This is a genomic window from Streptomyces thermospinosisporus (assembly GCF_039526425.1).
In the GTDB taxonomy this organism is placed as follows: domain Bacteria; phylum Actinomycetota; class Actinomycetes; order Streptomycetales; family Streptomycetaceae; genus Streptomyces; species Streptomyces thermocarboxydovorans.
On sequence record NZ_BAAAIZ010000024.1, the window covers coordinates 1 to 43,363 of the forward strand.

37 protein-coding genes are annotated in these 43,363 nt (G+C 70.5%); 2 read left to right on the forward strand and 35 right to left on the reverse strand.

The annotated features are described in order from the left end of the window. The first annotated feature begins 116 nt into the window (after positions 1-116). Positions 117-455 carry a MazG-like family protein gene (locus ABD207_RS10100; protein WP_344011758.1) on the forward strand — a complete coding sequence of 113 codons (339 nt, stop codon included), beginning with the start codon at positions 117-119 and terminating at the stop codon, positions 453-455. Positions 456-557: 102 nt separating this feature from the next. On the opposite strand, the gene ABD207_RS10105 is transcribed toward ABD207_RS10100, so the two are convergent. From ABD207_RS10105 to ABD207_RS10245, 29 genes are all read right to left on the reverse strand, one after another. Continuing rightward, positions 558-1,544, reverse strand: coding sequence for a BtrH N-terminal domain-containing protein (locus ABD207_RS10105; protein WP_344011759.1), 987 nt, complete (start codon positions 1,542-1,544; stop codon positions 558-560). Between the two features lie 84 nt (positions 1,545-1,628). Beyond that, positions 1,629-3,416, reverse strand: coding sequence for a carbamoyltransferase family protein (locus tag ABD207_RS10110; RefSeq protein ID WP_344011761.1), 1,788 nt, complete (start codon positions 3,414-3,416; stop codon positions 1,629-1,631). After that, positions 3,413-3,826, reverse strand: a complete 414-nt coding sequence (locus ABD207_RS10115) for a pentapeptide repeat-containing protein (RefSeq protein WP_344011763.1) — start codon at positions 3,824-3,826, stop codon at positions 3,413-3,415. The genes ABD207_RS10110 and ABD207_RS10115 overlap by 4 nt, the downstream gene beginning before the upstream one ends. Before the next feature lie 16 nt (positions 3,827-3,842). After that, positions 3,843-4,877, reverse strand: a complete 1,035-nt coding sequence (locus ABD207_RS10120) for a BtrH N-terminal domain-containing protein (RefSeq protein WP_344011765.1) — start codon at positions 4,875-4,877, stop codon at positions 3,843-3,845. Positions 4,878-4,881: 4 nt separating this feature from the next. Further along, entirely contained in the window at positions 4,882-5,631 is a 750-nt protein-coding gene (locus ABD207_RS10125) for a DNA alkylation repair protein (RefSeq protein WP_344011766.1), read from the reverse strand. After that, positions 5,631-7,133 (reverse strand): B12-binding domain-containing radical SAM protein, encoded by a 1,503-nt coding sequence (locus ABD207_RS10130; RefSeq protein ID WP_344011768.1) that lies wholly within the window; start codon positions 7,131-7,133, stop codon positions 5,631-5,633. The genes ABD207_RS10125 and ABD207_RS10130 overlap by 1 nt, the downstream gene beginning before the upstream one ends. 6 nt (positions 7,134-7,139) lie before the next feature. Then, on the reverse strand, positions 7,140-7,982 hold the full coding sequence (locus ABD207_RS10135; RefSeq protein ID WP_344011770.1) for a carbon-nitrogen hydrolase family protein: 843 nt from the start codon (positions 7,980-7,982) through the stop codon (positions 7,140-7,142). Then, positions 7,982-8,686: a class I SAM-dependent methyltransferase gene (locus ABD207_RS10140; RefSeq protein WP_344011772.1), complete on the reverse strand. Its 705-nt coding sequence runs from the start codon at positions 8,684-8,686 to the stop codon at positions 7,982-7,984. The genes ABD207_RS10135 and ABD207_RS10140 overlap by 1 nt, the downstream gene beginning before the upstream one ends. Further along, on the reverse strand, positions 8,676-10,055 hold the full coding sequence (locus ABD207_RS10145) for a coproporphyrinogen-III oxidase family protein (protein WP_344011774.1): 1,380 nt from the start codon (positions 10,053-10,055) through the stop codon (positions 8,676-8,678). Before ABD207_RS10145 ends, ABD207_RS10140 begins: the two co-directional genes overlap by 11 nt. Continuing rightward, positions 10,052-11,035, reverse strand: a complete 984-nt coding sequence (locus ABD207_RS10150) for an ABC transporter ATP-binding protein (protein ID WP_344011775.1) — start codon at positions 11,033-11,035, stop codon at positions 10,052-10,054. Before ABD207_RS10150 ends, ABD207_RS10145 begins: the two co-directional genes overlap by 4 nt. Then, a complete protein-coding gene (locus ABD207_RS10155; protein WP_344011777.1) occupies positions 11,028-11,810 on the reverse strand; it encodes an ABC transporter permease in 783 nt (260 codons plus the stop codon). Before ABD207_RS10155 ends, ABD207_RS10150 begins: the two co-directional genes overlap by 8 nt. Further along, positions 11,807-12,661, reverse strand: coding sequence for a carbon-nitrogen hydrolase family protein (locus ABD207_RS10160; protein WP_344011778.1), 855 nt, complete (start codon positions 12,659-12,661; stop codon positions 11,807-11,809). The genes ABD207_RS10155 and ABD207_RS10160 overlap by 4 nt, the downstream gene beginning before the upstream one ends. After that, entirely contained in the window at positions 12,658-13,839 is a 1,182-nt protein-coding gene (gene mfnA / locus ABD207_RS10165) for a tyrosine decarboxylase MfnA (protein ID WP_344011779.1), read from the reverse strand. The genes ABD207_RS10160 and mfnA overlap by 4 nt, the downstream gene beginning before the upstream one ends. A gap of 1 nt (position 13,840) precedes the next feature. Further along, a complete protein-coding gene (locus ABD207_RS10170) occupies positions 13,841-14,629 on the reverse strand; it encodes a carbon-nitrogen hydrolase family protein (protein WP_344011781.1) in 789 nt (262 codons plus the stop codon). Then, entirely contained in the window at positions 14,626-15,555 is a 930-nt protein-coding gene (locus ABD207_RS10175; RefSeq protein ID WP_344011783.1) for a carbon-nitrogen hydrolase family protein, read from the reverse strand. The genes ABD207_RS10170 and ABD207_RS10175 overlap by 4 nt, the downstream gene beginning before the upstream one ends. 67 nt (positions 15,556-15,622) lie before the next feature. Further along, on the reverse strand, positions 15,623-16,666 hold the full coding sequence (locus tag ABD207_RS10180; RefSeq protein ID WP_344011785.1) for a phenylacetate--CoA ligase family protein: 1,044 nt from the start codon (positions 16,664-16,666) through the stop codon (positions 15,623-15,625). Beyond that, complete coding sequence (locus ABD207_RS10185) at positions 16,663-19,692, reverse strand: flavin reductase (protein WP_344011786.1); 3,030 nt, start codon at positions 19,690-19,692, stop codon at positions 16,663-16,665. The genes ABD207_RS10180 and ABD207_RS10185 overlap by 4 nt, the downstream gene beginning before the upstream one ends. Beyond that, positions 19,689-21,185, reverse strand: a complete 1,497-nt coding sequence (locus ABD207_RS10190; RefSeq protein ID WP_344011788.1) for a 4-hydroxyphenylacetate 3-hydroxylase N-terminal domain-containing protein — start codon at positions 21,183-21,185, stop codon at positions 19,689-19,691. The genes ABD207_RS10185 and ABD207_RS10190 overlap by 4 nt, the downstream gene beginning before the upstream one ends. Positions 21,186-21,196: 11 nt before the next feature. Then, on the reverse strand, positions 21,197-22,666 hold the full coding sequence (locus ABD207_RS10195; protein WP_344011790.1) for a tryptophan 2,3-dioxygenase: 1,470 nt from the start codon (positions 22,664-22,666) through the stop codon (positions 21,197-21,199). Positions 22,667-22,673: 7 nt separating this feature from the next. Next, entirely contained in the window at positions 22,674-22,916 is a 243-nt protein-coding gene (locus ABD207_RS10200; protein WP_344011792.1) for a ferredoxin, read from the reverse strand. Positions 22,917-22,918: 2 nt separating this feature from the next. After that, complete coding sequence (locus ABD207_RS10205; RefSeq protein ID WP_344011794.1) at positions 22,919-24,292, reverse strand: phenylacetate--CoA ligase family protein; 1,374 nt, start codon at positions 24,290-24,292, stop codon at positions 22,919-22,921. A gap of 86 nt (positions 24,293-24,378) precedes the next feature. Continuing rightward, positions 24,379-25,365 carry a BtrH N-terminal domain-containing protein gene (locus ABD207_RS10210; RefSeq protein ID WP_344011795.1) on the reverse strand — a complete coding sequence of 329 codons (987 nt, stop codon included), beginning with the start codon at positions 25,363-25,365 and terminating at the stop codon, positions 24,379-24,381. After that, the gene (locus tag ABD207_RS10215; RefSeq protein ID WP_344011797.1) at positions 25,352-26,029 is read right to left on the reverse strand and encodes a hypothetical protein; all 678 of its coding nucleotides are present in this window, start codon (positions 26,027-26,029) and stop codon (positions 25,352-25,354) included. The genes ABD207_RS10210 and ABD207_RS10215 overlap by 14 nt, the downstream gene beginning before the upstream one ends. Next, positions 26,026-26,715 carry a class I SAM-dependent methyltransferase gene (locus ABD207_RS10220; protein ID WP_344011799.1) on the reverse strand — a complete coding sequence of 230 codons (690 nt, stop codon included), beginning with the start codon at positions 26,713-26,715 and terminating at the stop codon, positions 26,026-26,028. The genes ABD207_RS10215 and ABD207_RS10220 overlap by 4 nt, the downstream gene beginning before the upstream one ends. Then, a complete protein-coding gene (locus ABD207_RS10225; protein ID WP_344011801.1) occupies positions 26,708-28,765 on the reverse strand; it encodes a molybdopterin-containing oxidoreductase family protein in 2,058 nt (685 codons plus the stop codon). Before ABD207_RS10225 ends, ABD207_RS10220 begins: the two co-directional genes overlap by 8 nt. A gap of 11 nt (positions 28,766-28,776) precedes the next feature. Then, the gene (locus ABD207_RS10230; RefSeq protein ID WP_344011802.1) at positions 28,777-29,817 is read right to left on the reverse strand and encodes a BtrH N-terminal domain-containing protein; all 1,041 of its coding nucleotides are present in this window, start codon (positions 29,815-29,817) and stop codon (positions 28,777-28,779) included. A gap of 253 nt (positions 29,818-30,070) precedes the next feature. Next, positions 30,071-31,459 (reverse strand): TrpB-like pyridoxal phosphate-dependent enzyme, encoded by a 1,389-nt coding sequence (locus ABD207_RS10235; RefSeq protein ID WP_425580669.1) that lies wholly within the window; start codon positions 31,457-31,459, stop codon positions 30,071-30,073. Positions 31,460-31,640: 181 nt separating this feature from the next. Beyond that, the gene (locus ABD207_RS10240) at positions 31,641-32,690 is read right to left on the reverse strand and encodes a ParB/RepB/Spo0J family partition protein (RefSeq protein WP_344011806.1); all 1,050 of its coding nucleotides are present in this window, start codon (positions 32,688-32,690) and stop codon (positions 31,641-31,643) included. A 569-nt stretch (positions 32,691-33,259) separates the two neighbouring features. Next, positions 33,260-34,255 (reverse strand): polyprenyl synthetase family protein, encoded by a 996-nt coding sequence (locus ABD207_RS10245; protein ID WP_344011808.1) that lies wholly within the window; start codon positions 34,253-34,255, stop codon positions 33,260-33,262. A 1,231-nt stretch (positions 34,256-35,486) separates the two neighbouring features. On the opposite strand from ABD207_RS10245, the gene ABD207_RS32115 reads away from it, so the two are divergent. Then, complete coding sequence (locus tag ABD207_RS32115; RefSeq protein WP_425580670.1) at positions 35,487-35,831, forward strand: response regulator transcription factor; 345 nt, start codon at positions 35,487-35,489, stop codon at positions 35,829-35,831. A gap of 106 nt (positions 35,832-35,937) precedes the next feature. On the opposite strand, the gene ABD207_RS10255 is transcribed toward ABD207_RS32115, so the two are convergent. The 6 genes from ABD207_RS10255 to ABD207_RS10280 form a co-directional block, all read right to left on the reverse strand. Continuing rightward, positions 35,938-38,094, reverse strand: coding sequence for an MMPL family transporter (locus ABD207_RS10255; RefSeq protein ID WP_344011810.1), 2,157 nt, complete (start codon positions 38,092-38,094; stop codon positions 35,938-35,940). A 58-nt stretch (positions 38,095-38,152) separates the two neighbouring features. Continuing rightward, positions 38,153-39,517, reverse strand: coding sequence for a cytochrome P450 (locus ABD207_RS10260; protein WP_344011811.1), 1,365 nt, complete (start codon positions 39,515-39,517; stop codon positions 38,153-38,155). A 37-nt stretch (positions 39,518-39,554) separates the two neighbouring features. After that, a complete protein-coding gene (locus tag ABD207_RS10265; protein WP_344011813.1) occupies positions 39,555-40,493 on the reverse strand; it encodes a UbiA family prenyltransferase in 939 nt (312 codons plus the stop codon). Next, positions 40,490-42,061 (reverse strand): class I adenylate-forming enzyme family protein, encoded by a 1,572-nt coding sequence (locus ABD207_RS10270; protein ID WP_344011814.1) that lies wholly within the window; start codon positions 42,059-42,061, stop codon positions 40,490-40,492. Before ABD207_RS10270 ends, ABD207_RS10265 begins: the two co-directional genes overlap by 4 nt. A gap of 10 nt (positions 42,062-42,071) precedes the next feature. Then, on the reverse strand, positions 42,072-42,836 hold the full coding sequence (locus tag ABD207_RS10275) for a class I SAM-dependent methyltransferase (protein WP_344011815.1): 765 nt from the start codon (positions 42,834-42,836) through the stop codon (positions 42,072-42,074). Beyond that, on the reverse strand, positions 42,833-43,363 hold a 531-nt coding region (locus ABD207_RS10280), incomplete at its 5' end, for a class I adenylate-forming enzyme family protein (RefSeq protein WP_344011816.1). The genes ABD207_RS10280 and ABD207_RS10275, both read right to left, overlap by 4 nt.

Here is a 43,363-nt window from a genome sequence, read left to right on the forward strand (position 1 = left end):
CGACGTTGGACGCCCTCGTCTCATGTCCGCAGGCGATCCCTTGGACTCATTCATCTAGGGGGTACCGCTCGAGGCACCTGCGGGTGGTGTCGGTGGTGTCTGCCACCCTGTGCGCCATGAGCGATCACACGCCCGGCCTCTGGGACTCCATCGACGATCTGCACACCTGGCTGGACAGCCACCGCCCGGTCGGCGGCCGGGAGGGCCTGCTGCTGCGCATCCTGAAGCTGTCCGAGGAGGTCGGCGAGGTGGCGCAGGCGGTGGTGGGGGCGACGGGGCAGAACCCGCGCAAGGGCACCACCCACACCTGGGAGGACGTGCAGTCGGAGCTGTGCGACGTGGCCGTCACCGCCCTGGTCGCCCTGCGCACGCTCACGCCCGACGCCCGGGAGGTGTTCGCCCGGCACCTGAAGAAGGTGACGGACCGCTCGCTCGGCGGGACGGGCACGGGCTGAGGAACGGCGCGGGCCAAGCAGCGCCGGCCGGGTAAGCCCTTGCGGACCGGTGGCGCGGGAGCGCTGGGGCCGGCCGCTCAGCCCGCCGGTTCAGGAGACCGCTCAGTCCGTCAGCTCCAGCAGACGCTGCATCAGATGCCGCTCCTCCTCCGCGGCCTCGTGCACCATCGCCGACGCGCTGTGCAGGCACTCCCGCGAGGAGGTGGCTCCGGCCTCGCGGACCAGCCCGGCCACATCGGTCCACTTCTTCGACACCCCGCGATAGGCGTCCGAGATCTCCTGGAACTCGCCCACGCCGGTGAGTCCGGCCGTCTCCGCGAGGAACTCCGCCCACATCATGCGGAACAGGCCTCCGCCGGTCCCCGCGTCCTCCATGATCGTGGAAATCTCGGACAGGCCGGTTCCGGGGGATTCGAGGTCGTCGAGCCACTGCGGCATCAGATCGGCGACCTTGTGCATTCCCTTGAATCCGAAGTTGGAGATCGGCGGATTCAGAATGTTCTGCGCGGACGCCCTGATGCCTTTGCGGGCGGCTTCCGCGAGATCGGGAAGGCCGCCCTTGAGAGGTTCCAGGGTGAAGGCGCGATTGCGTGAACTCATCGGGCCCCGGGGGTCGCGCGCGGCGGCGAGTGATTCACCCGACGCCCATTTCAGGCCGAGCGGCCTGGTTTCCACCAGGGCGAAACGGTCGTCCTCGTGTCCGACGCAGGCCACATAGTGCGCCGCGAACCGGAAGTCGTCGGTGGAGTAGTCGAGCAGATAGCGGTCCAGTTTGAGGCCGACGACATTTCCGGAGTCGAGCTCCGCCAGCAGATGCTCCCTGGCCCGCCTGGCCGAGGACGTCTCGTGCACCGACAGCCGCATGTTCAGCGCGTCCGCGAGATTCTCGGACAGCGTGTCGGGCTTGATGCGGCCGCCGACGAACGGCGTCGGCATCTGCTTCGTCCGCCAGTAGATGAAGGACAGACCACCGGCGAGCCCGAAGACGAACGACTCCGACAGGTCGATGTCCCGCTGCCGCAGCAGATTCACCAGGGTGGTCGACTCGCAGTGGTTACCGACGAACGGGTGCTCCTCTAACAGCGACACTTGGCTGCGTCTCCCTTCGTTCGCGGTAGAGCGTAGCGCAACAGGCGCAAGGGAATTTGCGGACAGCCAAGATCGGAAAGGGGCTCACTCGCTCACCCTTCGCGACACCAGGAAGTTGCCCAGGAACAGGTGATCCATCTCCGTCTTGAGGTAGCAGGACAGGGCGTCGGCGGGAGAGCAGACGATGGGTTCCCCGGCGACGTTGAACGAGGTGTTGATCAGACAGGGAATTCCGGTCAGCTCGGTGAACCGGGTGAGCAGTTCGGCCAGCAGCGGATTGCTCTGCTCGGTGACGGTCTGGATCCGCGAGGTGCCGTCGACATGGCAGGCGCCCTGGATCTTCTCGCGGTACCGGGGCCGCACCGGGACCACGAAGGTCATGCAGGGCGAGGACTTCTTCTTGCCCATCTCGAAGACCTCGGGCGCGACGTGTTCGAGTACCACCGGGGCGAACGGCCGGAACTGCTCGCGGTGCTTGATGCGCTCGTTGATGATGTCCTTGATGTCGGGGTAGCTCGGGTTGGCCAGGATGCTGCGGTTGCCCAGCGCCCGCGGCCCGTACTCCATGCGCCCCTGGAACCATCCGATGACGCACCGCTCCCGCATCAGCGACGCCGCCTCCCGCGGCACGTCCGCGGGCTCCAGCTCGCGCCAGACGACATGGTCCGCGTAATCCTCGAGGGCCGTGAGGATCTCCTCGCGGCCGTAGGAGGGGCCGAGGTAGGGGGTCGCCTCGATGCGGGGCTTGGTGCCGGCCTGGCTGCTGGCGTACAGGGCCGCGCCGATGGCCACGCCGACGTCGCTGGCGCCGAAGCTGACGTCCATGTCGGTGAAGCGTGAACGCTCGAGCAGCTTGGTGTTGTTGACGCAGTTCAGGGCGAGTCCGCCCTCGAAGACGACGCGCGGCAGGTCGCTGCGGGACTCCAGGGTGCGGATCTGGCCGGCGGTGAGCGTCTCCAGCATGTGCTGGGCGGCGCTCGCCACGCGCACCCGGTAGCCGAAGTCCTCCCGGCGGTCGGGGCCGCCGCCGAAGATGCGGTCGAACAGCTCGTAGTAGGCGGGAATCGCGTTGGCCGGGTAGGGGATGCGGTAGGTGCCGTCGGGGCAGGTCTCCACCACGTCGGTGAGGAACGGGTTGGGCTCGGGGGGCGGGGCGTAGCCGGCCAGGCCCATCACCTTGTACTCGTCGTTGTTGGGGACGAATCCGAGGTAGCGGGTCACCACGGAGAAGAGCATCGCCAGCGAGTGCCGCGAGTCGACGGTCATGTCGTCGAAGACCTTCACCTCGCCGTCGCGCACCTCGCCCATGATCGACGACAGCCACTCGGCGCGGCCGTCACTCACCAGGAACGCCGCGTCACCGCCGCCCGCCAGGTGGTAGCCGGTCATCAGATGGGCGATGTGGTGCGGGACCCGGACCAGCTTGGCGGGGTCCAGCCGGTGACCGGTGTACTCGAGGAAGTCGGCCTCGGTGGCGTCCTGGCTGAACAGGGCCCGGTGGGTCTGGGCGAGGCGCTCCAGGCGGGCGAACTTCTGCTCCGCCGTCGCCCGGCGGTCCTCGGTGATCTCGGCGATCATCCGGTCGAGCACATCGTCGGAGAAGCGCCAGGAGAAGGCGAAGACGTCGACGTCGCCGAAGGTGATCCCGGCCGAGTCCAGGCACCAGCGCATCGCGTTGACCGGGTACTTCGACGTCTTCTTCTCGCGGTTGAGCCGCTCCTCCTCGACGGCGGCGACCAGTTCCCCGTCGACGACCAGGGCGGCCGAGGAGTCGTGCCCGTACAGCAGATGACGGTCGGTGCCGGTGGCACGGAAGAGGCGCCCGAAGATCTCCGCCGACCTGGCGAATCCGTTGTAGCCCAGAACGATCACGAGGAGCTCCTTTCGCTTGGCCAGATCGTGAGGTAGTCCGAGATCACCGAGGAGCGGTCGAAGGAGGCGTCCAGCTCGGCGCCGGTCAGATCGGCGCCGCTGAGATCGGCGCCGTCCAGGTTGGCGCCCACGAGCCGGCAGCCGTTCAGCTCGGCCAGGATGAGATACGCCTCGCACAGATCGGCGCCTTCGAGATCGGCGCCTCTCAGGTCGGCGGAGATCAGATACGCCTCGGTGAGCACGGCGTCGGTGAAGTCGGCGCCGGCGAGTTCGGCGCCCTGCAGATCGGCGCCGTGCAGCATCGCCTTGCGCAGATCGGGGCGGAAGGGGCCCTGGGCGCGGCGCCTGCGGGCGTGTTCGTTCCAGCGTCCGGGGCCCTGGAGCAGGATGGACTCGTCCTCGGTGGGCATCTGAAGGACCTCGCGTCTACAGGGTGGTGAGCGCCGTGAGCGCCCGCTTCTCGGCGTCCATCGCGGACCGTGCCGTGTCCACGACGGCGTCCACCAGCGTCTTCAGGTCGTCGCGGGCGGTGCGGGTGCCCGCGGTCAGCAGGGCGGCGCCCAGCTGCGACCAGAGCCGTCCGCTGTCGAAGAACCGTTCGGCGGCCTCGGTGTAGCGTTCCTCGCCGGTGCTCTCGGCCAGGCGGGCCAGGAAGCGGGCGGTCATCGGGCGGAAGAGTCCGCCGCCGGTGCCGAAGGACTCGATCTGCCGTCCCAGGTGCAGCAGTTGCCGGGCCAGCGCGTCGGTGCGCACCACCTGGCCGGCCAGGTCCACGTCCTCGACCTCGCCGCGTTTGGTCTCGGGCCAGGAGGGCGCCGTGGCGGCCAGCTGTCTCATGCCGGGGATGCCGAGGTTGCGGCTGCCGGGCCGGAGGACCTCGCGGCACAGGGTGCGGACGGCGACCGGTCCGACCTTGTCCAGCTGCGGGGTCCGGCGGGGTGTGCCGAAGACGTAGACCTTCCAGTCCGGGTTGAGCGGCGGCGAGTTGCGGCTCGAGCGGGCGGCCTGCAGATCGTCCGCGGGGACGGCGACGGGGTCGTCGAAGGCCGGGTCCGACACCTCGAAGGCGTCGCCGAGGTCGCGGACCACATTGACGAAGTAGCCGCCGAAGGAGGACCGCCCGTTCAGGCCCCAGTGCGGGAGCAGCCCGAGGTCCACCCGGGTCAGCACGGCCGGCGCCGACTGGAGCAGCTTGGCGAGGCCCGCGGCGGACTTGGGGGTGTGCGCGGTGACCTCGACGCCCATCAGCCGGGCCGCGCGCAGCGGCAGGACGGCCTGCTTGCCGACGACGATGTCCGGGGCGTTGCCGTTCGCCGGGAAGAAGGAGAAGCCGAAGCCTCCGTCCAGGCCGAACACGGTCTCCTCGTCCACCTGGTGTCCGCCCGCCGCGAGCAGCGCGCACTGGCAGGCCGACTCGCAGTGGATGCCGCGCCGGTGGACATAGCGGCCGGTCTCGCTCATCGCGTCACCTCTGTCCCAGTGCCATCAAGGACCGGCGCAGCCGCGGGTCCATCTTCTCCACCGCGTACCGGAAGACCTCGCGGGGCATCTCGGTGTGCCAGGTGCGCAGGAACCCGGCCACCTCCGCGGGGTGGACCTCGGCGGTGACCTTGAGCAGCCAGCCGCAGCCCTTCTGCACATAGGGGTGGTCGTCGCGCATCAGCCGCTCGCAGTTGCCGAAGACGTGCTCCAGCGGCAGTTCGTAAACGGTGCGGCCCACCTTGCGGCGGACGAACTTCACCACGGCCACATTGGCGGCGCGTCTGGCCCAGGGGGAAGGGGAGCCGGTCCAGTCGCGGGTGCGTCCGATCAGCTCCAGGTGGCCGAGGAAGTACGGGTACAGCAGCTTCAGGCACAGGTCGTCGCACTGCGCCCAGTTGGACACGTACTTCTCCAGCCAGTGCTCGCAGCGGTCCAGCAGCTCGGGGCCGAGCCCCCGGCGGGCAGCCTTGTGGAGCACGGCGAAGCCGAGCAGCACCTCCTCGTGGTGCCGGGCGCGCGCCAGCAGTTCCTCGGCGAGCAGCAGCCGTTCGGCGGCGGGGACGCCGGGGCGGTCGCGGAAGTATCCGTCCGCGATCTCCACGACCGCGGCGTTGGCGACGCCGAGGGCCTCGATCCGGTGCGGGAAGTACCGCTGCATGCGGGCCGCGAACTCCGGGTCGGCGCGGGCGGCGAGCGCGGCCGGGAGGTCGTCGGCGGCCTGGGCGATGTCCATCACGAGGCCCCGATCGTGATGGGGAGCGGCCGGCCGGCCGTCTTCTTCTTCGGTGCCCGCTCCAGCCGCGGCTTGCCCTGCATCACGTATTCGTACTCCTGCTGCATGTCGGCCACCAGCTGGATGGTGTCCCGGGCCCGGTCGTACAGGTTCTGGCCGCGCAGGCCCCACCACAGGTACCAGTTCCGGTGACTGAGGTAGGCGTTGCGGACGTGGTCGAGGGTGTCGCGGTCGGCGAGGATCGCGGGCTCCACATAGAAGGCGGGGACGAAGGTGCCCTGGTCCTCGCGGAGGATGCCGGCCTTGATCGCCTGCTTCTGCAGCTTGGTGCCGCTGAGGATGCGGATGCCGAGGTTGGCGTAGATCTGGGCGGGGTTGAGGTACTTCTCGGTGAAGCGGATCGAATCCCGCAGCGCCTGCGGGGTCTCCCCCGGCCCGCCGAGGAAGATGCAGTGGGTGTGCTCGACGGGGCTGGCGGTGAACAGGCGGTCGACCTCGAGGACGCGGGCCATGTCGAAGCCCTTCATCAGGTCGGCGAGGGCCTCGTCGGTGAGCGCGTCGGTGCCCAGGTCGACGCGGATGCAGCCGGCCGCGTGCAGCAGCTTCACGAACTCCGGTGTGACGGCGTTCGGGGTGAGCTGGCAGTACCACGGCACATCGAGGCCGGCGCGGATCATCTCCTCGCACACCTCGGCGGCGTACTCCATCGGGTAGTTGAAGGTGGCGTCGACGATCTCGAACTCCTGCACGGCCGGGTTCTCGGCCATGGCCCGCTGGATCTCGCCGACGACCTCGGCCGGCTCCTTGAACCGGTCGCCCTTGCCCTCGGTCTTGCGGATGATGCAGTAGGAGCAGAACAGCTTGCAGCCGCGCTTGGTCTGCAGGGTCTCGATGGCCGGCTGGTGGTCGCGGGTGAGGTCGGAGGCGGCGGAGACGCCCTCCTCGAAGTACCGGGGGTCGTAGACGGACCGGTCCGGCTCCAGGGCCCGCAGGTCGAAGGCGGAGCTGGAGGGGTTCTGGCAGAACCTGCCCTGCTCGTCGAGGTAGCACAGCCCCGGGACCGACTCCAGGTCGCCGCCGTGCTCCAGGTGGTCCATCAGCTGGACGATGCCGGCCTCGCCCTCACCGGCGATGCCGTAGTCCGGCTGGGCGTACTCGAAGAACGACAGCGGCTCCACGGAGAAGCCGGAGCCGCCGAGGACGACCGTGGCGTCGGTGTACTTGCGCACGCACTGGACGATCTTCTCGGTCATCGGGCCGAAGAAGACCGGGTCGATGAAGGTGAGGTTGTCCAGGTTCCGCACGGCGATGCCGACCACGTCGTACCGCTCGGCGGTCAGCCGCTCCCGGACCGCCTTGAGCTCGCGGGACTCCCAGAGCAGGTCCAGGACGTCGACCTGGTGGCCGGCGTGCTTGAGTGCGGCACTGATGTAGGCCATGCCGATGGGCAGCGCCGGCCGCGGCACCCTGATCTTGTTGGTGGAGATGAGCAGTACACGCATGGGCCTTCACTCCCGCTCGAACTGCCAGTACGTCGCCGGTCGCAGATCGCCGGTCAGGGTGGCCTTGGCGCGGTAGCGGCGCATGCGGTCCAGGTCTATCCCGACGACGCCGACGCCGGCCTCCTTGCCGAGGTCGGTCATGCGTTCGTCGCCGTCGACGAAGTCGAAGCGTTCCGCCTCCAGGAACAGCGGATCGGCCAGGATCTGGCTGCACCCCATGTAGCTGAACCCGGCGTACAGGTTGTGGCCGATGCCGGAGGCGAAGGCGATGACGCACTCGGCGTCCACGGCCCGCACCGGCAGCCGCAGGTTGGCCACGTAGGCGAACATGTCGGGCACCAGCGCGGAGCAGACGATGACGTCGACGCCGCGCAGGCAGTACTCCCGCGCCGTCTCCGGGAAGTTGATGTCGTAGCCCTGCATCAGGCCGATGCGTCCGAAGCCGGTGTCGAAGACCGGGTACTCCGTCCCGCCGGTGAGGTAGCGGGCCTCCAGTTCGTGCAGGTGGACGCGCCGGTAGCGGCCGAGCAGGGTGCCCTCGGGCCCGCACAGGACGGAGGTGCTGTAGTACTTGCCGTCGTCGCCCCGCTCCAGCAGTCCGGCGGCGATGTGCGTGCCGGTCCGTTTCGCCTGCTCGCACAGGAACTCGGTCTCCGTGCCCGGGATCGGCACGGACACCTCGGCGACCTCGAGGATGTTCCCGGAGGTGGAGAACGCCTCGGGCAGGCAGATCAGATGCGCGCCCTGCTCGGCGGCCTGCTGGATGTACCGCTCGGCCCGGCGCAGGTTCTGCGCCGGTTTGCCGAGCTTGGACTCCATCTGGACGACGGCGATCTTCGTCGCGGCCATCACTGACTCACCTGCTCCAGGGGACGCGAGGAGATCACCAGGCCGAGGTCCTCCTCGACGACCTGCCAGTCCTCCAGGCCGGCCTCCTTGAGCAGGTCGGCCGCTTCGTCGCGGGTGTAGGCGGCCTGCAGCGAGCGCATGAACTCCTCGCCGCCCTCCTTGACGAACTGGAGGATGAAGGTGATGTGCCCCTCCTCGGCGTGCCGGTTCATGTCCTCGATGATCACCACGCCGTCGGGCTTGCAGACGCGGGCGCACTCCTTGAGCGTCTCCACCGGCCGGCGCCAGCGGTGCAGGGAGGAGAAGGAGAAGACGATGTCCGCGGAGTCGTCCGGGAACGGCATCCGGTGCAGCTTGGCCATCTCGAACTCGACGTCTCCGGCGCTGTTCGCCCACACGGCGAGCGTCAGGTTGTCCTCGGCGACGTCGACCAGGTTCTGGTTCTCCTCCACTCCGGAGACGGCCAGGTCGGGCAGCTTGCCGGCCACGTGCAGGGAGAGCAGGCCGGTGTTGAAGCCGACCTCGACGAGGTCGGTCATGCCGTCGCGGACCTGGGCGAGGATGCGGTCGGTGGGCCGCTTGTAGGCCATCAGGGCGGAGCGGCGCATGCCGAGGTCGTACAGCCGCACCTTGTCGATGTCGTCGTGCGGCGAGGGGATCGGGACGCGTTCGGCCAGGTCGAGCAGTCGGGTGTCAGTGGCCACAGCCGGCCTCCTCGGTGGTGGGACGCGTGGTGATCTGGACGGGCACGGGCTGCCGGGCGATGAAGTCGGAGATGTCCGCGCCCAGGTGCTGCGGGTAGCGCCGGTACTCCGGGGAGTAGAAGGCCTTGGAGATGTTGTCGAGGTAGTACCAGCCCTTGGGGCCGGTCACCGTGATGCCGTCCTCGTCGGCGGTGATCAGGCCCTTCTCGACGAGGTCGTCGATCTCGGCGCGGAACATCTCCATGAAGTCGACGCCGTGCAGCCGGCGGAAGGTGTCGCGCCGGACCCGGCCGGCCTTGACGCCGAGGACCATGGAGCGCCGGATCGCCTCGGACCTGGTGATGTGCTTGCCCATGGAGATCGGCAGCCGGCCCTCCATCACGGTCTGGATGTAGCGGCCGATGTCGGGCTCGTTGAAGTACCAGTGGTCGCGCAGATGCCCGGTGGCGGTGGGGCCCAGCGGGACGATCGGCACGTCCTCGCTCCACGAGGTCTCGCCGTACTTCGGCTGGTAGCCGGGCTTGGCGAAGCAGTCGCCGTAGTAGCCCAGGTAGCCGGCCTTGGTGAGTTTCTCCGCGGCGAACAGGAACATCTCGTCGACGACGGCCTTCTCGGGGACCGGCGGCAGCTTGCGGCGCTTGGTGGAGATCTGCGCGAACTCCATGTACGTGTAGAAGGAGACGCAGGTGACGCCGAGGTCGATGGCGACGTCCAGGCTGTACTCCCAGCTCTCCATCGTCTGGCCGTTGATGCCGTGCATCAGGTCGATGTTGATGTTCTCGAAGCCGCAGCGGCGCAGCAGCCGGATGCTCTCCTTGAGCATCTCCGGGTCGTTGGGGCGGCCGAGGTTCTTCAGCTCCTCCGCGACGAAGGTCTGCACGCCGAGGCTGATGCGCCGCACCCCGCGCTCCAGCAGGACCTTGGCCTTGCGTTCGGTGATGTCGACGGGGGTGCTCTCGATGGAGAAGTCCGCGCCCTCCTCGACGTTGAGGCTGGAGAAGAGGTGGCCGAGCAGGTCGTCGAGCTGCGGGGCGGTGAGCGCGGTCGGGGTGCCGCCGCCGATGTAGCCGAGGGTGATGACGTGGTCCTGGATGTAGGGCCGCCCGGCGTAGTTGGTGATCTCCTTCTTCAGTGCCTCGAGGTAGGTGCGGGTCAGGTCCCGGTCGGTCTGGTGCTTGATGTAGGGGCAGCTGAAGCAGAGCCGGTTGCAGAAGGGGATGTGGACGTAGACGCCCATCGGTTTGGAGGCGAAGACCTCCTCCTCGGTCACCGGGACGTGCTTGGTGGGGTACTGCCGCACCCACTCGTTGTCGCGCTCCGGATACTCCTTCCAGAACGGCATGCTGGTGGTCGTGGTGCTGATGCTCATGCGTGGTCCTCCGGTTCGGCTCGGCCGACGAGGGAGCGGACGACATCGGCGAGGGTGGGCTGGAAGTAGGCCGCGGAGCGCAGCGCGAGGCCGGCGGCATGGGCACGGGACACCAGCTCCGCCAGGGTGGACCGGTGATCGCCGTCGGACAGGTCGAGCTTGACGCCGTTCTCGGCGGGGGTGACGGCCCGCACCGGGCCGCCTGGGCCGTCGGGGGCGGTCTGCTGCCGCGCCCAGGTGCGCAGCTGCGCGAGATCGGCCTCGGTGAAGGCCTCCAGGATGAGGCTGGAGCGTTCTCCCCACCGGGTGACGGTCTCCAGGGAGGCGTCCTGGAGCTGGCGGCCCTGGTGCAGCGCCACCACCGAGTCGGCCAGCGCGACCAGTTCGTCGCGGTGGTGGCTGGCGAACAGCACGCCGACGCCGTCCTTCTTCAGGCTGCGCAGCAGCTCCAGCAGCGTCTCGCGGGCGGTCGGGTCCAGGCCGGTGGTGGGCTCGTCGAGGATCAGCAGGTCGGGGCGGTGCGCGACGGCGCTGATGACGTGCAGTTTGCGCTGGCTGCCGCCGGAGAGGGTGCGCACATACCGGTCGCGGTACTGCTCGAGGTCGGCCAGCGCGAGCAGTTCCTCGTAGCGGCCGGGGCTCGCCCGCCGCAGCTTGAGCTGGTGTCTGAGGTAGGTCTCGACGGTGACGCCGTCCGGCAGGTCCTTGGCCTGCTGGACGTAGCCGATGTGGCGGCTGACCTGCCCCCAGCGGCGGGGCGGGGTGCCGCAGATGCGGATCTCGCCGCCGTCCGGGCGCAGCAGGCCGGCCACCAGCCGGATGAGGGTGGTCTTGCCGGCGCCGTTGGTGCCGATGATGGCCACGCCCTGGCCGGCCTCCACCGTGAAGCCGATGGAGCGCAGCGCGAAGCCGGGGCCCACCCGGTGGTCGAGCCGGAAGACCGACAGCACGGGTGTGCCGGCGCGCGGGGTGTCAGCCATGGCCGATCCTCCTGCGGAAGGCAAAGGCGGCGATGCCGAGGGCGAGGAACGAGTAGGCCACCGCCAGCACCGACGCCGCGGTGGCGCCGAGATCCGGTGAGGTGGCGGCGCGGAAGATGTCGACGTGCACCGAGAGCGGGAGCTTGCCGAAGACGTCGCCCAGCGCCCCGAGGTTGTCGAGCGGGAAGAAGATCCCGGCGAAGTACATCAGCGGGATGACGATGATGTTCACCACCGCCGGGAAGGAGATCTCGTTGGTGTAGGCGGCGATGAGGATGCCGAGCCCGGCGAAGGCCGTGCAGGCGGTGAAGAAGCCCAGCACGAACAGCGGCAGCGAGTGGATCTCGGCGTCGAAGACCCCGATGCCGAGCACCAGCACCAGCACGAACTGGAACAGGCACTTGAGCACCACGCCGACGATCCGGGCGAGCAGGAACCCCGAGTACGACAGGGGCGAGAGGATCAGGTCCTCGATGGTGCGCCGGTTGCGGTCGATGATGACCGTGTAGCCGACGGTGTAGGTGCAGCTGAACATGATGCCCGCGCCGATGATCCCGGGGAAGACGAAGCCGAAGTAGTTGGCCGCCGAGGGGGCCGGGCTCACCATCTGGTCGGTCGCGGCGCCGAAGGCCAGCACCATCGACACCGAGGTCAGCAGGGTCGACACCGCGAAGAGGCGGTTGTCGAAGAACTGCCGCATGTCGATGGCGACCAGGCCGAGCACGTCGCCGAGCCAGCTGTTCTCCGGCCGCATGCGGGTCGCTTTGGTCCTCATCGGTCGCGGCCCCCGTGGGTCGTGGTCCACAGCGCGCGGACGTCGTCGTGGAACGGCAGGCCGGCGCGGGTCTTGCGCCGCTGTCTGAGGTGGATGTCGGCGTGGATGACGGTCTCGTGGGCGTCGGGGCCGGCCTCGGCGAGGACGTCGGCCTCCGGGTCCTGCTTCACGTCCTGCACCAGGCCGTCGACGATCATGCTGCGGCCGGTGTAGGTCATGTTGGCGAAGCGGTTCTCGCCGACGCCGCCGGCGAAGACCAGCGCGCACTCGGTGTCGGCGGCCCGGGCCCGGCAGATGGAGCGCAGCGGGTGGGAGAACGGCCCGAAGAGGTTGGCCACGCAGACGAGGAGGTCGGCGTCCTGGACGAGGTAGTGCCGGCTCGCCTCCGGGAAGCGCAGGTCGTAGCTGACCAGCAGGCCGATCCGGCCGACGGGTGTGTCGATCACCTCGCGGGGCGAGCCGGTGGACACGTACTCGGCCTCGCCCTCCCAGACGCAGGCCCGGTGGTACCAGCCGAGCGGGTCGCCGCCGGGGCCGATCAGGACGGCGGCGTCGTAGATGTCCCGGCCCTCCGACAGCAGGACGCCCGCCGCGATGTGCAGGCCGAGGGTGCGGGCCTGCTCGGCGAGGAACTCCACCACCGGGCCGTCCTCGGCGGTGGCGTCGCCGCGCAGGGTGGGGAAGTTGAGGCCGGTGGCGAAGGTGGCGGGCAGGCACGCCAGATCGGCCTCGCGTTCCCGGGCGGTGGACAGCAGCTTGGCGGCGCGGGCCAGGTTCTCCTCCCGCTGTCCGGGCTCGATCCGCATCTGCAGGGCGGCGAGCCGGGTGCGGGGACCGCGGAAGAGGCTCATGACACTGCCGCCTCGGCCGTGACGTCCTTGCACGCCTGCTGCAGCACCGGCAGGAACTCGTCGACCATCTCCCGGGTGACGTGCCGGGTGACGACCAGGCGCAGGGTCTCGCCGAACCGCTTGGAGGTGGAGACGATCCACCCGCGGGACTCCAGCAGCTGCGAGATGCGGACCGCGTGCGGCAGCTTGACCACCACGATGTTCAGCTGCGGTTCGGCGAACAGCTCGTACCCGGCGGCGCGCAGCGAGTCCACCAGGTACCGCGTGACCTCGAAGTTGGTCCGGGTGAGGTCGCGGAAGCCGTCGCGGCCGAGGTGCTCGAGGACCGCGTAGACCGACACCGCGGCCGCGCCCGGACGGGTGCCGAGCAGGGTGTGGTGCACGGGGGTGCCGGCGAAGAACGAGTCGACGGAGAAGCGCCCGGCGTCCTCGGAGCCCCGGAACAGGACGGCTCCGGCGGGTACGTTGGCCAGCCCGTACTTGTGCGGATCGATGGTGATGGAGTCGACGCCCTCGACGGTGAAGTCGAACTGCGGCAGGCCGTAGCCGAGTTCGCGGGCGAAGGGGATGATGAAGCCGCCGGTGGCGGCGTCCACGTGCAGGTGCACGCCCCGTCCGGCCACCGCGGGTCCGATCTCGTCGACCGCGTCGACCACCCCGAACTCGCTGCTGCCGGCGGTCGCGACGACTGCCACGGTGTGCTCGCCGATGCGCCGCGCGGTCTCCTTCGCCGGCAACCGCAGGTCGTCGTCGACCGGCACCACCACCGGGGTCAGCCCCAGCAGGCGGAAGACCTTGGTGAAGGAGAAGTGCACGGTGCTGCTGACGACGACCTCGGGCCGTTCCGTCAGCCGGCCCCGGGCGCGCGCCGTCTCGCGGGCCACCAGCATCGCGACCAGGTTCGCCTCGGTCCCGCCGGAGACCAGGCTTCCCGACCCGCCGGGGTTGCCCAGCAGCCCGAGCAGCAGCCGCACCACCTCGCGCTCGATCCGCTTGGTGCCGCGGAAGATGCGCACATCGCCGAGGTTGGTGTGCGCCGCGCGGGACGCCATCTCCACGGCCAGCGGATGGGGTTCGGTGCAGATGGAGTTGAGCACCCGGTTCCAGGGCACGTCGTCCGCGAGCTCAGCCTCGATGCGTCGTCGCACGTCGGATGCGGAAGCGCCGGTGTCTCGCATCTCACTTCCCTTGCGCGGTCAGGTCCGTGTACAGCTCCGTCCGGCGCGCCCACAGCCCGAACCAGAGCGTCTGCTGGAAGCGCAGGTCGGGTGCGCGCAGGTACCGGATCTTCCCGGGGTCCCAGGGCGCCCCGATCACGCCCTCGGCGGTGCCGGCCTCGGCGAGGAAGCCCTCGGGCATCGCCACCGCGCTGCCTCCGCCGCTGTGTTCGCTCAGTGCGGCGGCGAAGGCGACGGCGACGGTGTTGAGGGTGGCGATGCCCCAGACGGCGGAGCGCTGGGCGGCCTGCCGGGTGCCGTCGAGGGACCCGGCCACCAGCAGCAGTTCGGCGCCGGCCAGGCACTGCACGCGGGGCGGTTCGACCAGCCAGAAGTCGGGGCCGAGGAGCACCCCGACGGTCCCGTGCCGCGTCTCCACGACCGGGAAGTCGTCGCCGGTGCCGGTGGTGCCGTCGTCCAGAACGGGCCGCTCCACCCGGGCGCACTCCGCTCCGTCCGGACCGAGCAGGCGGGCCACCTGCATCAGGCCGCCGCCGGGCCGTTCCTCGGGCCAGGAGCCGGTGAGCACGTACGCGCTCCGGTTCCGGGCCAGTGCGGTGAGGCGGTCAAGGCACCGCCCGGCCAGGTCCCCGGGCAGCGGTGCGCTGGTGGCGCCGGAGGTGAAGGCGTTCTCGGGCAGGACGACGAACGACGCCTCGCCGGTGACCCGGCTCTCGAGGTCGTCGAGCACGGCGGCGGCCGTCGCCTCCGGGTCGCTGCGGCGGGCGTGCTGCGCTACGAACACGGTCACGGGCGGGCCCCCTCGGGTGCGCTGGTGGCTGCGGCGGGCGGCGGGGCGCCGTTCTGCTGCAGGCTGTCCCGCAGTTCGGCGGCGAGGTCGCGGTCGGCCCCGGCGTACGGGGTGAGCAGCCGCTGGTAGGCGGCGGGCCTGCGCAGCCGCTGCCACCGCCGGCCGTCGCCGGGGGCGGGCGGGTCGAGGTCGACGACGAGGGTCTCCGGGCGGTCGCTGCCGGCCTGCGCGATCACGCCCTCGGGGCGGGCGACCAGGCTGGTCCCGGCGAAGTTGATCTCCACGACCCGGTCACCGCGCTTGCCGCGGACGACACCGACCGAGCTGGCGTAGACGATGTTGACGTCGTTCAGGTACGCGGCCGTGCGCAGGGCGTTCACCATCAGCGGCTGGTTCTGGTTCAGCGTGCCGCCGGGCACGAACACGGTGTGCGCGCCGGCCAGGGCGAGCAGCCGGATGACCTCCGGCATCCAGAAGTCCGAGCAGACGGCGATGCCGATGCGCCCGAACTCGGTGGACAGCACGCCCAGCGAGTCGGCCTGCCGGCACACCACCATCTCGTTGCCGAAGGCGTGCGCCTTGACGGCCTTCCCGGTGATGGCTCCCTGACGGCCGATCAGCAGGGAGGTGTTGCGGTACATGCCGTCCTGCAGGTCCTCGACGAGCGAGCCCAGCAGGATGTACGTGCCGAGCTTGCGGGCCAGGGACTGGAAGCCGTCGACGACGGGTCCCGGGATCGGTGTGTCGGTCAGCCCCTTGAGGCCGTCCTGCCCCGGCATGTACCAGGGCGGCCCGAGCAGGAACTCGGGGAAGCACACCAGGTCGATGTCGCCCCCGGCGCAGGCGTCCTCGATCGCCCGGTAGGCGTTGCGCCGGCCTTCCTCGTGATCGTCGACCCACTGGGTCTGTACTACCGCTGCCCTCATACGTCTCGTCTCCTCGGATGCCACCGGTGGATCGGCCGCGGCGACCGCTCGCCGCGCCGGGTGCGGGTCATGACCTGGCGGTGCTCCACTCCTCAAGGGCGGTGATGGTGACCTCGGCGCCGGCGCCGAGCGCGTCCCGGATCCGGCTGCGGAGCCTTTCCCGCAGGGCGTCGGCGGCGGACGGTTCCGGGTCGTTCACGGCGCAGGTCACCCGGAAGGCGCCGTCCCGGACCTCGCAGGCGAAGTGCGGTGCGAGGGAGGGCTCCTGGAACACGACCCGTTCCACGTCCACGGCCGTGACCGGGCCGCCGCCGGGTCCGGGAAGGGCCGAGGCCGTGCTGCCGAGCGGCACCAGGACCGGGGTCGCCGCGCCGCAGTCGCATCCTTCGCCGGCCGGGCGCAGCTCGGCCAGCTCGCCGGTCGGCGCGCCGTCGATGTGCAGCTCGCCGCGGGTGCCGCCGACGACCTCGGCCCGCAGCCGCTCGCACACATGGAGGGCGCCCGCCTCGCAGGGGACGGCCACCACCGGCGTCGACGAGGTCGAGTGGACGGCGGCGGTGCGCGCCGCCCAGGCGGTGCCGACCCGTTGGAGGCGCTCCGGGGAGGCGGGCTCGCCCACGCAGACGATCGTGCGGACCGTCGAGTCCCCCGGCCGCTTCCCGAGCGAGACGGCGAGGCCGGCCAGGCGGGCGGCCAAGCGGGGCGAGCACACCAGGGCGGTCACCCCGTACTGCTCGATCAGGCCGAGCAGCCGCGGCAGCGGGCAGATGGTGCCGCTGGTGCCGGTGCTGATCACCGAGGCGCCGGTCAGCTCCACGGCCCGGTCCACTCCGGCGCCGAGGAAGGACAGTTCGTAGGGTACGGCCGAGACGACCACGTCGTCCTCGGTGAGCAGCCGGCCCAGCGCCAGCGTCAGGTCGATCTGGTGGGAGATCCAGTCGTCGCGGGTGAGCGCGACCGGCCGGGCGCTGCCCTGGGCGTCGGTGCGTTCGCCGTAGCGGGCGGGCGGCCCGGCCCGCCCGTCCGGACCGGGGCCGCGGGTGCCGCCGGGGCGGGTCAGCAGGTCCAGGAACCGCTCGTAGTGCCGGGTGAGGGACGGGGTGGTCGTCACCGGGCCTCCGCTTCCCGGGCGAACCGGCGCCACCCGTAGTCGTCGAGGGCGCTGTCGCCCTCGTCCTCGCGCAGCAGCGGCCGGCGGCCGGTGCCGGGATCCATGTCGACGTTGACGACCGTTGCCAGGACGAACTCGTGGTCGCCGATGCGGTAGGTCGACTTCAGGCTGCAGTCGATGGTGCCGACGGCGCCGGGGAGCCGGGGGCAGCCGTTGGCGGACGGCGTCCACGCCAGCGCGTCGAAGCGGCTGTCCGGCCGGCCCTGGGAGAAGGCCGCGGACACCTCGCGCTGGTCCTCGCCGAGGATGTTGACGCAGAACCGGCCGGACTCGGCGATGGCGGTCCAGCTGGTGCTGCGCGAGCGCACCAGGAAGCCGATCAGGGCGAGTTCGTCGGAGACGACGGTGAGCGAGCCGATGACCAGCCCGTACGGGGTCGGCCCGGCGCCCTCGGACTGCCGGGCGGTGCCGGCGACGACCGTGACGGCGCGCGGCAGCAGCTCGCCGATGACGCCCAGGTCCCGTGCGGTGCCCGGCCGCCCGCCGCCGTCGGGTTCGGGCGGGGGCGGGCCGGTCTCCTCGCCGAGCGCGCGGACGAACCGTCCGGTGACGCTGTCCGGGTGGGCGGCAACGTCTTCGGGGGTGCCGCTCACCACGATCCGGCCGCCGCCCCGGCCGGCCCCGGGCCCGAGGTCGATCACCCAGTCGGCGATGGCGATCACCTTCACGTTGTGCTCGATGACCAGCACCGTGTTGCCGGTGGAGATCAGCCGCTCGAACAGGGCCAGCAGATGGCGGATGTCGGCGGAGTGCAGGCCGCGGGTCGGCTCGTCGAAGATGAACAGGGTGCGGCTGCGGCGCTGTTTGAGCAGCTCGCCGGCGAGGTTGAGGCGCTGCGCCTCGCCGCCGGAGAGGGTGGTGGTGGAGCAGCCGAGCTGGAGGTAGCCGAGGCCGAACTCGGCCAGGACGCGCAGCGCCTGGACCACCTTGGGGTGGTCGTCGGCGTCGAACCAGCCGAGGGCGTCGTCGACGGTCATCGACAGCACGTCGTGGATGTTCCTGCCGTTCAGCCGCACCTGAAGGACGTGGTCCTGGAAGCGGCGGCCGTCGCACTCGGGGCAGACGATGAACTCGCTCTTGAACAGCGTCATCTCGATCTCGGCGAGCCCGAGACCCTTGCAGGACTCGCACCGGCCGCCCGCCACATTAGGGCTGAAATCGGCCCGCCCCAGGCCCCGTTCGGCCGCGTCCGCGCTGCCGGCGAAGGCGTCGCGGATGTGGTCGCTGATGCCGATGCAGGTGACCAGGGTGCTGCGGCTGGAGCGGCCCATCGGGCGCTGCTCGACATAGATGACGTCGTCCAGGGCGTCGGCCCCGTCGACGCCGGTGCTGTCGGCCGGGGCACCGGCCCGCCGCCGGCCGACGGCCCGGGCGACGCGTTCGTGGAGGGCGGCCACCAGGGAGCTCTTGCCCGCACCGGACACCCCGGAGACGCAGGTCAGCGCGGTGAGCGGGAACCTGGCGGTCTGGTCGGTGACGTTGTTGCGGGTGATGCCCCGGATTTCGATCCAGTCCGCGCCGTTCAGGTCGGCGCGGGCCCGTGAGGGTGCCCCGGAGCGCATGGCGGCCGCGGTCGGCGAGGTGCCGGACTTCAGCAGGTCGGCGAAGCGGCCCTCGAAGACGATCTCGCCGCCGCGGGAGCCTGCGCCGGGGCCCAGTTCGACGATCCAGTCGGCGGCCCGGATCACCGACTCGTCGTGCTCGATGACGATGACGGTGTTGCCGAGGTCGCGCAGCCGGCGCAGCGAGGTGAGGATCCGGCCGGTGTCGGCCTCGTGCAGTCCGGCGGTGGGTTCGTCGAGGACGTACATCACGCCGGTCAGGTCGCTGGCCAGGTGCTGGGCGAGCAGCAGCCGCTGCAGCTCGCCGCCGGACAGGGTGGCCACCGGGCGCTGCAGCTGCAGGTGGCCGAGGCCGACCTCCTCGATGTTGCCGCTCTGCTTGACGATCGCCGCGGCCAGTTCGCGGACCTGCGCCGGCAGGTCACCGGAGTCGAGGGCCCGGCGCAGCCGTGCGATGGAGTGCGACAGCTCGTCGCTCTGGAAGTCGTGGAAGGTGTGCCCGGCGACCGTGGCCTTGAGCGACTCGGGGCGCAGCCGGCCGCCGTTGCAGCCGGGGCAGACCTCCCGGCCGAGGTAGTCGGCGAAGGCCTTCTTGCGGGCGGCGGAGGACGCGGTGCGCCAGGCGCGGTCCAGGAAGCCGAGGATGCCCTCGAAGCGGAAGTCGTTGGTGACCTTGCGGATCTTGAGGGTGTAGATCTTGTCGTGGCCGTGCAGCACCCGCTCGGTCTGCTCCGGGGTCAGCTTCTCGAACGGCACGTCCAGGTCGATGCCGGTGTCCGCGGCCATCGCCTCGAAGGCCTTGCGCACATTGGGAACGGCGAAGGTGCCGGGGTCGGCTCCGTCGAAGATCTCGGTGAGCGTCTTCGACCGGTCCGGGATGATCTTGTCCAGGGAGAAGCCGACGAGTTCGCCGATGCCGTCGCACTGCAGGCACTTGCCTTCCTTGCGGTTGAAGCTGAAGTGCTTGGCGGAGTGCGGTTCGGCGAAGCAGCCGCAGTCGTCGCAGAACAGGTCCGCTCCGGTGGGGCCGTAGCAGGCCGGGCAGACCGGGCGCGCCCCGGCGCCGAACAGCAGCCGGTACAGCCCGTCCAGGCCGGTGAGGGTGCCCACCGTGGAGCGGGGGTTGGACCAGCCGCCGTCGCGCTGGCGCAGGGCCACCGGCGGCTGGGTCCCGGCGATCCGGTCGAACTGGTAGTCGCCGTCGCCCATGTCGAGGGACTTGCTCGACAGGGCGCCCAGGTAGAGCGTCTTGGAGTGCTCGAAGAGGGTGTCGATGACCAGGGACGACTTGCCCGATCCGGACACTCCCGCGGCGACGATCAGCTGCCCCTTCGGGAAGGAGACGTCGACCGACTTGAGGTTGTGGGTGGTGACTCCCTCGAGTCGAATGCTGTCCAGGCTCATGTGTGGTCCATCCGCCCTTCGGCCAGGTCGCGGGCCCCTGCTTCGCAGCGCCGCAGGTCGGGGTAGCGGTCGTAGAGCATCGAGCGGACCCGGGCGGGGTCGCCGCGGTTCCATGTCTCGTACAGCTCCTGCCGCATCCCGAAGCGGTCGACGGCCAGATCGGCGGCGAGCCGGAAGATCCGGGACTTCTCGTCCGCGCTCATCTCCCGCCCGCACATGTAGGTGTCCAGGGCCGGGCGCAGGGAGGCCGTGCCCAGGTCGCCCTCGGAGGGCTGCATGATCAGGCCCGAGGCGCCGATCTGCCGGATGATCTCCGAGGCGCGGCTGGAGAAGCGGCCGGCGACGGCGTCCAGCGCGGCCGTGGAGCCGGGGGCGAGCAGCCCCGAGGCCGTGGGCCGGCTCTCGGCGTCGATGGCCTCCAGGCCGAGGCGCACGATCTCGACGTACGAGGTGAGTTCGCCGAGCAGATCGGTGACCTGCCGGAACTTGTTCACGCCGATCGCCTGGGCGAGCAGCGAGGCCACCCCGAGCAGGGTGCGCAGCCGGTGGTAGTAGCGCACCTGGCCGGTGTAGAGCGACCACTTGTTCAGCTCGGCGAAGCCGCGGACGGCCACCTGGGAGTCGTCGAGCAGGAAGACCCGGTCCATCGGGACGAACACGTCGTCGAAGACCAGCATGGCGTCCTGCTCGTCGTAGCGTCCGGCGAGACCGCCGGAGCCGGTGTAGGAGGAGCGGCACAGCACGCGCAGTCCGGGCGAGGCGAGCGGCGCGGCGAACCAGCACACGTAACTGGGGTCCTCGCGCAGGTAGTTGGCGGGCGAGAGGTAGATCAGCACCTCGTGCGCGTACGGGGCGAGGGTGGCGATCTGCTTGGCGCCGCGCACCACGATGCCGTCTTCGCCGCGCCGCACCACCCGCAGCCCCAGCTCCGGCCGCTGGGCGGGGGTGGCGGACCGGTCGATCTGCGGGTCGCCGAGGCCATGGGTGAGGGTGAGGTCGTTCTCGCGGGCGTAGTGGTAGTAGTTCTCGGCGTTGCTCGCGAACCGGGCGTCGACCTCGGCGAGCTGGTGCCGGAAGTCGTAGAGGCCGACCACGACGTTGGACATGAAGTCCGGGATCCGGGAGAGCTGGCCGTGGGAGGACTCGGCCCACCGGTGGGAGTTGGCCCATTTGCGGCTGAGGGCGTCCCGGTCGGCCGGCGCCAGGTACGACAGGCTGACCCGGTTGCCGGAGGTCTCGGACCGGTAGAGCATCTGCTCGGCCCGGTCGGGCAGGTGCTGGGCGTCGTAGAGGCCGGCCAGCGTGGTCAGCATGGGCGTGAACCCGGGGTCGCCGGTCACGTCGACCCGGCGCCCCTCGCACCAGATCTCCCGGTCGTCCTTGAGGCTGGCGATGTACTCCGAACCTCGCCAGGCGCCGCCGGGCGTGCCGGGCAGCAGGGTGGTCTCGCCGGGCCCGCCGGGGCCCGGGGCTCGGGATTCTGCGGTGGTCACCGTCCGCGCTCCTACGGGTTCCGCTCAGCCGCACCGGAGCGGAACGGCTGATAGCTCTGCTCTTGGACCTGGGGGAAGTACTCGCGGGTCGCCTCGCCCACCACCCGCATCAGCTCCGAGTCGAGGGAGCTGGGGTCGGTGATGAGCTTGAGCAGGGGCGAGTCCGGCACCGCGTTGGCGAGGCCGCTGCGGCGCGCCCGGTGGATGGAGGCCAGCGAGTGCTGGGCGTTGGCGGCGTCGCGCATCTTGTAGACCGCCTGCGGCCCGTCCGGAATGCCGATCATGGACTTGGTGCCGCCGCTGCCCAGGCAGTTGCGCGGCATGTGCAGATGCTCGTGCCGCCACTGCTGGTGGGCGTCGTGCAGCCGGAACGCCCGGTCGAGGACGAGGTGCCGCAGCCAGGCGCCGGGATCGTCGTGGCGGTGTGCGTCGATGTCCCGGACGGCGTCCTGAAGCGAGGGCGCGCCGAGGGAGCTCAGCCAGGTCTCCAGGTCGTTCCACAGGTGCTTGAACAGGTCCCGGAACATGTGCTGCTTGATGGCGAGCGAGTGGGTGCCGCTGGCGGGCCCCAGATTGATGCGGAAGGCGTGGTACTCGCCGGTCGCCAGGTGCTCGGCCATCACCCGCTGCGCCTCGACCACCGGGTCGAGCAGCGTGCGGCACACCGTCAGGTGCTGGACCGCCCGGCTCAGCTCCGAGGCGCGGATCGCCCGGATGGCGGTCTCCAGGTGGTCGTTGGCCTCGGCGACCAGGATCTCCGGGATCTGGTGCAGGGCGACGAACTCGCCGTGCAGGGTGGACGCGTTCAGCTCGGTCGCGGCGACCGCCCGGGCCAGGGTCTCGGCGGAGATCAGCTCGTCGGTGCCGCGGCGCACCCCGATGGGCACGCCGGTCAGGTCGCTCTCCCACTTGGTGGCGTCGTGGCAGCTGAGCCGGATACCGTGCAGCACCCGGTAGAGCGCGTTGTCGATGCTCTCGGTGGCGATGGTGGAGCGGATCAGCTCCGGCGACGCGGCCAGCAGGGTGCCGCGTGCCGCGTCCTCCAGTTCCCGCAGCGCGTCGACGTAGGCCGCGTATCCGGCGGACTCGGAGACGCTCAGGGCGGCGGCGTCCCCGGCGGGGCCGGCCCCGAAGGCGCTGCGCACGTCGAACATCGTGGTGCCGAGGCCGCGCAGCAGCCGGTGGAAGCCGAGCGCCCACTGCACATAGCGGGAGGCGCCGGGGATGTCGCCGTCGAGCAGCCGGGCCTGGGTCCGGCCGGCCAGCCGCGCCAGGTTGAGCAGGCTCACCTCCGCGGCCTGGAAGACGGCGCACACCGTCGAGTCGTAGGTGCCCTCCGGCACTCCGCGGGCGGCGCGTGCCTCGCCGAGCAGATCGATGCGGTGCAGCTGGTCGTAGCTCTCGGCCACCGGGCCCAGTTCGGTCGTCTGCCGCCCGCCGGCCTGCCTGCCGGCCGCGCGTGGATCGTCCAGGCTTGCCATTGCGCCATCACTCCTCGGTGGGCCCAGCTAGGTAGCGGATCGATTCGGTGGGGCAGGACTCGAAGGCGTCGAGGACCCGTTCGAGCTCGTCGGGCGTCTCGGGCTGCTTGCACACGTAGTGGACGTCGTTGTCGAGGTCCGCCTCGAAGTTCTCGGGCGCGAGGTCGTTGCAGAGCTTGCAGTCGATGCAGGTGTCGTCGATCTCGAAGCGGCCTTCGAGCGGAAGATGTGCGGGAAGCGGCAGTTCCACCCTCACCGCCGGTCACCCCCTCCCCCGTAGGCACTGAAGGTGCGCATGGTCGGTTTGGCCGAGGTGCGCAGCGCGGTCTCGAAGCGGTCGGTGTCCAGGAGGCGGAAGCGGGTGTCCGCGCCGAGCCGGTCACGGACACCGGCCGCGATCGAGTCCCGCGTCGCGGTGTCGGCGCTCGACGGGGGCAGCGCGACGAGCAGGGCGTCCCCGTCGATGTCGAAGGCGAAGTAGTAGGGCGGCCGGGTCAGAGCGCCCAGCACGATGTCCTCGATCTCCAGCTGGGAGGTCCAGCGTTCGCCGAGGGGGATGCGGTCGCCGATCCGGCCGCGGTGCTGCAGCCGGCGCAGCGGGGAGCCGCAAACGCACGGCGTGGCGTCGATCCGGCAGACGTCCCCGGTGCGGTAGCGCAGCAGCGGCATGGCGCGGGAGGCCAGGGTGGTCACGGCCAGTTCGCCGACCTGGCCGTCGGGCAGCCGTTCGCCGCTGGCCGGGTCCACCACCTCGAAGAACGTGCGGGTCTCGACCAGGTGCAGGGCACGCTCGGGGCAGAACATGGCCAGCGTATTGGTCTCGGTCATGCCGAACATCGAGTAGGCGGTGGCGTCCCACTGGTCGGCCAGCCGCCGCTTCTTGGCGGGCGAGGCTCCCTCCCCCGCCATGAGGATCTTGGAGACGGCGAGGTCGCGGCGCGGGTCGATACCGCGGCGGCGGGCGATCTCGCCGAGGTACAGGGCGCGGGTGCCGGAGCAGACCAGGGTGGTGGCGCCCGCGCGCAGCAGGGCGTCGGTCATCCGCTCCGGGGTGCACGACGGCGAGGCGGCGCCGAGCGGCACGATGGCGCAGCCGAGGATCTCGATGGCCCGGTCGAGGTCCTGGCCGACACCGGCCAGTTCGTAGGGGACGGCGATGGCGGCGACGTCCCGCTCGTCCAGCACACAGGAGAGCAGCCGGGCGACGGTGAGGTTGTTCTCCAGCCAGTCGGCCATGGTGAAGAACGCGGCGATGGAGCGCCCGTTGCCGGTGCCGGAGCTCTCGTCGAAGCGGATGACCTCGCGCCGGGGCACGGCGAGCATGCCGAGCGGATAGGCCGCCGCCAGGTGCTCGCGCGTGGTGAAGGGAATGTCCTCGAAGGCCTGCTCGCGGCCCTGCGCCACGGCCCGTACGACCCCGGCCGGCACATGGTGTGCGTAGAACGGGGAGTTGCGGCAGGCGTGGGCCACGGTCCCGGCGAGCGCCTGGGCGGTCCAGGCGTCGAGCCCCTGCCGGTCCAGGGAGGTGACCGCGGCGACCTTGCGGGCGATGTCGAGGCGGGCGGCGAGGGTGTCGTGCAGCCGGGTGCGCAGGCCGGGGCCGGCCGAGCGGGCGAGGGTGGTCACTGGTGGACCCTCCTCTCTGCGGGCCCTGAGAGGCTCGTGGTTAGATGCCGGTGAGAGCCGGGGTGACGGCCTGGGGTGGTCACTGGTCATCGGGACACCTCCTCCAGTCGCGCCATGGCCGCGCGCTCCTCGCCGGCGAGCGAGTCGACGATCACGGCCGCCTGCTGAAGGGCCTGGCGGGCGCCGTCCTCGCCGGCGTCCCGCAGCAGGTTCGCCACCTCGGTCCAGCGGTCGGAGATGCGGCGGTACTCGACGGAGATCGCGTCGTAGGCCTCGATGCCGGTCAGCTCGTGGGCCTCCTCCAGGAACCGCGCCCACAGCGTCCGGAACAGCCCGCCGCCGGTGCCGCCCTCCTCCATGCTGGCGCCGACGATGCGCATGGCCTCGCCGGTGTTGCCGAGCCGGTCGGGCCAGGTGCGCATCAGCGCGGCGGCCTTGGCGATGCCCTTGAAGCCCATGTTGGTGATGGGCGGGTTCAGGAACTCCTGCGCGGTGGCCAGGACCGAGGTCTGGCAGGCCTTGGCCAGCCGGGACGGGTCGTAGCCGTGCGGGTCGATCCGCACCGACAGGTTGCGGGAGGACATCGGCCCCCGGGCGGCGCGGGCGCGCGCCATGCTCTCCCGCGAGGTCGACTGCACGCCCAGCGCCCGGGTCTCCACGACGACGAACCGGTCGTCCTCGTAGCCGATGCAGGCGACGTAGTGCGCGGCGAAGTGGTGGTCCTCCTGCGCGTAGTCGAGGTGGTGGCGGTCGAGTTTGAGCCCCACCACGTCGCCCTCGTCGAGCGCCTGCAGCAGGGTGGCCTCGGCCCTGGCCCGCGAGGCGGTCTCCTGGGTGCGCAGTCCGAGGGCGAGCGCGTCGGCCGCGTTGCGCATCAGATGGTCGGGTTTGACCCGGCCGGCGAGGAACGGCGCCGGCATCTGCTTGGAGTGCCAGTACAGGAAGGACAGCCCGCGCCCCAGGCCGAACAGCAGCGGTTCGCTCAGCTCGATCTCGTGGTTGCGGAGCATGTTGAGCAGGGCGGTGGACTCGCAGTGGTCCCCGGAGTACGGGGAGATGTCAATGACGGCCATCGGCGTGCCCCGTTCCGTCGCGCGGCTCCTCGTAGACGATCTCCAGCACGGTGCCGCTGTCGTTGTTGCGCAGATGCCCGTAGGTGTGGCCGGCCTCGTCGGCCTCGGTGTAGGCGATGGTCTCCAGGTGGCCGGCCTCGCTCTCGAGGACGTCCAGGACGTGGCGGACGTCGTCGCCGGTGCGGACGGCGATGGCGACGTGCGACATCAGCCGGCCCTTCTCCTCGGCGGGCCGGTCCGCCCAGGGGCCGAAGCGGCGGCAGGCGAACATCTCGATGACCCGACCGTCGGCGAGGGTGACGGAGTTCCACCAGCCGGGGGTGCCGTACTGGCGGGGCGAGATGTAGGAGGGGCCCATCTCCACGGAGGTGACCGGGCCGGAGGTCTTGAGCTCGTCGAGGTGGGCGTGCCAGTCGAAGACCTCTTCGTCGCCTGCGTAGTCGCCCAGGTAGACGCCGATGTGGTTGACGCCGGCGAGCCGGTCGACGACATGGTCCGGGGCATGGCCGCACCAGGCGGAGAGGTACTTGGCGCAGTCGAGTTCCTGCCAGGCGGCCGACGTCTGCAGGAGCTCCTCCCAGGCCCCGGGGAAGCCGGGGCGTGCGGGGAAGCGGCCCTCGTAGGTGGCGGTGATGGCCGGAGAGCTCTGCCCGAGTGGATTCATGGCCCTTCCTTCCTGCCCGTGATGACGAGCCCCATCTGCACTTGCGTCACGACGGCCGACTCGAGCGCGGTGCCCTTCAGCAGCTCCTCGACCTCGCTGGTGAGGTACGAGGAGCGGATCGAGGTGCGGAAGCCGGGGCGCATGTCGGCGGCGATGTTGGCCTTCATGAACTGGAAGGTCGTCCGGTCGATGTCCCGGCGCAGGTCGGAGACGCAGTACCGGCCGCCGGGCCGGAGCACGCGGTGCATCTCCTTCAGGGCGGTCACCGGCTCCGCCCATTCGTGCAGCGAGGAGGCGCTGATGACGTGGTCAAAACGGCCGTCCTCGAACGGGAGTTGCAGCACGGTGCCGCATTCGTAGACGCACCGGTCCCGCAGGCCGTACTCGGCCGCGTTGGCGCCGGCCCGCCGCAGCATCGCCGGTGAGATGTCGAGGCCGGTGAGCCGGGCGGTGCCGGGGGCCTGCCGGAGCCACTCCAGGCCCAGGTAGCCGGGGCCGCAGCCGAGTTCCAGCACCTGACCGGAGTCGATGCCGGCGGCGAGGATGTCGTCGATCTTCTCCTGCAGCCAGCCGTTGTCCCGGATGTGGCGCTGCATCTCGTCGTACTTGAGGGCCAGTTCGTCGCCCTGCAGGCCCTCGTCGGTCTCCGGCACCCGGGGGGCGACGGTGCCGCGGGCGCTAGCCACGGCCGGGTCCCAGTCGCCGGATGCCCACTGCCAGACCTCTCATCGTGGCGCTCCCCATCTGCACGTCGGAACGGTCGTTGCTGGTCAGGTGATTGACCGAGGATCTGAGCGACTCGTCGACCGAGGACTCGCCCGGATACCACCAGCCGGCGTCCGCCAGCACGACGTCCGGCGTGACGGAGTCGGAGATCCGGACCGTCATGCGCACCTCGCGCGCACCGGCCCGCGAGAACAGGGCCACCTCGTCGCCGTCCGTGAGGCCCTCGCGCCTGGCGGTGTCCGGGTGGACGGTCACCCGTGCCGCCGACTGGCTGCGCGAGGTGGCCGGCAACTGGTGGAACTCGGTGTTGTAGAACTGGCGCGGATGCGCGCTGGTCATCAGGTACGGCAGCTCCGGGTCCGGCTCCGGCGGCCGGCGGTGGACCGGGAACGGCTCGTAGCCCATGGCCCGCAGCCCGTCGTGGCGCAGATTGACCCGTCCGGACCTGGTGTTGAAGCCGCCGTCGCGGTACTTGCGGTACCGCTTCTCGTTGCGGATGTAGCCGATCTCGGTGAACTGCTCCCAGGTCAGCCCGATGCCGGACAGCTTGGCGTCGAGGGCGGCGCGCACCGAGGGGAAGAAGTGCCGGGCGAGGCCGAGCCGTTCGGCGAGCGCGAGAATGATCTCCTCGTCCGAACGGCAGCCGGCGACGGTGGCGACCTTCCGCCGGGCCGCGATGTAGGAGTTGAACTCGACGATCTGGTCCCGCTCGAGCCAGCTGGAGACGGGCAGCACCACATCGGCGTACCGGGCCGTCGGCGTCAGGAACATGTCGCAGACCACGACCAGGTCCAGCTTCTCCAGCGACCTGCGCACCAGATCGGTGTTCTCGTGCGAGGCCAGGATGTTGCTGCCGAAGAGCAGCAGGGAGGTGACCGGGTACGGCGACCCGGTGACGACGGCCCGGTGCAGGTCGCCCGGCGCGACCCAGCCGGACATCGACAGGATCCGGTGCCGGTCGCCGCCGATCCGCTTCCTCGCCTGCTCCTCCGGCAGCAGGTCCGAGCGGGGGAAGGCCCGCCGGCCCTCGATCGGCATGGGCTCCCAGATCACGTCGCCGCCCGGGGCGTCGAGGTTGCCGCAGAGTGCGGACAGCAGGGCGATGGCGCGGTGGGTGTCGAAGGAGTTCTCGTTCTGCGACAGCCCGGTGCCGGCCTCGATGCACGCCCGGGAGGCAGTGGCGTAGGCGCGGGTCGCCCGACGGATCAGCTCCGGCTCAAGACCCGTGATCCGCGCGACCCGCTCGAGGTCGTACTCCCGTACGTGCTCGGCGAGTTCGCCGAACCCCGTCGTGTACTCGGCGACGAAGTCCCGGTCGTACCAGCCCTCGTCGACGACGAGTTTGATCATGCCGAGCGCCAGCGCGCAGTCGGTGCCCGGCCGGATCGGGAGGTGGAGTCCGGAGCGGGCGGCGATCCGCGTCCGCCGCGGATCGACGGTGATCACGCGGCTGCCGCGTTCCACGGCCCGCAGCAGCTTCACCCCGATCACACCGTCGGAGTGGGTGTTCGGCTTGTTGCTGCCCCACAGCAGCACCACCTCGGGGTCGCCCTCGTAGTCGCAGAAGGTGAAGGCGCCGTAGGTCATGACCGAGGCCATGACCCGCGGGTAGAAGCACACATGCGCCGGCCCGACCACATTGGGCGTGCCCAGCGCGTTGGCGAGCCGGAACACCCACTCCTGGTAGTTGCGGTCGGTGCCCTGGCCGAGTGCCACCGACTCCGGCCCGTGCCGGGCGATGGTCCCGGCCAGCCGGTCGCAGATCCGGTCCAGGGCCTCGTCCCAGCCGATCGGCTCGAAGCTGCCCGAGCCGCGCCGCCCGGTGCGCACCAGCGGCGTGGTGAGCCGGTCGGGGCTGTGCAGCAGGTCGAGCGAGGCCTTGCCCTTGATGCAGAAGTAGCCCTCGCTGGTGGGGTTGTCCGGGTCGCCGTGGATGCCGGTGGGGACGCCGTCCACGAGCTCGATCACGGCGCCGCAGCCGCCGTGGCACATCCGGCAGACGGACTTCATCCGGGTGATCGTCACTCCGCCTCACCCGCCCGTTCGGCGGCCACCGCGAACAGCCGCTCGTACAGGGCCTGTTCGGCCTCGGCGGTCTCCGCCAGCAGCCCCGCGACGGTCCTGAGGGTGCGCCGCCCCCGGTCGTCGTTCCCGCGGTAGCCCATCAGCAGGTCCGTCGCCTCGTCCCACCGGCGCCGCACCTCGCCGAAGCCCTCGACGAGCGGATCGAGCACCGCGTCACCGGTGCGCTGCCGGGCCTCGTGCAGGAAGTCGCGGTACAGCTTGCGGAAGTTGGCACCCCCGGTGCCCGCGAAGCGCCAGAAGCGGCCCACCCCCGGCACCGACTCCTCCGCGTCGGCCAGGGACTCGCCCCATCCGGCGACCTCGGCGGCCACCGTGCGCAGGGCACCGAGACCGCGCCGCGGCCCGTGGTCGCCGGCCATCCGGCCGGCGGCGTCCCGGACGGCCGGCCAGATCTGCTCCCGAAGCACCGCGTCGGTGTCCGCGAGCAGCCGGTCCGGGAGCCGCTCCACATACATCTGCCAGTTCGGCGACGGCAGGAACCCCTCGTCGGAGTCGCGGGCCCGGCGCAGCGACTCCTCGGGCAGGGTCTGCGCCCCGCCCTGCTGCTCGGTGTCGACGACATGGGCGAGCGAGCCGTCCAGCCCGTACACCGCGAGGTAGTGGGAGGCGAAGTGGCTGCGGGAGGAGAAGTAGTCGAGGTGGAAGATGTCGACGGACACCCCCAGGACATGGCCGGCCTGAAGCAGCTTCACCGCCTCGGCCCGCGCCGCCTCCCCGTCCGGGGCCCGCGACTCGCGCAGCTCCACGCCGAGCGCGGCACAGGCGTTGCGGGACAGCTCGGCCGGCCCGATCCGGCCGGTGAGCATGGGCGCGGAGCGGCCGGGCTCCGGGCCGTCCCAGTACTGCACGTCGATCCCCCGGCCCAGGCCGAACAGCATGGGCTCGGAGATGTCGGCACCGGCGTGGTGCAGCATGTTCCGGAGGGTGGACGTCTCACAGTGGACGCCGGGCCGGGGCTGGAATGTCGCCAAGCGCATAGGGCTTCCCAATCGCGCGGTGCGGAACTGCCGTGACGGGGGCGGGTGGTGAGGGGTGGGGGCGTTCTGTGTGGGCTGGGGCGGTGGCCTGGGCCGGTCGTCTGTGCCGGGGCGGGTCGGTGCCGAGGCGATGCGGGTCCGCCGGGGCCACGGTGACGGGCGGGCGGCTGGCCGGCGGGCGAGGCAAGGGCCCGGACCGGGCCGGCGGGCGAGGCACGGGCGGTGCCCGTGACCCGGCCGGCGCGCCCTGCACCTACGGATCGACCAGGGCCTCGTGCGGATCGGCCAGGACCTCGTGATAGCCCTGCAGGTCGAGGAAGCCGGCGCCGCTGGCCAGCACGACGATCACCGGTTCCCGCTGGTCCGTGCGGGCCTCGGCCGCCACGTCCAGGGCCGCCGCCACCGCGTGACTCGCCTCCGGGGCGAGCAGCAGACCCTCGGTCCGCAGCAGGAGGCGGCCGGCCTCCAGGGCCGTGCGCTGGTCGAAGGCGACGGCGTCCAGGACGCCCTCGTGCCGCAGCAGGCTGACCAGGGCGGAGCTGTGGTGGTTGCGCAGGCCGCCCACATGGTTGGGCGGCGGGATGAAGTCCTCACCCATGGTGTAGCCGAGCACCTCGGGTGTGAATCCGCCCAGGTCGGTGCGGCCGTAGGCGTAGACCCCCCGGGTGAGCCGGGGTGCCGCGGTGGACTCCGCGGCGAGGAAGCGCAGGTCCGCCCCGTCCGCCCTGGCCCTGAGGTGGGGGCCGACGAGCCCGCAGAGGTTGCTGCCGCCGCCCGAGCAGGCGATGAGGTGATCGCCGCGGCCCTGAACGCCCAGCTCCTCGCCGTACTCCGCGAGCTGCGCCGCCACCTCCAGGCCGAGCAGGGTCTGGTGGAGGCAGACGTGCGGCATGCCGCTGCCGGCGAGATACGCGGCGCCGGGCAGACCCAGGGCATGCTCGATCGCGTCGCTGATCGCGGTGCCGAGGCTGCCGGGGTGGTCGGGCTTGTCCTGGAGGATCTTCCGCCCGATCGCGGTCCGGGGCGACGGCGAGGGCTCGACCTCGGCGCCCAGCAGCTCCATGTAGTGCCGCCGGTAGGGCTTCTGCTCCAGCGAGCACCTCACCATGAAGATCTCGGCCCGCAGTCCGGACATCCTCGCCGCGAGGGCGACGCTCATCCCCCACTGCCCCGCACCGGTCTCGGTGACCAGGGTGGTCCGCCCCTCCTCGGCCGCGTAATGGGCCTGGGCGATGGCGGTGTTGAGCTTGAAGCTGCCGGTGGGCAGCACGTCCTCGCGCTTGAGATAGATCCTCGCGCGGGTGCCGAGGTGCTGCTCCAGCCGGTGCGCCCGGTGCAGCGGAGTGGGCCGGCCGCACTGGCGCAGCCCTTCCAAGACGGGCTCGGGTATCGGGATCCATTTCTGGTCCGTACCATTCTGCTCGATCAGAATCCGCGGCCGGATCGTCTCGGCGATCTCCGCAGCACTGGGGCTCCCGGAGTCCCGCACCTCGGGCATGGGCCCCGGAAGATCAGGCAGGAAGTTGTACCACTGCTCCGGCATCTCCGGTAACGCGGAATCACTACGAGTCGTGGATATCACGTTCCCCCGCTTCGAAAGTGGGAAGTCATCGTACGAGCGCACTCGAACACGACACAACATTCCGGCCGACGGCCGTGATTTCTCTCGGACCTATTACGGGAGCCGTTGTTCCGTTTCCGTACGGAAACCGGAACAGGAAACGCCAAGAATCAACGAGACGACAACAATGAGCGCGGCCGGCCGACGCCGCCGGACCGAAGGAAATCAGCCTCGGCAACCGGCGTCCGAAAGGGCCGTACAGCTAGGCGTCAGCTTCCCTGGAATGCAGACGTTCCGTCAATGATTCGGCCAGCAGCTGCCAGCTGACCGCCTGATGCCGCGCCAGTTCCGCGATCACCGGCGCGCAGTGGATCGGCAGGCTGCCGGCCATCGCCGCCCAGTCGTGCGGCTGGGTGGCCGAGGCGTCCAGGGTCCGCAGCAGCCTGCGGCCCACCTCGGTGAACCGGAGGGAGGGATCGGCCCGCAGCCGCCGGATGGCCAGCTGCAGGTCCGGGCACACGGGCTGCACCCGGGAACGCCGGACGGCCGCCGCCGGCACGCCGGCACCACCGCCGCGCGCGACCGCGCCCCGGCCGGCGGCATCGCCCGCCGGCTTCGCCTCCCCGCCCCGGGCCGCCGCACTCGTCGCCTCCTGCTGACCTGCGCGCACCCTCCGGCGCGCGTCCTTCGCCGTGGTCAGCGAGATCCCCGCGGCGCGCGCCACCTCGCGCGCGGAGGCGTCCGGATGCTCGGCGAGGTACATCATCGCGCGCCTGCGCGCCTCCCCCGCCATGAGCGGATAGGCCACTCCGTCCCGGCCGACGCGGACGGTGGCCGGGTGCGGAAGTTCCGCAGCCGACCGCCTGCGGAGCGCCGCGACGGTCTTGTCCGACAGCCCGACGATCCCGGCCAGGCGCCGGTTGGACCACTCCGGGAAGTCGGCCAGCATCTGCAGCGCCGCGGCCTTGCGGTCGGCCAGGGTGAGCGGCAGGCCGTGACTGCTGTTCAGCTTGACGGCGAGGACGAAGGCCTCTCGTTCGTCCCCGTTGAAAAGGACGGCGCTGATATGGGTGGCACCGCTGCGCTGCACGGCCCTGAGCCGGTGCACGCCGTCGATGACGGTCATCGACTTCCGGTGGACGACGATCGGCGGCAGGTCGGAGCAGACCTCGGCGAGCGCATTGATGTGCCGCGGATCCTCTCCGCCCGTACGAGGCGAGCCCGCGACCAGGATGCTGCGGATCGGTACCCGGGTGACTTCCGACAGGAGCCCGCCCAGGTACGAATCAGGACAGCGGAATTGGTGTTGCAACGGTTTCCCCGCGGAAACCGGGGCGTGGCCCATCGTGTTTCCTTCCTCCCCTTCAGACTTCCGGCGGACCTACCAGGGTCGTGACGCATCCGGACACGGACGAGTCAGGCAGGGCGGCGAACCGCAGTCCGAGGAAAGGGAGAGCTGTCCCGGGTGGTCGCAAAGCTGTGGAACATCGTGTCTCCCCCATGACCCAATGCCGAGAACCGACGACTCTGGCACCCTGCCAGGAGGATGGGGCCGGCGCAAGGTTTGTGTCCAGTACTCCGTCCGGGAAAGGGATCACCTATTGATCATTGATCAAGGTGCGGGAACGGAATTGGAAAGGGAGTCGGAGATTCCGCTAGGACGATCGACTTCCGGGAGGCCGCCCCAGCCCCATTGCACGGCCCGGGGACGCGGAATAGGATGCGCGGGCGCAAGAATGCCTTTCGGCCAATTTCCCCGAGTCGGCCCGGTCGACGATCGATTGAAAATTCAAAAAATGAACCTGAAAAGAATGAGGGAGCCGCCCCCGCACCGGGGCGCGTGCTCCGGCGCGGGGCCGGAACGCCTGCGGCGCGGACAGGTCACGCGTTTCGTTCCACGAGGAAGCGCATCAGGGACAGCAGGTCGTTGAAGGCCCCGGCATCAGCGCCGACCTGCTCGAGACAGTCCTGGGCCGCCTGACGCAGCCGGGTGGCCTCCGCGTCGGCCCATGCCCTTCCGCCGGCCTCCTCGACCCACTGCGTCGCCTTGGCCACGTCTTCGCCGGTGAGCGGGCGGGCACTGCGGTACAGGGCGGACAGGCTGCGCGACGCCTCGGTTCCCGCCTCCAGCGCGGCGACAACGGGGAGGCTCTTCTTTCGCGATGCCACGTCCGCGCCGACGGGCTTCCCGGTCACACGAGGGTCCCCCCACACGCCGAGCATGTCATCGACGAGCTGGAACAGCATGCCGAGATGATCACCGAAGGCGCGTACCGCGGCCGCCGCCCCGGCGTCCGCTCCCGCTGTGAGCGCACCGAGTTCACAAGCGCCGGCGATCAGTGCACAGGTCTTGCCCGACACCATGGACCTGGTCTCGGCAAGCGTCACCTCGTGGCGGTTCTCGAACGCGAGGTCCAGTGCCTGCCCGACGCAGAGGTCGTGGACGGCCTGCGCAAGGATCTTCGTCAGGCGCCCCGGATCGTCGAGGTCCGAGGACGCGAGCAACCGGTACGCCTCGGCGAGGAGCAGATCGCCTGCCAGTACGGCCTTGGAGGTCCCGAACAAGGACCATGCCGTAGGCCGGTGACGGCGGACCGTGCCCTTGTCCATCACGTCGTCATGGAGGAGGGAGAAGTCATGGACCAACTCGACCGCCACGGCGACCGGGATCGCGGACTTCACCGCGGCGTCTCCGCCCATCGCGCGAGCGCTGGCCAGGGCGAGGGCCGGCCTGATGTGCTTCCCGGTCCGCCCACACGGCCGGCCGTTCGCGTCCCACCACCCGATGTGGTAGCCCGCTATATGACTGATCTCTTCCGGCAGCGCGGCTATCGTGGCGCGATGCAGGGGAGAGATCAGCTCGCGCGCCTCGGCCATCACGTCCAGTGCGCCGCGTTGCGCAGAAACACTTCTCACGTTACTTCTCTCATCCCTGCTCGGGTGTGAGGGCGTGCCTTCGGCAGCTGGTGAACGAAAAAGACCGCCTTGTTGTGCGCCCCGAACTCCGGCGCAATGCCAGGTCGGCAGCGGCGAATTCACCGGAGTGGTCGCCCGCGTGCGTTCCGGCAGCCGGGTGAAGACATTGAGGACCGTAGCAGCCTGCGTTTGACGGATACAAGATCGGCAGCTGTCGGCTGCGCGGCGGATGACGCCGGTTCAGGCCATGGCCGCAAGCGGTCAGAAAACGGCCGGAGTTCCGGAACTCTTCAGCGGATCGGGCTCGGCCGGACTGCTGCAGGCGGGCCGGTGCACCCTCGGGGCACGGCTGGGCAGAAGACGGCAGACAAGAATGAGCAGGACCAAGCGGGTCGGTGCGCCGCAAACCAACCGTGGTCGAGATCACGGGATAACCGCGTGTACAGCCGGGCTGACGGTGTGACATGTTGTGACGCAGGGCGGCTACCGCACAGTAGCTCCGGCGGAGGGCGGACATGAGACGGCACAGCAGGGGTGAAGTCCCGCTCGCATGCACGGCTCACACCCGGCAGCCCGGCCATCACCGCCGTCCGCAGCTTGACGCATCGTCACCGCAGCTGAAGCCATCAGACTGGTTTTGAACCGCATTTCAGGTCAAGGCACGGGGGATATGATCAGCACACAGCGAAAATTGCGTGCAACGACCGATGTCGATGAGCCGGTGAAACAACTGCTCCAGCTGATCGAACTGCAGGAACAGTCTATAGCATCGTGCTCGGAATACACCCGGTCACTGCACAAGCAGGTCTCCGCACTGGCGTCGTGCATGTGGCCTCCATTGCACCAGGCGTCGGACCTGGAGATCGTGAAGGACGCCGATCGGATAGCGGAGATCCAGGACAGCATCGTCGAGCTGCCCGCAGAGGAAATCATGCTGCTGCGGCCCGCGTTCGGTTCTCCGGACGAGATGAACCGGGAGCTGGAGCGTTTCCAGTCCGCAAGAGAACGCGGGATGACCGTCCGATGTATTCAGCAGCAGCTGCACACCAGCCTGCGCTCCCGTTCGTACTTCCGGCAGCTCACATCGCTGGGCTGCCACGTACGCACATCGCCCCTGATCCCTTTCCAGGCCACCGTGGTCGATGACACCTTATCGTTCGTCTCGACGGACGTGGACGGGGCGTCGGAAAGGATGCTGCTGGTCACGAATTCACCTCTCGTCGGGTGCCTGCGCCGGGTCTTCGAGTTCTGCTGGGACGCCGCCAGCGATGCCGCCACGCAACCGGCGCTGGAGATCTGTGGCACCGGGCACCCGGAGGCCGAGGCGAGCCGGCCGCGCCCGCCCGAACTGGCGCCCGACCAGCTGACGGTGCTGCGTCTGTGGGCCAGTGGCCGGCCCGATACCGCCATTGCGCGAGAACTGCAGATCTCGCCCAGGACGCTTCGGAGGACCACCGCGACGCTCATGCGGCGACTCGGCGTCAGTACCAGATTCGAAGCGGGAATGGTCGCCGCACGTTCGGGTCTTCTCAACTGACCGGCTCGTCCGCCGAACGGTCACGCGCGGACGCACCCGCCGCGGCGACGCCCTCACACGAGGCATCCTCGGGCGCCGCCGCGGCCCGCCGCACGGCCCGGCGGCATCACTCCCGCAGACGGACCCGCTCCAGCACCGCGCGCGCCGGACGCGGGGACCACCAGTTCCAGGTTCCCGCGATGCGCATGAACGCCGGCACGAGAACGACCCGGACCAGCGTCGCGTCCACAAGAACGGCCAGCGTGAGTCCGAGACCCAGCATCCGCATCAGGGAGACGCCGCTGGTGGCCATACCGGCGAACACCACGGCCATCATCACCGCGGCCGCCGTCACCACCCGGCCGGACCGTGCCAGACCGACCGCCACCGCGGTGTCGTTGTCCGCCCTGGTGCGCCCGGACTTCTCCCACTCCTCGCTGAACCGGGCGAGCAGGAACACCTCATAGTCCATGGAGAGCCCGAACGCGATGCAGAACAGCAGCACCGGCACCGTGGCGGTGGTGTAGCCCGTGCTCGTCGTGCCGAGAGCACCGAGATGACCGTCCTGGAAGATCCAGACCATCGCCCCGAAGCTCGCGGTCAGCGAAAGGGCGTTGAGAACAAGGGCTTTCAGCGGCATGACGACGCTGCCGGTGAGCAGCAGCAACAGCACGAACGTGGTGAGAGCGATCCAGGCCAGTGCCTTGGGTATGCCGCGGACGATGCTCGCGGAGGTGTCACGGGTCTGCGGGCCCAGGCCGTCGAACAGGACATCGCCCGGAGCGGGGACCGCCCGCAGCGCGTCCAATTGCCGTGCGGCGGCGGAGGAGTACGGGTTCAGCGGGGTCTGCACCGTCAGATACGCCACGCTCTTCTTCATCGTCGTCGGCGCGCCCGGACCCACCCGCTGTCCGTCGCTGTACGTGGCAGCCGGAGCGACGACGGAGGTCACGGAGCCGACGCGTGAGAGGGCCGTGGCGTAGGACTCGACCTCGGCCGGGTCGTCGGCCTTCTGCACCACGATCCGGACGGTTCCTGCCACATTCTCGTCGAATCCGTCCCGGATCGTGTCGCCCACCCGGTGGGACTGCGCGCCGGCCGGAAGCACCCGGTCGTCGGGGAGGCCGAGCCGCAGACCGAGGACGGGTGCCAGGGACACCGACAGCACGGCGAGGACGGGCAGGGCGGACACGACCGGCCGGCGCTGCACCGCCACCGCCACCTTGTAGAGCCACGAGGATTCGGCCTCCTCCGTCTCACGCAGCGGCTTGCGGTTGATGCGGGTGCCCAGAAGGCTCAGCAGTGCGGGAACCACGGTCAGCGTGAGCACGATCGACAGAGCGACCACCGCCGCGCCGGCATACCCGATCGACTTCAGGAAGTAGAGGGGGAAGAAGGTCATTCCGATCAACGCGATGCCGACGACCAGACCGGAGTACACGACCGCCCGGCCACCGCGCCGCAGCGCGATCACGATGGCCTCCTGCTGCCCGCTGCCGCGGGCGATCTCCTCGCGGTACCGCCCGATGACGAGCAGCGAGTAGTCGATGGCCAGGGCCAGGCCGAGTCCGGTCGTGATGTTCATCGCGAACACCGACAGGTCGGTCATCAGCGTCAGCAGATACAGCACCGCTGTGGTGCAGACGATGGCGATGACCCCCACCACCAGCGGGATCGCCGCCGCCACCCAGCTGCGCAGGAACCAGACCAGCAGCAGGAGGGTCAGCACGATCGCGACCGACTCGGCCACGGCGAGGTCACGCGCCGAGATCGTGGCTATCTCCGAGAACGCCATGGCCTGACCGCCCGCGGTGACCGTCACCCCGCCGGCCTCACCGGCGTGACGGTCGGACAGGGCCTTGGCGGTCTTCTGCGCGGCATTGTCGTCGCCCTTCAGCGTGGCGACGACGAGCCCGACCCGGCCGTCGCGGCTGATCAGGTGCGCGCCCTCCTGCGGCTCGGTCCACGGGGAGACGACCGTCCGCACGCGCGAGTCCTGACGCATCGCGGCGACGATGTCCTCGGCCCGCTCCGCGACCCGGGCATCCGCGGTGCCCGCGTCCGATTCGATCGTGAGCAGGAACTGTGCGCCGGACAGGCCGAATTCGTCGGCAAGTACGTTCGCGGCGCGGGTGGACTCCGCACCAGGGTCCTGGAACCCGCCGGCCAGCAGCCGGTCGGGAACCTTCGATCCGAGCCCACCGCACAGGACGAAGGCCAGGAGGACCAGCGCCAGTACGCGTTTCGGGGCGCGCACGGCGAATCCCGCCAGACGATTGATCATGTCTCCTCTTTCGCATCCCTGCCGACTGCGCCGGCCAGGTGTCACGGCGTTCCGGCGGTCAGAGCCGGGCCTCGGCCCGCATCGGCATACGCGTCGGCTGGATGAAGGCGCCGATCGCGACCTCCTTCACCCTGCTGCCGGGAATCGTCCGGAATCGCCAGCGTGCGGCGATGGTCGCGATCTGCAGCGTGATCTGCGTGAGCGCGAAGACGTTCCCCGGGCACTGACGCGCTCCCATGCCGAAGGGCAGGTAGGTGTCGGGTGCCATGCGCTCCCTGTTCCGCGGCAGCCAGCGGTCGGGGTCGAACCGCATCGGATCGGGGTGGAAGGCCGGGTCGCGGTGCACCGCGATCGGGCAGGCGAAGAGCAGCACTCCGCCCGGGATCTCGATGTCACCGAGTCGCGTCGGCTCGGTGATCTGACGCAGTGTCAACCAGGGCGAGTACTTCCGGAGGGACTCCGACACCACACGCCTGGTCACATCGAGCCGTTCCAGATCGGCGAACTCGGCCGGCCGTCCGCCGGTGAGCACCGCGTCGAGTTCGGCGTGCAGCGCCGCCTCCACGTCCGGGTTCGCACTGAGTTCGTGGAAGATCCAGGCCAGTGTGGCTGCCGCGGCCTGGGTTCCGGCGACCAGGAAGTTGAGCAGTTCGTCGTGCACCTGAGTGTCCGTGAGCGTGGCGCCCGACTCCTCGTCACGGGCCCGCAGCAGGGCGCCCAGCAGATCGCCCGGATCGTGTCCGGGATCGGCGGCCAGCTGAGCCCGTCGCCTCGTGACGATGTCGCGCGTCACGGCCTTCAGCTCGGCCAGCATCACCTCGAACCGGCGATTGGACGGCAGGGGCAGGCGGTCCGTCCAGGCGGGCCGGGTGCCCCGGCGCACCAGCAGCGTCATCACCGGCGGCAGCAACCGGTGAATGTGCCGGGAGGCCTCGGCGCCGAGCGTGCCCTGGAACAGCGTCGCCGCCATGGTCCGCACGGCCAGCTCGTGCATCTCCTCGTTGAGGAGGAGCTCCTGACCGTCCCGCCACGACCCCGCGCACTCCGCCCCCTGCCGTGCCATGACCGACGCGTACTGGGCGATGCGGGCTCGGGCGAACGCCGGTGCGATCAGACGGCGTTCCTGGCGATGCCGCTGCCCCTGCAGGACGATCACGCCGTCGCCGGTCAGCGCCCGGGTGCGCTCGGCCAGGATGCCCTGATCGGAATGGGTGACGAAGGCCTTGCGTATCAGTGCGGGCTCGGTCACGACGTACCCGGTGTACCCGCCGATCCTGATCCGCACCACCGGCCCGAGCGCCGGCAGTGTCGACAGGAACTCGTGCGGGCGCCGTGCGAGGCGCAGCGCGTGGCCGAGCAACGGCAGGCTCCCGGGAGCCGTGGGAGCGCTGCGCGAGGCCTGCCGTTCATTGATTGCCGTCACAGTGCCGATCTCCATCCGGTTGTGCCAGGGCGTGCCCTCACGACAGGAGGATCGCCGCGGTCAGGCCGAGCATCCCGACGTCGATGCACCGGAAACCGAACTTCATGGCCTCGCGGAGCCGGCCCTGCACATTCCCCTGGTAGTGCTGCACGGCGTGCATCACGACCACCGGCAGCAGCAGCGGAGCGGTCAGCGGGTTCAGGTCCCCGACCGTGAACAGGAGCACCGTGAGGACGATGCTGTAGCCGTACAGGAGCCAGATGAGCACCTGGAACGTGCGTGGTCTCAGCACCACGGCCAGCGTCCGGCGGTGCACGGCCCCGTCTCCGGCGCGGTCGGCCACGTTGCCGTACGAGACCGGCATCAGGAACCAGCTGCCGGTGAGCAGCCCGACGAGGACCACGGTGCTGGTCACGGTGTGCGCGATCATCAGGTACGGGACGACCGTGACGACCAGGGTCAGCCCGGAGATGAACAGCTCCAGCCCGCCGGGAACGTAACTGAACTTCAGGCCGCCCGAGTACTGCAGTGCGACACCGATCACGACGGCCCAGATCGCGAGTGCCGGCAGGACGTCGATTCCCAGCGACAGCGCGCTGGCGACGACGGCGAGAGTGGCGACCGTGACGACCGCGACCACGAACCCGGCGGCCTGCCGCATCGTCAGCAGGCCCGCGACCAGGGGCTTGCGGACCATGGTCGGATAGTCGGCCGCGCCATAGTTCGCGATGTCACAGCCGTCCCGGAAGCCCATGATGTCGTCCATGGCGCACGCCGAGCTCTGGATCGACAGCAACAGCAGCGGGACCAGCAGCAGGGCGGGTATCGCACCGTGCAGGGACACCGAATCGGCGTGCAGCAGGGCGAGAAGAACGATCCAGTGGTACAGGCGGTGGTAGATACGCAGCTTTCCCAGCTGCACATAGGCGGCCCATTTCGGCGGGGCGGGGTTCGCTGCTTCGGCGGAGACGGTCATGACACCACTCGATTCGGGCTTTCCGGGGATCCGGGAACATCGGCGATCCGGGCGGCGAGCACCGAGCGGCGGATCTTCCCGGTCGCCGTCTTCGGCAGACTCGCGAAATCGACCACCACGGGGGAGCCGAATCCCGGCAGGTCCGCGACCGCTTCCCGCCAGGCCTTCTCGTCGAAGAGGCCCTCCCGGGTCGCCGCCACCGGCACGATCCGGCCGTCCTGCTCGAGCACGACGACCTCGAGCAGCCACGGCATCCGTTCCAGCAGCAGGTCTTCCACGGCGATCGAGCTCGGCACCGTGCTCACACGGTCCACCTGGCGGTCGATGAGCGTCAGCCGGCCGAGCCGGTCCTTCTCACCCCAGTCACCGGTGTCCCACCACCCGCCGTCGCTGCGCCCGGCGCGCGCGGCCCCGGGTCGGTTCGGATAGGTGGAGAACAGCGCCTTGGTGCGCACCTGGATGCGTCCCGGCGTGCCCGCGGGCACCTCGGCTCCCTCGGCGTCGACGATCCGGATCCGGGTCACACCGGGCACTCCCCGCCCCACGGGATGGCCCTTCATCCTGCGGCCGAGATCACTGTGCCTGCGGCTGCCGCTGAGCCCCTTCACGTGCATACGAGCCGAGATGGCGCCCAGTTCCGACTGGCCGTACAGCTCGAAGAAGACGGCGAACCGCCGGCCGCTGCCGCGCAGAAAGCGCTGCACGGTGGCCGGATGCAGCACGTCGAACGTGGCGTAGAACCATCTGACCGACCGGAACACGCCCGCATCGGCGAGGTCCTCCCACAGCATGTACGTGTTCGGAACCGTCTCCAGGAACGTCGGGCGCCACGTCCGCACGATGCGGCTGACGGTCACCGGATCGGTGCCGGCCAGCAGGATCAGCGGGGAATTGCGCCGCAGCGAGAACAGCAGGGCCACCACCGTGGCGCCGTGCGAGGGCGACAGGGCGAAGAGGGAGTAGCCCTTCATGCGGAAGACGCGGTGCCCCAGCGCACGCAGACGGCCGTGATAGTCGATCACGGCCCTCGAGTACTCGACGAGCTTGGGCACACCGGTCGTTCCCGAGGTGTGCGTGACCACGTACGCGGCCGCATCGGGCAGAGCGACGGCGGGGGCCGTCCGTGGGGGCATGGACGCCATCCGCCCGGCCAGCACCGCCCAGTCGTCCACGCGCCGGCCGTCCCCGAGGGAGGCGTACGGCGCGACCCGGGCGCTCGTGGTGATCACCCGGTCGACGCCCGTGGTCGGTGCCAGCATCTGCCCGACCGTCAGGGCGTCCAGGACCGGGCTGATCAGGACCGGGACCGCGCCCACCGCGGACAGGCCGGAGACCACCACCAGCACGTCCACGACGGAGTCGAGCCAGACCACGCATCGGTCACCGGCACCGACGCCTTCGGACTCGAACAGCGTCGCCGCCCGTGCCGCCGCGTCGGCGATGTCGCTCGGGGCGATCCTGTCGTCCGCCGCCGCCACCGCGACCGGCTGGTGGTCGACGATCCAGGGCTCCGCGTCCCGCTGCACTGCCATCAGCTCGTCGAAGAGCAGACGGAGATTGCGCGCCATGGTCCCTCCCTCACATCGTTGTTCTTGAAGGCACCGGGCTCCTGGTGCCGCGAACCCACTGGAACGAGCCCTTCTGACGGACGTGGACGTCGGTGAGTCCGTGGGCCGCGAACATGCGGGGGAGTTCGTCGTCGTCGAAGTAGTGGGCTCCGCCACCCGGCAGCGCCGCGAGCAGCCTGGCCGGACCGTGCCTGGTGCTGGGGATCATCACCGTGAGGACGCCGCCCGGCCGCAGCACGCGGACCATCTCCGCCAGCGCGGCGGCACGGTCCGGGACCAGTTGCAGCACGGCGGTGGAGACCACACCGTCGACACAGGCGTCGTCGAAGGGCAGTTGGGCCGCGTCGGCCAGCAGGAATCCGACCCGGGGGTGCATGCCCGCTTCGGCCGCCCTGGCCAGCATCGGCGCGGAGATGTCGACGCCCAGGACGACGACGCCCCCTCCGGCACTGGCGGCCAGGGCACGGGTGACGTGCCCCAGCCCGGACCCGACGTCGAGAATCACGCCCCCGGACGGCAGCACCAGCCACTCGGTCGGAGTCCGGGACCCCTTCAGCACCGCCCGCACCAGCGCCTGGGCGAACCGGTAGAAGCCCGCGCCGGCCCTGGTGGCCCAGAGCGCCTGGATCCCTGTGCTCTCCGCTGCGGCGACGCTGCCGGGGCGTTGCCGGAGGGTGTCGAGGTAGCCGTCCCGGACGAGCGGGTCGATGCCCCGCACGGCGAGCAGTTCGCTCGCACGGCGCAGCGCGGGCGTGAGGTCCGTTCGCACGGTCATGACGCCAACGTCGCGGAGAGCGCCGCACGGTCGATCTTGCCCAGCTTGGTCCGCGGGACGGCGTCCACGATCCACAGCCGGTCGGGCATCTTGTGCCGCGCGAGCGAGGTGCGCAGGGCGGCTTTCAAGCCGTCCAGACCGATCGGGGCGTCAGGGTCGGCCGGCACCACACAGGCACCGATCGCCTCACCGAGCACCTGGTCGGGGACGGGGAAGATCGCGGCGTCGGCCACGGCCGGCAGCGCTCCCAGGGCCGTCTCGACCTCGACGCACGAGACCTTCAGACCGCCCCGGTTGACGAGCTCCTTGATCCGGCCGCGGACGTGCAGCCGGCCCTCGTCGTCGATGATCCCGAGGTCACCGGTGTGGTACCACCCGTCGTCCCCCACGCTCTCCTGCCCCCAGTAACGCACCGGGACCTTGGCGCGGTAGACGATCTCGCCGAGCACCCCGCGGGGCACGGATCCCGAACCGTCGAGCGCGACGATCTCCACATGTCCGTCGGCCGGAGTGCCCTCGGGCCCGTC

What these genes read in the sequence shown, in the direction of transcription:
- mfnA (WP_344011779.1), bottom strand. Translation starts at nt 13,839, where the DNA reads ATGCGAGACACCGGCGCTTCCGCATCCGACGTGCGACGACGCATCGAG.
- ABD207_RS10175 (WP_344011783.1), bottom strand. Translation starts at nt 15,555, where the DNA reads ATGAGGGCAGCGGTAGTACAGACCCAGTGGGTCGACGATCACGAGGAA.
- ABD207_RS10160 (WP_344011778.1), bottom strand. Translation starts at nt 12,661, where the DNA reads ATGAGCCTCTTCCGCGGTCCCCGCACCCGGCTCGCCGCCCTGCAGATG.
- ABD207_RS10100 (WP_344011758.1), top strand. Translation starts at nt 117, where the DNA reads ATGAGCGATCACACGCCCGGCCTCTGGGACTCCATCGACGATCTGCAC.
- ABD207_RS10185 (WP_344011786.1), bottom strand. Translation starts at nt 19,692, where the DNA reads ATGAGCCTGGACAGCATTCGACTCGAGGGAGTCACCACCCACAACCTC.
- ABD207_RS10225 (WP_344011801.1), bottom strand. Translation starts at nt 28,765, where the DNA reads ATGAAGTCCGTCTGCCGGATGTGCCACGGCGGCTGCGGCGCCGTGATC.
- ABD207_RS10145 (WP_344011774.1), bottom strand. Translation starts at nt 10,055, where the DNA reads ATGAGCATCAGCACCACGACCACCAGCATGCCGTTCTGGAAGGAGTAT.
- ABD207_RS10150 (WP_344011775.1), bottom strand. Translation starts at nt 11,035, where the DNA reads ATGGCTGACACCCCGCGCGCCGGCACACCCGTGCTGTCGGTCTTCCGG.
- ABD207_RS10215 (WP_344011797.1), bottom strand. Translation starts at nt 26,029, where the DNA reads ATGAATCCACTCGGGCAGAGCTCTCCGGCCATCACCGCCACCTACGAG.
- ABD207_RS10270 (WP_344011814.1), bottom strand. Translation starts at nt 42,061, where the DNA reads ATGGCGCGCAATCTCCGTCTGCTCTTCGACGAGCTGATGGCAGTGCAG.
- ABD207_RS10115 (WP_344011763.1), bottom strand. Translation starts at nt 3,826, where the DNA reads ATGCCCACCGAGGACGAGTCCATCCTGCTCCAGGGCCCCGGACGCTGG.
- ABD207_RS10195 (WP_344011790.1), bottom strand. Translation starts at nt 22,666, where the DNA reads ATGGCAAGCCTGGACGATCCACGCGCGGCCGGCAGGCAGGCCGGCGGG.
- ABD207_RS10210 (WP_344011795.1), bottom strand. Translation starts at nt 25,365, where the DNA reads ATGGCCGTCATTGACATCTCCCCGTACTCCGGGGACCACTGCGAGTCC.
- ABD207_RS10120 (WP_344011765.1), bottom strand. Translation starts at nt 4,877, where the DNA reads ATGAGCGAGACCGGCCGCTATGTCCACCGGCGCGGCATCCACTGCGAG.
- ABD207_RS10245 (WP_344011808.1), bottom strand. Translation starts at nt 34,255, where the DNA reads ATGGCCGAGGCGCGCGAGCTGATCTCTCCCCTGCATCGCGCCACGATA.
- ABD207_RS10155 (WP_344011777.1), bottom strand. Translation starts at nt 11,810, where the DNA reads ATGAGGACCAAAGCGACCCGCATGCGGCCGGAGAACAGCTGGCTCGGC.
- ABD207_RS10135 (WP_344011770.1), bottom strand. Translation starts at nt 7,982, where the DNA reads ATGGCCGCGACGAAGATCGCCGTCGTCCAGATGGAGTCCAAGCTCGGC.
- ABD207_RS10235 (WP_425580669.1), bottom strand. Translation starts at nt 31,459, where the DNA reads ATGTTGTGTCGTGTTCGAGTGCGCTCGTACGATGACTTCCCACTTTCG.
- ABD207_RS10125 (WP_344011766.1), bottom strand. Translation starts at nt 5,631, where the DNA reads ATGGACATCGCCCAGGCCGCCGACGACCTCCCGGCCGCGCTCGCCGCC.
- ABD207_RS10255 (WP_344011810.1), bottom strand. Translation starts at nt 38,094, where the DNA reads ATGATCAATCGTCTGGCGGGATTCGCCGTGCGCGCCCCGAAACGCGTA.
- ABD207_RS10275 (WP_344011815.1), bottom strand. Translation starts at nt 42,836, where the DNA reads ATGACCGTGCGAACGGACCTCACGCCCGCGCTGCGCCGTGCGAGCGAA.
- ABD207_RS10130 (WP_344011768.1), bottom strand. Translation starts at nt 7,133, where the DNA reads ATGCGTGTACTGCTCATCTCCACCAACAAGATCAGGGTGCCGCGGCCG.
- ABD207_RS32115 (WP_425580670.1), top strand. Translation starts at nt 35,487, where the DNA reads ATGCTGCTGGTCACGAATTCACCTCTCGTCGGGTGCCTGCGCCGGGTC.
- ABD207_RS10230 (WP_344011802.1), bottom strand. Translation starts at nt 29,817, where the DNA reads ATGCGCTTGGCGACATTCCAGCCCCGGCCCGGCGTCCACTGTGAGACG.
- ABD207_RS10265 (WP_344011813.1), bottom strand. Translation starts at nt 40,493, where the DNA reads ATGACCGTCTCCGCCGAAGCAGCGAACCCCGCCCCGCCGAAATGGGCC.